Genomic DNA, 57,671 nt, shown 5'->3' on the forward strand with positions numbered 1-57,671 from the left:
GAGGATGGAATATGATGCGCGGACTGGCGGTGCGGGCATCCAGCGTGCCGGGCAGCGACATCTGTCCGTCGGCCAGCTTCCCCTGTAACTCGGTGATATCCAGCAATCCGGCCTGATTAGACATCTTCGTCGAAACCTGGGTAAAGTCCATTCCCCGCCAGCGAACTGAATCCGCCTGCAAAGAAATCACCGCCGTAAAGCTTTGCAACCCCTGATAAGGCGGCGCATCAACACGCGATGCGATAACTGGCCTGGTCAGGGGGAGCGTATTTTGCCCCTGCGACGTCGCGCCGTTCGTCTGTGCCACGGTGTTATGATGCGGCAACAGGTTATCCAGATTAAGTCTGCCGGACTGGAGGTCAATTTGCCATTCCGGCCGCTCCGCCAGTGTCACCTGAACGTGCCCGGTCAGAGAACTGTCATTCGCCGTTAAATTTAAGTGATTAAATGAAAGGCGTTTTTGCGCCTCCTGCCACTGCGCCTGAAATTGTCCTTGCCCCTCAATCCCCTGCGCCGGTAGATCCGCGCCCTGCAATTGCCAGCGCAGTTGTTCAATACCGGCGGTTAAATTATGCGGATAATCGGAAGCATCCACCGTTCCGCTGAACGATAACGCAAGATCCCGCTGATCGCGATTCACGCGTCCCGAAAAATCAAACGTGCCGCGATGTTCGGCATCTTGTTCCATATTCAGATGAATATCGCGCACCGTGACCTGTTCATCATTTTCATGCTGAAAAACCAGCACGCTGTCGGCAACACGCAGGCTACGAATATCAAACGACCAGCCGCGATCTTCCGCTACGTCCGGCAATGTATTGTCTTTCGGCGCGACTGGCGCATCATCACTGCGTACCGCTTCCGTTTGCGGCGTCAGTTGTATCACCCCGCCTTTCAGCATAACCTGCTTAACATGAAGCTGATGGCTCAATAGCGGCCATAAAGCGACGTCCAGGCGCATATTGTCAGCCCGCACCAGCGGTTCGCTGGCACCTTGCGCCGTCAGCGTCATTCGCCCGGAAAGGATGCTGAGCTGCGGCCATACGTGCCAGCGCAACGGCCCGTCCAGTTGCAACTGATACCCACTACGCGCGGCAACCTGCTGCACCATGTAGGCGCGGAAATCATTCGGATTGACCAACAATACCAACGCAGAAAACCCGGCCACCAGCACGACCAGGAGAATCATCAGCGTCGTCAGAAATCGTCTCATGCTACCCTCAATGGACCGGCAGTATTGCGCCGAATGGCTCAGTCTTTATCAATCCGGCTGGCAACGGCGCCCTGCTGATCGCGATATTTGGCATCCTGACGGCGGTTATAAGGCCGCGCCGCCGGGCCGGACAGCGGCTCAAAGCTCAACGCGCCGATGAGCATACCCGGACGCAATGCCAGCGGCAGTTTCCCGGAGTTGTAAAACTCAAGCACAATGCAGCCCGACCAGCCTGGATCGATACGGTGCGCCGTCACATGCACCATCAGCCCCAGACGCGCCAGCGAGGAACGACCATCCAGCCAGCCCACTAAATCCGGCGGCAGGGTAACAGACTCATAGGTTACGGCCAGCGCCAATTCGCCCGGATGCAGATAAAATGCCTCGCCGTCCGGCAAAACGATTTCATCGCTCATCACGCGATCCAGCGCCGCGCTCACTTCATCTTTCGGCCCGCTCAGATCGATAAACGCCGCCGTATGACCACGGAAGGTTCGAAATTTATTGCCAAGACGTACATCGACCGTCGCGCCGTTAATGCGCTCTACGGGAGGTCGCGGGGTGATAGACAAACGGCCTTCATCCAGCCAGGCTTCAATATCTCGGTCGCATAAACGCATGGCACTTTCTCCTTTCGCGCATCAAGCCCTTAAATCAAGCACATCAAGGGCTAACCAGGTTATCACTGAACGGTACACAATTCGCCAGATTTATTCAAAGAACTGGCTGATTTTCGCTTTCAGAATATCAATAGCGATGCGGTTTTTACCGCCGCGCGGCACGATAATATCCGCATATTGTTTGGAAGGCTCAATAAATTGCAGGAACATCGGACGCACCGTTTTCTGATATTGTGCCATCACCGAATCCATTGAGCGACCACGCTCGTTCACATCGCGTTTGATACGGCGCATCAAACAGATATCCAGCGGCGTATCGACAAAAATAGAGAAGTTCATCTCTTCACGCAAACGCGCGTCGGTCAGTAACAGAATACCTTCAAGAATAATCACTTTCTTCGGTTCTACGCGAACCGTTTCCTGCATACGGGTATGCTCAACATAACTGTATACCGGTAATTCAATCGCCGAACCGCGCTTGAGCGCCTGGAGATGCTGAAATAGCAGGCTGTGATCCATCGCATTCGGATGGTCATAGTTGGTTTTTACGCGTTCTTCCATCGACAGATGGCTTTGATCTTTGTAATAACTGTCTTCGGGAATAACGCCAATATGTTCGTCACCCACTTGTTCACGCAATTCGCGGTAAAGGGTACTGGCAATAAGACTTTTGCCGGAAGCCGATGCGCCAGCGATACCGATAATGACGCACTGATGAGACTGATCAGTCATAAATTTAGCGACCTGATTAACCTGGATGTAAGGAAGGGGGGCGCCGAAACGCCAAACGCGGCAATTATAGGGATTTCAGCGGCGCGATACCAGTCCGGCGCTATACCACGGTTAATTTGTTGGCGGTGCATTCGACGTTGCGACGTAAAAGCGTTCAGTTTTAACGCGGACAGCGGATTTATCGACCCGTCTGGAGGAGTAATACGCCGGGAACCACAATTTATATCCAGCCAGCGTATAAATCATTACGCGTTTATACTAGCATAATCACAGAGTAAACTGACGCGTCCGGTATTCCGCGACGTTACCAGCGATTCGGATAGAGTGGTAATGAGTAAACCATCCCAACATGTTTTCGTTACCGTCCCCCACCCGCTGCTGCGTCTGGTCAGTTTAGGCCTGGTCGCGTTTGTCTTTACGCTCTTTTCGCTCGCGTTATCGCGTTTCGGCGCCCAACTCGCGCCGCTGTGGTTCCCCACCTCCATTATGATGGTAGCGTTTTACCGCCATGCGGGCCGTCTGTGGCCAGGGATCGCCGTCGCCTGCTCGCTCGGCAGCATCGGCGCCTCACTGACTTTATTTCCTGCCGCCTCGCTTAACTTTAGCTGGACGGCAATAAATATTATCGAGGCAGCCACTGGCGCGATACTGCTGCGAAAACTGCTCCCCCGGTATAACCCCTTACAAAATTTGAATGACTGGTTCCGTCTGGCTATCGGCAGCGCCGTGATTCCGCCGCTACTCGGCGGCCTGTTATTTTGGCTGATAGCGCCGGAAGCGGTCGCCTCGAAAGCGTTTCTGATTTGGGTATTATCGGAAGCCATCGGCGCGCTGGCGCTGGTGCCGTTAGGTTTACTGTTTAAACCACACTATCTGTTGCGTCATCGCGACCCGCATCTGTTGCTGGAAACGCTATTGACGCTGGTCATTACGCTGGCGCTAAGCTGGCTCGCTATGCGCTATATCCCGTGGCCGTTTACGTGCGTTATCGTCCTGCTGATGTGGAGTGCGGTGCGCCTGCCGCGAATGGAGGCGTTTTTAATTTTTTTAGCTACCGTTATCGTGGTCTCGCTCATGCTGGCCAATGATCCCACGCTGCTCGCCACGCAGAAAACCGACGTGATGGTCAATATGCCGTGGCTGCCTTTTTTAATGATCCTGCTGCCCGCTAATATGATGACGATGGTGATGTACGCGTTTCGCACGGAGCGCAAACATATCACCGAGAGCGAATCCCGCTTTCGCAACGCGATGGAGTATTCCGCCATTGGCATGGCGCTGGTCGGTACGGAGGGCCAGTGGCTACAGGTCAATAAATCCCTGAGCCATTTTCTTGGCTATAGCCAGGATGAATTACGCGCGATGACATTTCAGCAACTGACCTGGCCGGAAGACTTGAATAACGACCTTGAACAGCTAAACATGCTGGTGCGCGGCGACATCAACAGCTATTCCATGGAAAAACGTTACTACACCCGCAACGGCGATGTCGTCTGGGCGCTGCTGGCCGTCTCGCTGGTTCGTAATAAAGACAATCAACCTCTCTATTTTATTGCTCAGATTGAAGATATTAACGATCTCAAGCAAAGCGAGCAGGAAAACCAGCGGTTGATGGAGCGCATTACGCAAGCGAACGAAGCGCTGTTTCAGGAAAAAGAACGGTTGCACATTACTCTTGACTCTATCGGAGAAGCGGTGGTGTGTATCGATGTCGCTATGAATATCACCTTTATGAACCCGATCGCCGAAAAGATGAGCGGCTGGCGGCAAGAGGATGCTTTAGGCGCGCCATTATTAACGGTTCTGCGCATTACGTCAGGTGATAAAGGGCCGCTGCTGGAGGATATTTATCGCGCCGACAGGTCACGATCGGACATGGAACAGGAGGTAGTGCTCCATTGTCATAACGGCGGCAGCTACGATATTCATTACAATATCACGCCGCTCAGCACGCTTGACGGCGATAAGATTGGTTCGGTTCTGGTTATCCAGGATGTCACCGAATCACGAAAAATGTTACGCCAGCTCAGCTACAGCGCAACCCATGACGCCCTCACCCATCTCGCCAACCGCGCCAGTTTTGAAAAACGGCTTCAACAACGCCTGCAAACAATACAGGAATCGCCTCAACATCATGCGTTGGTGTTTATCGATCTGGACCGTTTTAAAGCGGTTAACGACAGCGCGGGTCATGCCGCCGGCGACGCCTTGTTGCGCGAGCTCGCGTCGCTGATGCTCAGTATGCTTCGCTCCGGCGATCTCTTAGCCCGTCTGGGCGGTGACGAGTTTGGGCTGTTTCTGCCGGATAGTAATAGTGACAGCGCGCGCTTTATCGCGACGCGGCTTATCAACGCCATTAATGAGTATCATTTTATGTGGGAAGGACGCCTGCATCGGATCGGCGCCAGCGCCGGGATCACAATGATAAATGAACATAACTGCCAGCTTACAGAGGTCATGTCTCAGGCAGATATTGCCTGCTACGCCGCGAAAAATAGCGGCCGCGGCCGTCTGACCGTGTACGAACCGCAGCACGCATTATCCCCCTCAACGGGAAAGATGCCGCTGGAAGAACAGTGGCATATGATTAAAAATAACCACCTGCTGATGCTTGCCAGAAACGTCGCACCGCCGCGTACGCCGGAGGCCACCAGCTTTTGGCTGGTCTCACTCAGGCTGTGGACCAGCGAAGGGGATGTTCTGGAAGAACGTGCATTCCGGGCAGGATTAGTCGACTCCGCGCTGCATCATGCGCTCGACCGACGGGTATTCCATGAGTTTTTCCATCATGCGGCGACCGCCGTCGCCAGCAAAGGATTAAGCGTCGCGCTGCCGCTGTCCGCCGCGGGATTATGCAGCGCTACCCTTATTGATGAACTGCTGGAACAACTGGAACATAGCCCGCTGCCGCCACAGTTGTTACACCTGATTATTCCGGCTGACATTATCGTTAAGCAGGCACAGACCGCCATTGCGACTCTGCAAAAACTGCGGTTACGCGGCTGCCAGGTTATTCTCAGCCATGTCGGGCGCGATTTACATCTGTTTAATTTACTGCCCCCGGATATCGCCGATTATTTACTGCTGGATAGCGACCTTATCGCCAACGTTCATGAGAGTTTAATGGATGAAATGCTGGCCTCGATTATTCAGGGACACGCCCAGCGTCTGGACATCAAAACGCTCGCCGGACCGGTACAAAACCCACAGGTGCTGGATACGCTCTCCCGTATTGGCGTGGATCTGATTTATGGCGACACCATCGCCGAAGCGCAACCGCTGGATTTGTTACTGAATACCAGCTATTTCGCTATCCATTGACGGTTGCCAGCCGTGGGTATACCAGATATGCAGTAGCGCGTAGGAACGCCACGGTTTCCAGCGCTCCGCGTAGCGGCGGATTTGCGCGGGTGTCATCCCGACGAAGCGCTGCTTAATTAAGTAATCATCGGGCAAAAAGATATCTTTTGCCTGCCAGCCGCGCAGGGCGAAATAGTTCGCCGTCCAGCGGCCAATTCCCGGAAACGTTTGTAAATTTTTAACACTCTGCTCAATGTCCGGCGGCGCGGTGAGCGCCAGTTTTCCCGCAAGCGTCGCCTGCGCCAGATGAATCAGCGCTTCGGCGCGCCGGAGCGGCATCCCCAGAGCTTTCAGCGCCAGCGGATCGGCCAACGCCAGCGTTACCGGACCGGGAAAACAGACATAATCGGGCGCATCCGGCAACGCCTCGCCATAGCGGCGCGCCACTTTCGCCGTCAACCTTGCCGCCATCGCGACGCTCACCAGTTGCCCCAGTATCGCCCGCACGCCTTGTTCAAACGTATCAACTGATCCCGGTAAACGCAGCCCCGGTCTGGCCTCGCCCAGCGCCCCCAGCACGGCGGCAACCTGTGCGGGCTGGCAGTCAAGATCAAACAGACGCGAAACCTTCGCCAGACACGCCGGCGCGACGGGAAGTAATCCGGCGCTCACGCTAACCCGCACAGTGTGGGTGGACAGATTGGGCCTCACGCTGACCAGCCCGCGATGCTCGCCCACAACCAGGCTGCGCGCATAAAAGCCCTCGCCTACCGTTTCCACGCCGTCCACCGCACGCGCGGCAAGAAAACCCAATATCCACGACCAGTCGTAAGGCGGCTGCCAGCTCAGGATAAACATGCTTTTCTCCTTTATTTGACCTTTCAGCATAAACGCTAATCGCACCTAACGCCTTGCTTTCATATTCCAGTTGTCGCCGCGACGACATTTCGCTAAAGTCACGCCCCTTCTTCACTGGCATGGGGATTTTAAGGTGTTTATAGGATTTGATTACGGTACGGCAAATTGCTCGGTCGCTATTATGCGCGACGGACGTCCACAGTTGCTGACAATGGAAAATAACAGCACATTGCTGCCGTCTATGCTGTGCGCGCCGACGCGCGAAGCGGTGAGCGAGTGGCTGTACCGCCATCATGATGTGCCGACAACGGACGAAGAAACCCAGGCGCTGCTACGCCGCGCGATACGCTACAACCGCGAGGAAGATATTGAAGTTCGCGCGCAAAGCGTACAGTTTGGTCTGGCGTCGCTGGCGCACTATATTGACGATCCCCAGGAGGTTTGGTTCGTCAAATCGCCGAAATCCTTTTTAGGCGCCAGCGGCCTGAAGCCGCAGCAGGTTGCGCTGTTTGAAGATTTGGTCTGCGCCATGATGGTACATATTCGTAATACGGCGCACAGCCAATTACCGGAGGCTATCACTCAGGCGGTGATTGGTCGCCCGATCAACTTTCAGGGACTGGGCGGCGACGACGCGAACCGCCAGGCGCAGGGTATTCTGGAGCGGGCGGCAAAACGCGCCGGTTTTCAGGAGGTGGTATTCCAGTACGAACCGGTCGCGGCGGGCCTGGACTACGAGGCTACTCTGCGGGAAGAGACACGTGTGCTGGTCGTAGATATTGGCGGCGGCACCACCGACTGTTCCATGCTGCTGATGGGGCCGCAGTGGCGTCAGCGCGCCGATCGTGAAAACAGCCTGTTGGGACACAGCGGTTGCCGCGTAGGCGGAAACGATCTGGATATCGCGCTGGCCTTTAAAAATCTGATGCCTTTGCTGGGCATGGGCGGCGAAACCGAAAAAGGCATCGCCCTGCCGGTGCTGCCGTGGTGGAACGCCGTCGCGATTAACGACGTCCCGGCGCAAAGCGATTTTTACAGTAGCGCGAATGGTCGTCTGTTGAATGATTTGGTTCGCAACGCGCGTGAAGCAGACAAGGTCGCGTTGCTGCTCAAGGTCTGGCGTCATCGGCTTAGCTACCGCCTGGTACGCTGCGCGGAAGAGAGCAAAATCGCCCTTTCCGGCCAGGCGGATGTTACGGCGCGGCTGCCATTTATCAGCGACGACCTGGCGGTCGCTATCAGCCAGCAAGGACTGGAAGCGGCGCTGGATCAACCGCTGGCGCGTATTCTGGAACAGGTGCAACTGGCGCTGGACAGCGCGCAGGAAAAACCGGATGTCATCTATCTGACCGGCGGCAGCGCCCGTTCACCATTGATTAAAAAAGCGCTTTCCGAACAGCTACCGGGCATACCCGTCGCTGGCGGCGATGATTTCGGCTCCGTCACCGCAGGACTGGCGCGCTGGGCGGAGGTTGTTTTCCGCTAAGCGCCTCGCAAGCTCAGCGCTGATGGATTGACATTATTCTTGATGTGGCTTAACGTCAGGAGTGAGGGTAAGGGAGGATTTCTCCTCCCCCTGGTGTCTTAGTAAGCTGGGAGGCTAATCACTAAGAGTATCACCAGTATGATGACTAACTTCATCATAACCCTTTCCTTATTTTGGCCCCTTCCTCGGGAGGGGCTTTCCCGTTTCAGCGTCCTGCTGAAATCGGTGACTTACTTCCATTGCCGTACCGCCACTTTACCGCACTCCGACGCGTTAACGATTTTCACCGATGAGAGTTGCGTAGCGCCTCGCAAAGCGGGTCGCCATTCAGAATAATCCCGACCGTGTTCCATAATTCCTCCATTTTTCTCCCTTCCCTGCTGACTACAATAGAGGGAGCAACATTCCGCAAAACGTTTCAGGATGAGAAACTTATCACGATGAAAGGCAGTAACACTTTCCGCTGGGCAATAGCGATTGGAGTAGTTGTGGCCGCCGCCGCATTCTGGTTCTGGCATAGCCGTAGCGAAAGCCCGACCGCCGCGCCGGGCATCGCCGCGCAAGCGCCGCATACCGCCGCCGCAGGTCGCCGCGGTATGCGCGACGGCCCTCTGCCGCCGGTACAGGCCGCGACCGCGACCACGCAGGCCGTACCGCGCTATCTGAGCGGGCTGGGTACCGTGACCGCCGCGAATACCGTTACGGTGCGTAGCCGCGTGGACGGTCAACTCATCGCCCTGCACTTTCAGGAAGGTCAGCAGGTCAACGCAGGCGATCTGCTGGCGCAAATCGATCCCAGCCAATTTAAGGTCGCCCTGGCGCAGGCGCAGGGACAGTTGGCGAAAGATAACGCTACGCTGGCAAATGCGCGTCGGGATCTGGCGCGCTATCAGCAACTGGCAAAAACCAATCTGGTTTCCCGCCAGGAACTGGATGCGCAACAGGCGCTGGTCAACGAAACCCAGGGGACAATTAAAGCGGATGAAGCCAATGTCGCCAGCGCACAGTTACAGCTCGACTGGAGTCGTATCACTGCCCCGGTCTCGGGGCGCGTGGGTCTGAAACAGGTGGATGTCGGCAACCAGATTTCCAGCAGCGATACCGCGGGTATTGTCGTCATTACGCAAACGCACCCGATTGATCTCATTTTTACTCTGCCGGAAAGCGATATCGCGACCGTGGTTCAGGCGCAAAAAGCGGGGAAAACTCTGACCGTAGAAGCCTGGGATCGGACTAACTCGCACAAATTGAGCGAAGGCGTATTGCTCAGTCTGGACAACCAGATTGATCCCACGACGGGAACGATCAAAATTAAAGCGCGCTTTACGAATCAGGACGATACGCTGTTCCCTAATCAATTTGTGAACGCCCGGATGCTGGTCGATACCGAACAAAATGCCGTTGTGGTGCCTGCCGCGGCGGTGCAGATGGGCAATGAGGGCCACTTTGTGTGGGTGCTGAACAACGAAAATAACGTCAGCAAGAAGCGGGTAAAAGTCGGTACTCAGGATAACCGAAACGTGGTAATCAGCGCAGGATTGTCGGCAGGCGATCGCGTCGTTACCGATGGTATTGATCGGCTGACGGAAGGTGCAAAAGTCGAGGTTGTTGAGCCGCAAACCACCATGGCGGATGAAAAATCACCTTCCCGCCATGAGGGGCAAAAAGGAGCGCGCGCCTGATGCAGGTATTACCTCCGGGCAGTACGGGCGGCCCGTCGCGCCTGTTTATTCTGCGCCCCGTCGCCACCACGCTGCTGATGGCGGCGATTTTACTCGCCGGGATTATCGGCTATCGCTTCCTGCCCGTCGCCGCTTTGCCGGAGGTCGACTACCCCACTATTCAGGTTGTTACGCTCTACCCTGGTGCCAGTCCGGATGTGATGACCTCCGCCGTTACCGCGCCGCTTGAGCGCCAGTTCGGCCAGATGTCAGGACTTAAGCAGATGTCGTCGCAAAGCTCCGGCGGTGCATCGGTGGTGACGCTACAGTTTCAGTTGACGCTGCCGCTGGACGTTGCCGAGCAGGAAGTACAGGCGGCGATTAACGCAGCCACCAATTTATTGCCTTCCGACCTGCCGAATCCGCCGATTTACAGCAAAGTCAATCCGGCGGACCCGCCGATTATGACGCTTGCCGTCACCTCAAACGCGATGCCGATGACACAGGTAGAGGACATGGTAGAAACCCGCGTGGCGCAGAAGATCTCGCGGGTCTCCGGTGTCGGGCTGGTGACGCTTGCCGGCGGGCAGCGCCCTGCGGTACGCGTAAAACTGAATGCTCAGGCTATCGCCGCGCTCGGTCTGACCAGCGAAACTATCCGTACCGCAATTACCGGTGCCAACGTCAACTCGGCGAAAGGCAGTCTGGATGGCCCCGAACGGGCGGTGACGCTTTCTGCTAACGATCAGATGCAGTCTGCCGACGAATACCGCAGGCTTATCATCGCGTATCAAAACGGCGCGCCGGTACGACTGGGCGACGTCGCTACCGTCGAACAGGGGGCGGAAAATAGCTGGCTCGGCGCATGGGCGAATCAAGCGCCAGCTATCGTGATGAATGTTCAACGCCAGCCCGGCGCCAATATCATTGCGACAGCGGACAGCATTCGCCAGATGCTGCCCCAGCTTACCGAAAGCCTGCCAAAATCGGTGAAGGTCACGGTCCTGTCCGATCGCACCACCAATATTCGCGCTTCCGTGCGCGATACCCAGTTTGAACTGATGCTGGCGATCGCGTTGGTCGTCATGATTATCTATCTGTTTTTACGCAATATTCCTGCCACAATTATTCCCGGCGTCGCCGTACCGCTGTCGCTTATCGGCACCTTTGCGGTGATGGTATTTTTGGATTTTTCCATTAATAACCTGACGCTGATGGCGCTCACTATCGCCACGGGTTTCGTGGTGGATGATGCGATCGTGGTGATCGAAAACATCTCACGCTACATCGAAAAAGGAGAAAAACCGCTGGCGGCGGCGCTCAAAGGCGCGGGTGAAATCGGCTTTACCATTATTTCCCTCACCTTTTCACTGATTGCGGTACTGATCCCGTTGCTCTTTATGGGCGATATTGTTGGTCGACTGTTCCGCGAATTTGCAGTGACGTTGGCGGTAGCGATTTTGATCTCCGCCGTCGTCTCTTTGACGCTAACGCCCATGATGTGCGCGCGTATGCTCAGCCAGCAATCTCTGCGTAAACAAAATCGCTTTTCCCGCGCCTGCGAGCGGGTGTTTGAACGCGTGATCGCCAGCTACGGACGCGGATTAGCGAAAGTGCTCAACCATCCATGGCTCACATTGAGCGTGGCATTCGCTACGCTCCTGCTCAGCGTTATGCTGTGGATAGTCATCCCGAAAGGGTTCTTTCCGGTACAGGATAACGGCATTATCCAGGGGACTCTGCAGGCGCCGCAATCGTCATCGTATGCCAGTATGGCGCAACGTCAGCGCCAGGTGGCCGAGCGGATATTACAGGACCCGGCGGTGCAAAGCCTGACTACTTTTGTTGGCGTAGACGGCGCTAATCCCACGCTGAATAGCGCGCGCCTGCAAATTAACCTCAAGCCGCTGGATGCGCGTGATGACCGCGTACAACAGGTAATTTCCCGGCTGCAAACCGCCGTGGCGACGATTCCCGGCGTGGCGCTGTATCTCCAGCCGACGCAGGATTTAACCATCGACACGCAGGTCAGCCGCACCCAGTATCAGTTTACCCTGCAGGCCACTACGCTCGATGCGCTCAGCTACTGGGTGCCAAAACTGCTGAACGCGTTACAGTCGTCGCCACAGCTCTCTGAGGTAAGCAGTGACTGGCAAGATCGGGGATTAGCGGCCTGGGTGAATGTCGACCGCGACAGCGCCAGCCGTCTGGGTATCAGCATGGCGGATGTGGATAACGCGCTCTACAACGCGTTCGGACAACGCCTGATTTCAACGATTTATACCCAGGCGAACCAGTACCGCGTCGTGCTGGAACATAATACCGCCAGCACGCCGGGACTGGCGGCGCTGGAGACGATTCGCCTGACGAGTCGCGACGGCGGCACCGTACCGCTCAGCGCGATTGCCAGCATTGAGCAGCGCTTCGCCCCGCTCTCCCTCAATCATTTAGATCAGTTCCCGGTCACGACATTTTCGTTTAACGTGCCGGAGGGCTATTCGCTCGGAGATGCGGTGCAGGCGATTCTCGATACGGAAAAAACGCTCGCCCTGCCAGCGGATATTACAACGCAGTTTCAGGGCAGTACGCTCGCCTTCCAGGCGGCGCTGGGCAGCACCGTCTGGCTTATTGTCGCCGCCGTGGTGGCGATGTATATCGTGCTCGGCGTGCTGTATGAGAGTTTTATCCATCCGATCACGATTCTCTCAACGCTGCCTACGGCGGGCGTCGGCGCGCTGCTGGCGCTGATAATCGCTGGTAGCGAGCTCGATATTATCGCCATTATCGGCATTATTTTGCTGATCGGCATCGTGAAGAAAAACGCCATCATGATGATTGACTTCGCCCTCGCCGCCGAACGCGAACAGGGGATGAGTCCGCGCGACGCTATCTTCCAGGCTTGTCTGCTGCGTTTTCGACCGATTCTGATGACCACGCTGGCGGCGCTGCTCGGGGCATTGCCATTAATGTTGAGTACCGGCGTTGGCGCGGAATTACGTCGCCCGTTGGGGATCGCGATGGTGGGCGGCTTACTGGTCAGTCAAGTATTAACTCTGTTTACCACACCGGTGATTTATCTCCTGTTTGACCGCCTGTCGCTGTACGTGAAAAGCCGCTTTCCGCGCCATAAAGAGGAGGCGTAGATGCGCTTTTTCGCCCTTTTCATCTACCGCCCGGTCGCCACCATTTTGATTGCCGCCGCCATTACGCTGTGCGGTATTCTGGGCTTTCGACTGCTGCCGGTCGCCCCGCTGCCGCAGGTCGATTTCCCGGTGATTATGGTTAGCGCCTCGCTGCCGGGTGCCTCGCCGGAAACCATGGCTTCGTCGGTGGCGACACCGTTGGAACGTTCTTTGGGACGCATTGCTGGTGTCAATGAAATGACCTCCAGCAGCTCGCTCGGCAGTACGCGTATTATTCTCGAATTTAATTTTGACCGTGATATTAACGGCGCGGCGCGCGACGTGCAGGCCGCCATCAACGCCGCGCAAAGCGTGTTGCCAGGCGGAATGCCCAGCCGCCCGACTTATCGCAAGGCCAACCCGTCCGACGCGCCGATTATGATTTTAACGCTCACCTCGGATAGCTGGTCACAGGGCGAACTGTATGATTTCGCCTCTACCCAACTGGCGCAAACCATCGCGCAAATTGACGGCGTCGGCGATGTTGACGTCGGCGGCAGCTCCCTGCCTGCGGTACGCGTAAGCTTAAACCCGCAGGCGCTCTTTAACCAGGGCGTCTCGCTGGATGAGGTCCGCGAAGCGATCAACAGCGCCAACGTACGCCGACCGCAAGGCGCAATTGAAGATAGCGTCCACCGCTGGCAAATACAGACCAACGACGAACTGAAAACCGCCGCCGAATACCAGCCGCTGATTATTCACTATAACAACGGCGCGGCGGTACGCCTGGGCGATGTCGCCAGCGTCACCGACTCGGTACAGGATGTCCGTAACGCCGGGATGACGAACGCTAAGCCCGCTATTTTATTGATGATTCGCAAGCTGCCGGAGGCCAACATTATTCAGACGGTAGACGGCATCCGGGCAAAACTGCCGGAACTGCGGGCAATGATCCCCGCCGCTATCGATTTACAAATCGCCCAGGATCGTTCGCCGACGATTCGCGCGTCGCTGCAAGAGGTAGAAGAGACGCTGGCTATCTCTGTCGCGCTGGTGATCCTGGTGGTGTTTTTATTCCTGCGTTCCGGGCGCGCCACGCTAATCCCCGCCGTCGCCGTTCCCGTTTCGCTCATCGGCACCTTCGCCGCCATGTATCTGTGCGGCTTCAGCCTCAACAATCTGTCGCTGATGGCGCTGACTATCGCGACCGGATTTGTCGTTGATGATGCCATTGTGGTGCTGGAAAATATCGCCCGCCATCTGGAGGCGGGAATGAAACCTTTGCAGGCGGCATTACAGGGTACGCGGGAAGTCGGGTTTACGGTTATCTCCATGAGTCTGTCGCTGGTGGCGGTATTTCTGCCGCTGCTGTTAATGGGTGGCCTGCCGGGGCGGTTATTACGGGAATTCGCCGTCACCCTCTCGGTGGCGATTGGCATTTCTCTGGTGGTCTCGCTCACGCTGACGCCGATGATGTGCGGCTGGATGCTTAAATCAAGCAAACCGCGCACCCAGCCGCGTAAACGGGGCGTTGGCCGTCTGCTGGTCGCCTTGCAACAAGGTTACGGCACCTCGTTAAAATGGGTGCTCAACCATACGCGTCTGGTCGGCGGGGTTTTTCTTGGCACCATTGCGCTGAACATCTGGCTTTATATCGCCATTCCTAAAACATTCTTTCCGGAGCAGGACACCGGCGTGCTGATGGGCGGTATTCAGGCTGACCAGAGCATCTCTTTCCAGGCCATGCGCGGCAAGCTGCAGGATTTTATGAAAATTATTCGCGACGATCCGGCGGTGAATAATGTCACCGGTTTTACCGGCGGATCGCGGGTGAATAGCGGCATGATGTTTATTACGCTGAAGCCGCGCGGCGAACGTAAAGAGACGGCGCAGCAAATCATTGACCGACTGCGGGCCAAACTGGCAAAAGAACCCGGCGCCAGGCTGTTTCTGATGGCGGTACAGGATATTCGCGTCGGCGGGCGTCAGGCTAACGCCAGTTATCAATATACGTTGCTGTCTGACTCCCTGACGGCGCTGCGCGAATGGGAGCCGAAAATACGCAAAGCGCTCTCGGCCCTGTCGCAACTGGCGGACGTTAACTCCGACCAGCAGGATAACGGCGCGGAGATGAACCTTATCTACGACCGCGACACCATGTCACGGCTGGGCATTGATGTTCAGGCCGCAAACAGTCTGTTAAATAATGCTTTCGGCCAGCGGCAAATTTCCACCATTTATCAGCCGATGAACCAGTATAAAGTGGTGATGGAAGTCGATCCGCGCTATAGCCAGGATATCAGCGCGCTGGATAAAATGTTTGTTATCAACCGTGACGGAAAAGCGATCCCCCTCTCTTATTTCGCCCAATGGCGGCCCGCCAATGCGCCGCTGTCGGTGAACCATCAGGGGCTTTCCGCGGCGTCCACGATTGCCTTTAACCTGCCGACCGGCACATCGTTATCGCAGGCGACGGAAGCCATTAATCGCACCATGACGCAGCTTGGCGTTCCCCCGACAGTACGCGGCAGTTTTTCCGGAACGGCGCAAGTCTTCCAGCAGACCATGAATTCACAGCTTATTTTGATAGTGGCGGCGATCGCTACCGTCTACATTGTGCTGGGGATACTGTACGAAAGCTACGTCCATCCGCTGACCATTCTCTCTACTCTGCCATCGGCGGGCGTTGGGGCGCTTCTGGCGCTGGAACTCTTCAATGCCCCTTTCAGCCTAATCGCCCTGATAGGGATCATGCTATTAATTGGCATTGTGAAGAAAAATGCCATTATGATGGTCGATTTTGCGCTTGAAGCGCAACGACGCGGCGGCCTGACGCCAGAACAAGCCATTTTCCAGGCCTGCTTGTTACGCTTCCGTCCAATAATGATGACCACGCTGGCGGCGCTGTTCGGCGCACTGCCATTGGTGTTATCTGGCGGAGACGGTTCGGAATTACGGCAGCCGCTGGGGATAACCATTGTCGGCGGTTTGGTCATGAGTCAGCTCCTGACGCTCTATACCACGCCGGTGGTGTACCTCTTTTTCGATCGTCTGCGGCTGCGTTTTTCGCGTAAAAATAGCAAACCGGTAGTAGAGATATGACAGAACTTCCTGACAACACCCGCTGGCAACTCTGGATTGTGGCATTCGGCTTTTTTATGCAGTCGCTGGATACCACCATCGTCAACACTGCGCTGCCCTCCATGGCGAAAAGCCTGGGGGAAAGCCCGCTGCATATGCACATGGTAGTGGTGTCATATGTTCTCACCGTCGCCGTGATGCTCCCCGCCAGCGGCTGGCTGGCAGATAAAATCGGCGTGCGTAATATTTTCTTTGCCGCTATCGTGCTGTTCACTCTGGGTTCGCTGTTTTGCGCCCTCTCCGGCACGCTTAATCAACTGGTATTAGCGCGGGTTTTACAAGGCGTAGGCGGCGCGATGATGGTGCCGGTGGGACGCCTGACGGTCATGAAAATCGTGCCGCGTGCGCAATATATGGCGGCGATGACCTTCGTCACCCTGCCAGGCCAGGTAGGGCCGTTACTCGGCCCCGCGCTGGGCGGGGTGCTGGTGGAATATGCTTCATGGCACTGGATCTTTCTGATCAATATCCCGGTAGGAATTGTCGGCGCTATCGCGACCTTTATGCTGATGCCGAACTACACCATAGAAACCCGGCGCTTTGACCTGCCGGGGTTCCTGCTGCTAGCCATCGGCATGGCGGTACTGACGCTGGCGCTGGACGGTAGTAAAAACATGGGGATCACGTCCTGGACATTAGCCGGACTTGCTGCGGGCGGCGCGGCAGCAATTCTGCTCTATCTCCTTCATGCTAAAAAAAACTCAGGCGCGTTATTCAGCCTGCGATTGTTCCGTACGCCCACGTTTTCACTGGGGTTGCTGGGCAGTTTTGCCGGGCGTATCGGCAGCGGTATGCTGCCGTTTATTACGCCGGTCTTTTTGCAGATTGGTCTCGGTTTTTCACCGTTTCATGCCGGCTTGATGATGATCCCCATGGTGCTGGGCAGCATGGGAATGAAGCGGATTGTGGTGCAGATAGTTAACCGTTTTGGCTATCGTCGGGTTCTGGTGGCGACCACGCTCGGACTGGCATTGGTTAGCCTGCTGTTTATGTCGGTCGCGCTGCTCGGCTGGTATTATCTCCTGCCGCTGGTACTGCTTTTGCAGGGAATGGTGAACTCGGCGCGTTTTTCTTCCATGAATACCCTAACGCTAAAAGACCTTCCCGATACGCTGGCCAGCAGCGGCAATAGCTTATTATCGATGATTATGCAGCTCTCGATGAGTATCGGCGTCACTATTGCCGGAATGCTGCTGGGTATGTTTGGTCAACAGCATATTGGTATAGACAGTAGCGCCACACATCACGTCTTTATGTACACCTGGCTATGTATGGCGGTTATTATCGCGCTACCGGCGATAATTTTTTCCCGCGTACCGAACGATACACAGCAAAACATGGTCATTTCACGGCGTAAAAGGAGCCTGTAATGAAAGTCTGGCGGCCCGGAATCACCGGCAAGCTGTTTCTGGCGATTTTCGCCACCTGCATCGTGCTGCTGATCAGTATGCATTGGGCCGTACGCGTCAGTTTTGAACGCGGATTTATTGACTATATCAAACACGGTAACGAGCAGCGGCTACAAATGCTGGGCGATGCGCTGGGCGACCAGTACCAGCAACACGGCAACTGGCGTTTTTTACGCAACAACGATCGCTTCGTTTTCCAGATTCTGCGTTCATTTGAGCATGACAACGACCGGGATAAACCCGGCCCCGGTATGCCGCCGCACGGTTGGCGCACCCAGTTCTGGGTCGTCGATCAAAATGGCCGTGTGCTGGTCGGCCCACGCGGTCCGGTGCCGCATGACGGTACTCGCCGGCCCATTCTGGTCAATGGCGCCGAAGTCGGCGCGGTTATCGCCTCTCCTGTCGAGCGGCTGACGCGCAATACGGATATTAATTTTGATAAGCAGCAGCGGCGCGCCAGTTGGATGATCGTGGCGTTATCAACGTTGCTGGCCGCGCTGGCGACGTTTTTGCTGGCGCGCGGCCTGCTCGCTCCGGTCAAACGGTTGGTCGAGGGTACGCACAGACTGGCGGCGGGAGATTTTACCACTCGCGTGACCCCAACCAGCGCCGATGAGCTGGGAAAACTGGCGCAGGACTTTAACCAGCTTGCCAGCACGCTGGAAAAAAACCAACAGATGCGCCGCGACTTTATGGCGGATATTTCCCACGAACTGCGCACGCCGCTGGCGGTATTGCGTGGCGAACTGGAAGCCATTCAGGATGGTGTTCGCCAGTTCACGCCGGAATCCGTTACCTCGCTACAGGCGGAAGTCGGTACGCTTACCAAACTGGTTGACGATCTGCATCAGCTTTCGTTGTCTGACGAGGGAGCGCTGGCTTACCAAAAAACTACCGTCGATCTTGTTCCCCTGTTGGAAGTCGCTGGCGGCGCGTTCAGAGAGCGTTTTACCAGCCGAGGGCTAACGCTACATTACGCATTGCCAGATAGCATGACCATCTTCGGCGACCCGGATCGCCTGATGCAACTGTTTAATAATCTGCTGGAAAACAGTCTGCGCTACACCGACAGCGGCGGCGGCCTGCATATTTCGGCCGAACAACGCGACAAATCATTATTCCTGACCTTTGCCGATTCTGCACCGGGCGTCAGCGATGAACAGTTACAAAAACTTTTTGAACGTTTTTACCGCACAGAAGTTTCCCGTAACCGCGCCAGCGGCGGTTCTGGACTGGGGCTGGCGATATGCGTCAATATTGTACACGCGCATAACGGTCATCTTCACGCCGCTCATTCGCCTTTTGGCGGGGTTAGCATTACAGTAGAGTTACCGCTGGATGGCGATTTACAGAGAGAAGTATGACTGAGTTACCCATTGATGAAAACACGCCGCGCATTTTGATTGTTGAAGATGAACCCAAGCTGGGACAGTTGCTTATCGACTACTTACGCGCGGCGAGTTACGCCCCCACGCTCATCAATCACGGCGACAAGGTACTGCCGTATGTGCGTCAAACGCCGCCGGATCTGATCCTGCTGGATCTGATGCTGCCGGGTACCGATGGTCTGACGTTATGCCGGGAGATTCGCCGTTTTTCCGACATCCCCATTGTGATGGTCACGGCCAAAATCGAAGAGATCGATCGGCTGCTTGGGCTGGAAATCGGCGCCGATGATTATATCTGTAAGCCTTATAGCCCGCGCGAAGTCGTGGCCCGCGTAAAAACGATTTTGCGCCGCTGTAAACCGCAGCGCGAACTCCAGCAGCAGGATGCCGAAAGCCCGTTAATGATTGATGAAAGCCGCTTTCAGGCCTCCTGGTGTGGTAAAGCGCTGGATTTAACCCCCGCTGAATTCCGTCTGCTAAAAACCTTATCGCTTGAACCGGGTAAAGTTTTTTCCCGCGAGCAGTTGTTAAATCACCTCTACGACGACTACCGTGTGGTGACCGATCGCACTATCGACAGTCACATTAAAAACCTGCGCCGCAAACTGGAATCGCTGGATGCCGAACAGTCATTTATACGTGCGGTCTACGGGGTGGGATATCGCTGGGAAGCAGACGCGTGCAGGATTATCTGATGGCGTTTCGCTTATCACGCCCACCATCCGGCGTTATCCTTTACCTCCCCGCGCCACAGCGCTACAATGCCCGCCCTTAAAGTGAGGACTCTCCTCCAGCCGCCTCATCAGGTGAGGCGGATCTGACCTGTCATCAGAACGAGAAAATGATGTTTAAACCAGAACTCCTTTCGCCGGCGGGAACGCTGAAAAACATGCGTTACGCTTTCGCTTACGGCGCCGATGCCGTCTATGCGGGCCAACCGCGCTACTCTTTACGCGTGCGTAATAACGAATTCAATCACGAAAATTTGCAGCTTGGCATCAACGAAGCCCACGCGCTCGGAAAAAAATTCTACGTGGTGGTGAACATCGCCCCGCATAACGCCAAGCTCAAAACCTTTATCCGTGACCTGAAACCCGTCGTCGAGATGGGCCCGGATGCGCTGATCATGTCCGATCCCGGGTTGATTATGCTGGTACGCGAGCACTTCCCGGCAATGCCGATTCATCTGTCGGTACAGGCTAACGCCGTAAACTGGGCGACGGTAAAATTCTGGCAGCAGATGGGGCTGACCCGTGTGATTCTCTCCCGCGAGCTGTCGCTGGAAGAGATTGAGGAAATTCGCCAACAGGTGCCGGATATGGAAATAGAAATTTTCGTCCACGGCGCGCTATGCATGGCCTACTCCGGCCGCTGCCTGCTTTCCGGCTACATCAACAAACGCGATCCGAACCAGGGCACCTGCACCAATGCCTGCCGTTGGGAATATAACGTGCAGGAAGGAAAAGAAGACGTTGTCGGCAACATCGTGCATAAGCACGAACCGATTCCGGTACAGAACGTTGAGCCGACGCTCGGTATCGGCGCGCCGACGGATAAAGTGTTTATGATAGAAGAAGCCCAAAGACCGGGCGAATACATGACCGCGTTCGAAGACGAGCATGGCACCTATATCATGAACTCAAAAGATTTGCGCGCTGTCGCCCACGTGGAGCGCCTGACGAAAATGGGCGTCCACTCGCTGAAAATCGAAGGCCGCACCAAATCCTTTTATTACTGCGCCCGTACCGCGCAGGTCTACCGTAAGGCCATCGACGATGCCGCCGCAGGTAAACCCTTCGACCCCACGCTGCTGGAAACGCTGGAAGGTCTGGCCCATCGCGGCTATACCGAAGGTTTCCTGCGTCGCCATACGCACGACGATTACCAGAACTACGAGTACGGGTACTCCGTTTCCGAACGCCAGCAATTTGTCGGCGAGTTCACCGGCGAGCGTAAAGGCCAACTGGCGGCCGTGGCGGTGAAGAATAAATTCTCCGTCGGCGATAGTCTGGAGCTGATGACGCCACAGGGAAATATCAATTTCACCCTGGAACAGATGGAGAATGCCAAAGGCGACGCTATGCCGGTGGCGCCTGGCGACGGCTATACCGTCTGGATGCCTGTCCCGCAGGATGTCAGGGTGGATTACGCACTATTGATGCGTAATTTCTCAGGCGAATCAACGCGTAACCCCCATGCTAAGTAGTTAATTGCGGTTATTTTTTCATGGCGGGAAGATTCTTAGAAATTGATCACATACCGCTTCGCTCAATACGGGTATTATTCAACGCGCTGAAAAACATAACCCATAAATGCTAGCTGTACCAGGAACCACCTCCTTGGCCTGCGTAATCTCCCTTACGCAGGCTTATTTTTTGCGTGTAATCCATAAAAAAAGCGGCACTTCCCACCACATCTAAATATTGACCACATTAACAAAAGCGCAAATGGGCACTTAGTTTAGCGTGACCTCCCTATTCATTGCCGACCCGCAAGTCATAACCCTCCCCGTATCCGGTCAGACTCAGGGCATAACATTCTGACGGCGACCAGGAAATGACATAGCATCAGGGCAAGAAGTGTGAAAATCATTCTGGAACAGGATATAATTTATTTCTTATTTTTACATTTAAAATCAATGAATTAAATCAATAACTGCTTTATGAGAAATTACACAAAAAGTTTACAACCTATTAAATTAAGGTTAAAAACTGATGATCGAAGAGTACAAGATTATGGCACGTTTTAATGCCGCTTTTGCAAGGATTAAAATAATGTTTTCCAGAATTAGAGGTTTGATTTCATGTCAAAGTAATACCCAAACCATCGCACCTACGATCAGCCCACCTTCATCAGGCCATGTAAGTTTTGCTGGGGTTGATTATCCTCTATTACCACTAGATCATCAAACACCGCTAGTTTTTCAGTGGCTTGAACGCAATCCAGATAGATTTGGTAAAAATGAAATTCCCATTATCAATACGCAGAAAAACCCTTACCTTAATAATATTATCAATGCTGCTATAATAGAAAAAGAAAGAATTATCGGTATTTTCGTTGATGGCGATTTTAGCAATGGACAAAAAAAAGCATTAGCTAAATTGGAAAAGGATTATAGAAACATAAAAGTTATTTATAACTCTGACCTTAATTATAGTATGTATGATAAAAAGTTAACGACCATTTATTTAGAAAACATCAGCAAACTGGAAGCTCAGTCAGCAAGTGAACGAGATGAAGTCTTGCTTAACGGAATAAAAAAAAGCCTGGAAGATGTCTTGAAAAACAATCCAGAGGAAACGCTTATTTCATCGCATAATAAATACAGTGGTCACTTATGGTTTGACTTCTACAGAAATCTTTTCATGCTAAAAGGAAGCAATGCATTTCTGGAAGCTGGCAAACCTGGTTGTCATCATCTGCAACCTGGAGGCGGGTGCATATATCTTGATGCAGACATGTTACTTACTGATAAACTGGGCATTTTGTATTTACCTGATGGTATTGCTATTCATGTAAGCCGTAAAGATAATCATGTTAGCCTTGAAAATGGAATTATTGCTGTTAACCGCAGCGAACATCCAGCATTAATAAAAGGGCTCGAAATTATGCACAGCAAACCTTATGGTGATCCCTATAATGATTGGCTCAGTAAAGGGTTGAGACATTATTTTAACGGCTCTCTTACACAAGATTATCACGCATTTTGTGATTTTATTGAATTTAAACATGATAATATCATTATGAACACAAGCTGTTTAACTGCCAGCTCATGGAGGAAATCGTTATAGCCCAGCTTTACTCATCATTCCCATCGTCACGTATAGTCAGTATCCAGAATTATTCCTTTATCCTGTAAAATGTGATACAAATTTTCCATTGACTTAATGACCACCTCAATTTCACACTCAAGTTTATCTACAGTACTTTCATTGAGTGAAAGATTGAGAGCCAGTAATAATGATTGTGAGTTATTCTCATAACACAAATGTGGTCCATTATTCTCTGCGAACCACAAATTAGCATTGAGAAACTCAAAAGCAAGATTATTATTATCCGGAAGCCTTCCGCAAAAACCGTATATCATTATATACTCGCTATTAGTACTTGACAGTAAGATACGGTAACAGTTATCTATAAGAAATGAGCATAACCTGTTTTCGTCAAAGACAATTGAATCTACATTTAATTTTAGTGAAAATTTTCTTAATAAGTGATCGGCTCTTGAATACATAACAACCTCATACTCTAAAAATTTCCATATAAGTCATAAGGCTCTGACCTGAGCACTTAAAACCATCGAATCATCTCCTGAATTCATCCTTTCTCTATGACTTGCTGTGTTTACACATTTATGGCCCGGCCGGTCGGGTTCTAACGGCATTTTCGCTAAGGTATAGTCCGGAGCATATTCCCATTAGACCAATACACCCCATGCCAAACGATGCGCCTAAAACCGTCAGGGCGGTAGTATATGTAGCACCGCTACTGACACTGGCGACAGCCCCTGAGCATACCCCACTGAAAATACCTGTAAACAATGCCGAGGTTCCCAGGCACATTAAACATCTGGGTTTATTGCCGTACGCGTGAAATTCAACGATTTCAGCTACTGGTTTTTCTTCATTACGCCGTTCAGAAGGAGGGAACAATGGCGTTTGCGCATTCACCGCTGGATTAACATTCATATAATTCCCCTTTCATTCTCTCTCTAAGTAGAAAACACTACATGTCAGTATGATTTCACTTATTGTATTTGTCAGAAAAGTGAAGCTCACAGCCCCTTTTTGGGTAAAAGTACGACAATAAGATACCTCTCTAAGCCATCATCTATATACGCTTTGTTTTATGGATAGCATAGTGAGCGTCTAATAGTGTGTCCTGGTTCTGCCAAAGCAGTCTAAGTAATATTTCGATTTTATGCTATTAAAAAGTATTTTTGGTAATAAATATCAGGTTATTATCTGATATTGTGGTGTTTGAATATTAATACTGATAACGGACGTATGGTCGTCTTGTTAATCCTCCGTTTCGTTATCAAAGGCGCTATATCGGAAAGCGTCTGACTGCCCCTTGTGGTTTTCTTGCACTACCACAAGCGATACTCAATGCGCATAACGGCATCTCTCTTGTCGCCATTTGCCTTAAACCATGCTTCGCTTACCGCTGCGTATACCAGGCAGAAAAACGGTAAAGCAATAAGTGCGCAACATTTCAATTTTCATCCTGTTCTGACCTCGCTTTCTCATTTCTGCTATACACTTTCTGGAGGTTGTTGTTCAACATATTAAGGCATAACGGATGGCTAACTTTCCCGCCAGCTTACTGATCCTCAATGGCAAAAGCGCTGATAATCAGCCGCTACGTGAGGCCATTACTCTACTTCGCGACGAAGGCATACAGATTCACGTTCGGGTAACCTGGGAAAAAGGCGACGCGCAGCGTTACGTTGATGAAGCCCGTAGGCTGGGCGTTGAAACGGTAATTGCTGGCGGCGGCGACGGCACCATTAATGAAGTATCTACCGCGCTCATCCAGATCCGCGACGGCGTAGTCCCCGCACTGGGCCTTTTGCCGCTCGGCACCGCCAACGATTTTGCCACCAGCGCCGGTATTCCTGAAGCGCTGGACAAAGCGCTGAAACTGGCGATTGCCGGAAACGCGATGGAAATTGATATGGCCCGGGTCAATGATAAAACCTGTTTTATCAATATGGCGACGGGCGGTTTTGGCACCCGCATCACCACCGAAACGCCAGAAAAACTCAAGACCGCGTTGGGCGGCGTCTCCTATCTTATCCACGGTCTGATGAGAATGGATACGCTGAAACCTGACCGCTGCGAAATACGTGGCGAAAACTTTCACTGGCAGGGAGATGCGCTGGTGATCGGCATCGGCAACGGTCGTCAGGCCGGCGGCGGGCAGCAATTATGTCCCACCGCGCTGATTAACGACGGGCTGTTACAGCTACGGATTTTTACCGGCGAAGAGCTGCTGCCGACGCTATTTTCCACACTCACGCAGTCAGATGACAATCCGAATATTATTGACGGTACCTCGGCGTGGTTTGATATTCATGCGCCGCATGAAATCACGTTTAATCTGGATGGCGAACCACTCAGCGGACAAGAATTTCATATTGAGGTCCTGCCAGGCGCATTACGCTGTCGGCTACCGCCGGACTGCCCGTTGCTGCGTTAATAATACCTACCGCTGGCCGGATGCGCTAACATCCGGCTTTTCTTCGTTGGACTCAGGCGATGGTGACTTTGCTATCCAGATAGACATCCTGTACGGCGTTAATCAACTTCACGCCATCAGCTATCGATTTCTTAAAGGCTTTACGTCCCAGAATTAACCCCATCCCCCCGGCTCGTTTGTTGATCACAGCGGTACGAACCGCGTCGCCGAGATCAGTGTCGCCGCCGTCCGCACCGCCGGAGTTGATAAGCCCGGCGCGTCCCATATAGCAGTTCGCCAACTGATAACGTACCAAATCAATCGGGTTATCGCTGGTCAGTTTGCTGTACACGCGGTCATCGGTATAGCCGAAGTTTACCGCTTTATAACCGCCGTTATTCTCGGCCATTTTCTGTTTCACAATATCCGCGCCAATCGTGGCGGCCAGATGGTTGGCCTGACCCGTCAGGTCAGCGGATACATGGTAATCAACGCCGTCTTTTTTAAAGGAAGAATTACGCAGGTAAGCCCACAATACGGTCACCATGCCCAACTCATGCGCACGCTCAAAAGCAGCGGAGATCTCTTCAATCTGGCGACGAGACTGTTCCGAACCGAAATAGATCGTCGCGCCTACCGCCACGGCGCCCATATTGAACGCCTGCTCAACGCTGGCGTACAGGGTCTGATCATACTCCGTCGGATAGCTCAATGTTTCGTTGTGATTCAATTTGACCAAAAACGGAATACGGTGCGCATAGCGCCGTGAAACCGAGGCCAGTACGCCGTAGGTAGAGGCCACGCAGTTACAGCCGGCCTCAATAGCCAATTCAACAATGTTTTTTGGGTCAAAGTAGCGCGGGTTGGCCGCAAAAGAGGCACCGGCTGAGTGTTCCACCCCCTGATCGACGGGCAGTATCGAAAGGTATCCTGTTCCCGCCAGGCGTCCAGTATTATAGAGCGTCTGCATATTACGCAGAACGGCAGGTGGACGATTATTGTCAATCATCACCCGGTCAACGTAATCCTTGCCGGGAAGATAAAGCTGATCGGAAGGAATGGTCATACAACGATGCTGTAAAAGGCTGTCGGCGTCTTTGCCAAGCAACTGCGCAATATCAGTCATAGCTATGCTCCCGTAAGTTCCGATAGGGTATCGGAAGGTGAATAGTCCTGCCCCGCAGATTGCGGGTCGCAATAAGCCTGGTACTGACCGATCATTTTTGCCAACTTTAGCGCATTTTTTCGGCGCTATCTGCTGGCTCGATTCACGTACGAAAAAGTGTTAGATCGGTCAAAATTAATGCTCAATGGTATTTAAAAGGTATTATTAGATGGTATTGTCGTGGCGTACCTTACCTGTCATGAAGGATTCAAAAATGAAAACGACTTTTAAACTGTCATTCATGATGTTCGTGGAGTGGTTTATCTGGGGTGCCTGGTTCGTCCCCCTGTGGCTATGGCTAAATAAAAGCGGGTTTTCCGCCGGTGAAATAGGCTGGTCTTATGCCTGTACCGCCATTGCGGCGATCCTGTCGCCGATTCTGGTCGGCTCCGTTACCGATCGTTTTTTCTCGGCGCAAAAAGTGCTGGCGGTACTGATGTTCGCGGGCGCCGTACTGATGTACTTCGCGGCGCAGCAAACCACCTTTGCCGGATTCTTTCCGCTGCTGCTGGCCTATTCATTAACCTATATGCCGACCATCGCGCTGACAAACAGCATTGCCTTCGCTAACGTACCGGACGTTGAACGCGATTTTCCACGCATTCGCGTTATGGGTACCATTGGGTGGATAGCCTCCGGCCTCGCCTGTGGATTCCTGCCGCAAATGTTAGGCTATAACGATATTTCCCCCACCAACATTCCACTGCTAATCACCGCCGCAAGTTCAGCGTTGCTGGGCGTATTTGCGTTCTGTCTGCCAGACACGCCGCCAAAAAGCACCGGCAAGATGGATATTAAAGTGATGCTGGGGCTGGATGCGCTGGTCCTGCTACGCGATAAAAACTTTCTCGTTTTCTTCATCTGCTCCTTCCTGTTTGCGATGCCGCTGGCCTTCTACTACATCTTCGCTAACGGCTATCTGACGGAGGTGGGAATGAAAAACGCCACCGGCTGGATGACGCTCGGCCAGTTCTCTGAAATCTTCTTTATGCTGGCGCTGCCCTTTTTCACCAAGCGCTTTGGTATTAAAAAGGTATTATTGCTTGGTCTTGTTACCGCCGCGATCCGCTACGGCTTTTTTGTCTATGGCGGCGCGGAGACATATTTCACTTACGTCCTGCTGTTCCTCGGTATTTTGCTGCACGGCGTAAGTTACGATTTCTACTATGTCACCGCCTACATTTATGTCGATAAAAAAACGCCGGTTCATATGCGTACCGCTGCGCAAGGGCTTATCACCCTCTGCTGTCAGGGATTCGGCAGCCTGCTGGGTTATCGTCTCGGCGGTGTGATGATGGAAAAAATGTTTGCTTATCCGCAACCGGTTAACGGTCTGACATTCAACTGGGCGGGCATGTGGACGTTTGGCGCAGTAATGATTGCCATCATCGCGCTACTGTTTATGATTTTCTTTCGCGAATCGGACAAAGAGATCACTGCTATTGACACTCGCGATATTGCGTTGACACAAGGGGAAGTAAAATGAAAGCAGAACGTATTCTCGGTGCTCTTTACGGGCAAGCGTTAGGGGATGCGATGGGAATGCCCTCCGAGCTGTGGCCGAGAACGCGCGTCAAAGCGCATTTCGGCTGGATTGACCACTTTCTGCCCGGCCCAGAAGAGAATAATGCCGCCTGCTATTTTAACCGCGCGGAGTTTACGGACGATACCGCAATGGCGCTCTGCCTGGCCGACGCGCTGCTCGAATGCGAAGGCAACATTGATCCCGAGATTATTGGGCGTAACATCCTCGCCTGGGCGGAACGCTTTGATGCGTTCAATAAAAATGTACTCGGCCCGACGTCAAAAATTGCGCTGAACGCGATTCGCGACGGCAAACCCATCGCGGCGCTGGAAAACAACGGCGTGACTAACGGCGCGGCCATGCGCGTTTCGCCGTTGGGCTGCCTGTTGCCGCCAACCAACCTGACAGCCTTTATAGCAGAAGTGGCGTTAGCCTCCAGCCCGACGCATAAATCCGATCTGGCGGTGGCTGGTGCCGTGGTCATCGCCTGGGCCGTCTCGCGAGCGGTTAACGGCGACACGTGGCAAAGTATTGCCGACTCGCTCCCCGCCGTCGCCCATCAGGCGCAGACAGCGCGTATTACCACGTTTAGCGCCTCGCTATCGGCACGTCTGGAACTGGCGCTAAAAATTGTCCGCCGCGCCGACGGCGTCGAATCAGCCAGCGAACAGCTATATCAGATCATCGGCGCGGGAACCAGCACCATTGAATCGGTTCCCTGCGCTATCGCCATGGTGGAGTTGGCGAATACCGATCCTAACCGCTGTGCCGTGCTATGCGCTAACCTCGGCGGCGACACCGACACTATCGGCGCGATGGCGACGGCCATTTGCGGCGCGTTACACGGGGTAAGTGCCATTAACCCCCAGTTAAAGCAAACGCTGGACGAGGTTAATAAGCTGGATTTTGCGCGCTATGCCGTTGCGCTGGCGAGTTATCGTCAACGGCGGGAGGCATTATGAACGGCGCACGGTTGCTGACATTATTACCTACCCTGCACACCCGGCGTCCGCTCACCGTTATCGGCGCGGCAGTGATCGATATCATTGCCGACGCCTGGACATTGCCGCGTCGCGGAGGCGATATTGAACTGCAACAACAGAGCGTCAATGTCGGCGGCTGTGCGCTGAATATTGCCGTGGCGTTGAAACGACTGGGGATTGACGCCAGCAATGCGCTGCCACTGGGCCAGGGCGTGTGGGCGGAGAGGATTCGCCGCCGTCTGGCAAAAGAGGGATTATCCAGCGTGATTGACGCGGTTGAAGGGGATAACGGCTGGTGTCTGGCGTTAGTCGAACCGGATGGCGAACGCACGTTTATGTCTTTTAGCGGCGTGGAAAATCAGTGGAATGCGGACTGGCTGTCGCAGCTCAGGACACCGCGGGGCAGTCTTGTCTACCTGTCCGGCTATCAACTGGCCTCGTCCTGTGGCGAACAACTGATCCAGTGGCTGGAAACCGTCGACGATGTAACGCCTTTTATCGATTTTGGCCCACGAATCGGTGATATTACAGACGATACAATGGCGCGCATTATGGCCTGCCGGCCCATCGTCTCCCTCAATCGCCAGGAGGCAATCATCGCCGCGGAACGCGTCGGGTTCGCGACCGGTACACGCCCTTTCGGCGAGGCATGGGTAAAACGCTTTTCCGCGCCGCTGGTAGTGCGCCACGATAAAGACGGAGCGTGGTATTTTAGCGCGCAATCTTCCGGCTTTGTGCCAGCGTTTCCGGCTACCGTGGTGGATACCATCGGCGCGGGCGACAGCCATGCTGGCGGCGTACTGGCAGGACTGGCGTCAGGCTGGTCGCTCGCGGATGCCGTACTGCTGGGAAATGCGGTGGCAAGCTGGGTGGTCAGGCATCGCGGCGGCGACTGCGCGCCCACGCGCGAGGCGCTACTCCTCGCACACAAAAACGTATAGGTCGCTACGACAATAACTGATGCTGTATTCAATAGGCCGCTGCTGCTGATCGAACGCCACCTGCTTAATCACCAGCACCGGCACTTTACCATCCATTTGAATATGCGACTGAAACTCATCATCCGGCATCCGGGCGCTGACGCGAGATCGGGTACGCTGAGGGTAAATGTGCTGGCGACGAAAATAGTCATACAGAGAAATGCCAATCGCGTCGACATCATGAATCAGATGCGCGGGCACCCAGGACTCTTCAATCGATACCGCGTCCTCATCAACATAACGAATACGTTTGAGTAAAAAGACGTCGCTGCCTGTGGGGATCGCCAGATGCTGAGCGACCTCATCCGGACAACTTACCACGCGTTTGTTAACCCATAGCGTATCCGGTTTTTTACCGCACAAGACAACCTGCTGAGAAAATCCCCGCGCCTCTTTCAGGGAATACTCAAAGATATTATTGATTTGCGTACCGTAGCCGCGGGCGCGCGTGACGACCCCCTCTTCTTCCAGCGCCTGCATCGCTTTCCGTACCGTGATACGCGAAACGCCGGTAAGCTGGCTGAGATCGCGTTCGCCAGGCAAAATATTACCGTGCTCAAGAATACCGCTGCGAACGGCATCCTTTACCGTCTGGGCGAATTTCATGTATAGCGGCGTATTATCCGCCGCTGAAATTCGTTCATTCAGTTGCGCGATGAGCCGGGTATGTGCTTGTTCCATTTATCTTTTCCTGACGACGGGTCTGTAGGCAGTATACTACCACCACGCGTGGAAATGATGTACCGGACCAATGCCCTTCCCCACTTCCAGCGTATCCGCCTGAGCCAGCGCCGCCGAAAGCCATGCCTTCGCCTCGTTTACCGTCTCTCCCCAACTGCAATGCCGGGGCCGTAACGCCGCCAGCGCCGCCGACAGCGTACAGCCCGTCCCATGCGTATTTTTGGTACTCACACGCGGCGCGCTAAAACGCTGCTCGCCCTCACGGGTAAAGAGCCAGTCCGGGCTTTGCGCATCCTCTAAATGCCCGCCTTTCATCAATACCGCCTCACACCCCATCGCCAGTAATGCCCGCCCCTGCGCCAGCATCTCCTGTTCCGTACGCGCATGGGGTGCATTCAGCAACGCTGCGGCTTCCGGCAAATTAGGCGTAATCAGCGATACCTGCGGCAACAGCCGGACGCGTAATGTTTCTACCGCGGAGGGCGAGAGCAGCGGATCGCCGCTTTTCGCCAGCATCACCGTATCCAGCACCACATTACGTACATGATGGCGCTGTAGTCGTTCCGCCACGACCTCGACAATATCGGTTTCCGCCAGCATCCCGATTTTCGTGGTATCAATGCGCACATCGCTGAACACGGAATCTAGTTGAGCGGCGACAAAGTCCGGATCTATCCGGTACACGGACTGTACGCCACAGGTATTTTGCGCCACCAGCGCGGTAATGACCGAACAGCCATATGCGCCCAGCGCGGAAAAGGTCTTGAGATCCGCCTGGATACCGGCCCCGCCGCTGGGATCGGTGCCAGCAATCGTCAGCGCGTTAATTCTCTTCATTGGCGCGCCTCCACATCCAGATGATATAGCGCATCAAGAAAAGCCGGGATGAAGCTGCCCGGTCCCTCGCTACGCACTGCCGCGGCCTGGCCTGCCAGTTTCATCCAGCAGCAGGCCGACGCGACATTGTCCAGCGCGGCGCCCGGTAACGCGCAACTGGCGGCAACGACCGCCGACAACGCACAGCCGGTGCCTACAATGCGAGTCATTAACGGATCGCCGCCGGGAATGCTCAGCGTGCGCTGACCGTTAGTGACGTAATCTACCTCTCCGGTGACCACAACGATGCAGTCTATCTGACGCGCCAGCGCCTGCGCCGCAGGCAGTGCGGCCAACGCCGCTTCAGTGGTATCTACGCCGCGTCCGCCCAGCGCCATGCCGGCTAACGCCAGGATTTCCGAGGCATTGCCGCGTATTGCCGCCGGGCGCAGGGACAAGAGCTCCAGGCAAAATCGCCGACGGAATTCCAGCGCGCCCACCGCGACAGGGTCGAGCGTCCACGGCGTTTTGGCATCATAAGCGCTTTCTACCGCAGCACGCATCGCGTCAGCACGTGAGGCGGTTAATGTTCCGACATTAACCAGCAAGGCGTTGGCGATGGCGGCAAACGGTCTGGCCTCGGCAGGATCAATCACCATAGCGGGTGACGCGCCCAGCGCCAGCAGCGTATTGGCGGTAAACGTTTGTACGACGTCATTCGTCATACAGTGCGTAAGCGGGGAGAGCGCGCGAAAGTGTTTTAACGTATGTGCCGCAAGCGTACGGCAGTGCAGGTCAGGCTGCATGGTTCAGCTCCTGCCCGCGTGAAGAAGGGACACGAGCAGTGTCAGACTTCCCTACGCTGGCATTATCCAGATCAGGTGGTACGGGTATTTCTCAGCCTTCATAAAGAAGGGCACCCCGAGTCGTGAAGCCCCGCCGTGTTAAGCGGGGTTTCGCTATTAAGCATACTGTCTGCGCCAGGCAATGTAAATTTACAGCCAGTGGCGGATGATAATTTCAGTGTTATCAGATAGTTCTCAAAACCTATTCGGTTCTGGCAAACTTGCTGCCGGATATGTTGCTGCACGACGCTTTCGTTTACACTTTTTACGAAAAGGGGCGTGAGATAACAAAATAGCGCTTGTCAGATGCGCCACCAGCAGAAATGATACACACGACGTTAACTGACCCGCATATGTGGAGGGTAAAAGTATGAAAAGTAAGTTGCTGCCTTGCGCGCTGTTGCTTGCAACCAGTTTTGCATGGGCCGCCCCCGCGACAACGGGCATTGATCAATATGAGTTAAAGAGTTTTATTGCCGACTTCACACACTTCAAGCCCGGTGATACCGTTCCGCAGATGTACCGCACCGATGAGTACAATATTAAACAGTGGAAATTACGTAATCTGCCCGCGCCGGATGCCGGTACCCACTGGACCTATATGGGCGGCGCGTATGTGCTGATTAACGATGCCGATGGAAAAATCATCAAAGCCTATGACGGCGAGATTTTTTATCATCGGTAAAAAAAGCACGTACTTTCTTGACGAAAGTACGTGAAACAGGGGAAATCATCATTACGCTAATTAGTCATAGGATACGGCAAATATAACTTTGCTTTGGACTTCGCCAGGCTGTAGTGCTTCCCCTGTTATACGCACGTATCTCGCGGTAATGGGGAAAGTATACTGATCATTGATTGTCGCCATTTTCGTTAACCTGCTCATCAGAGCATCACCCCGTTTTAACGGCGTGGCGGCGGTGCCGTTATAAATCTGGAAACCAACGCCTTGGGCGCCATTGGTTATCGTGTTTTTCAGTATCGTTCCGTTGTCGTTCCAGTTGCCGCGCGCCACGTTAAAACTCACCGGGTTGGTGGTAACATTATAAACCCCGTCGCAATTGAGTACCAGATTTGTCGATCCCGTTTTACTGTTATTGCCGGACAAAATCTCATTTAACGTCGTATCCGGCATTTTTATTTCATATGTAGGCTGTGAAAAACGACAGGTGGTGGGCTTGTGTTTGACGGTAAACGTCAAATATTGGGAGTAGGCATTATCATTGCTAAACAACCGCAGGGCAGAACACACTATCCACGCCAAAATATTTGAGTTACATGAATTATTAGATAAAAAATTAACCGCAGGCTTAGATAAGCTGAACGAATTACCGTATACTTTCTCGCCATTATCTGAACTATATGACATTGCGGCTACGTACGATGCTTTAAGGGTCATTTGTTTATTATTCAGAGTATCATCTACCGAATAATTTTTAACTGAGGCAATTCTATCACTGCCTGTATTAACAGGAAAATCTGAACTTTCAAGTGTCAGTTTGATAAAAATTGACTGACTACTGGCACTATCTTTTATTTCAACGATATAGTCTTGTAAACTTGTCGCATAGTACATTTTATCGCCTGTCGTATTGCAGTCAAATGATCCTTGTAAATTGGGATTAAAATTTACCGTTGTTGATCCCGTTGTTAAATCCAATGTAATAGGTTGCGTTGCGCTCGTAGTTCCTTTCGGCGTACATTTTGCTTGTCCCAACAGCGGGATTAATAGTAAAAACAAAAACCCATATTTTTTCATAAACGCATCCCTTATCGGCAAATATAGACTTTATTCTCATTAATCACCTTCTCAAAGGTGATGGTACAGAACTGCCTCTGCTGTTTATTCACCGCGACACGTACCGACGCGGGAATATCATTGGTGCGAATAAATAACCGACTACCCTGACCTACGAGGCCGACGTTATTACCCGCGTTATCTTCTACCTCATAGCCGAACGATAAAGGAGAACCATCCGGACGCCGGGCGAGGAAGTACCAGGGTTTACGTCGATCGGTCTCAAATTCCGCCAGTACCACCGCGCCACGATAAGGCACTGCACCCTTGCGGTTGCCCAATAACGCAACATCGCTATCACTGTTGGAAAGATCCAGCATCAGCATATTTTCGCGATACGGCGTTAAGCTGTCATAAATAGCGTAGCCTTTGCTGTCCGTGGTTAAGTACCGATGGCCCTGCACCGCTGCGCCCTGCAGTCCCGGCGCGTTAACAATGGCAAAAGTATCCGACAACCGGGGAACCAGCGCCACGCCGTTGGACCACGCCACGATACCGCCCTGAATATTGCCGCTGGCCTGCTGGTATTTATTCGACTGGCTGTAACTGCCGCCCACCGTCGCTATCGGCGCACGCCAGACCAGACTGCCGCCCGCTGTTGTCTCACTACCCTGTCGCTGGTGGCTCAGATTAGCGCCATAGCTAAACTGATCGCGGTTCCCCGCCACGCCGCTTAAACTGGTGTTATTCGATTGATAACCGTCATCATCGAACGTTGTTGAGTTAGAAACGAACAGATCGCGCCGCGGGGTAGAAATACCGTCGCCCCATGAGAACGGAATCGAGATATACAGGTTAAAACGCTTATCCTCATGGTGATCCTCATCATATGTCTGGCTAACGGATAAGGTATAGCTAATACGTTGCCAGGAGTTTGAATAACTTAATTGATAATCTTTACCGGTTCCGCTGCGTCCCCAATAATCGCGCCACAGGCCGCTGACCGCCAGAAATCCCCAGTTGGCAGGTAATGCCTGATTGATATTAAGTGAAAAACTGTTCTTCCGACCAAAATCGTTCTGATAATAGTCGGCAATGTCATACACATCATTTTCATCGCGCTGGTAATTATTTTTATTATTCGCCCATACGTGATCGTTAAAGGTTCGATAATCCCGTGACGAATAACGCCAGGCTGCCAAAGCAAACTGCGTTCCGGTCTGCGCAACATATTTATTCCACTCTACCTGAAAACTCTGCCCATCAAAAACATCACCATTATCCTGTTCGCTATGCGAGCGCGTGGCGTCTACCGATACCGCGCCAATCAGCGTATTCCAGCCAGTACCGAGTACAAATGCAGAGTAATTATCCGACAACATTGTCCCGCCATATATCGTCAGCAAATTATTCAGACCGTACTGGTAGCTACCTTGTATAAAATCAGACTGATTACTCGCGCCTTCGATATGACTACGTCCCGCAGCAAAATCATATTTCGACACGCCCGCTTGCAACATATTCGGTACCGATGAATAAGGTACCAGATAATGTGATACTGAACCGTCAGCTTCTTTTACACTAACATCCAAATCCGCGCCGCCGCCAGCAAGCTGCAAATCATCAATAGCGAATGGACCGGGAGGGACCTCTTTCTGATAAATAATAAAACCATTTTGTTCAATAGATACCAGCGCGTTGCTCTGAGCAATCCCACGCACTACCGGCGTAAAGCTCTGTTTCGAGTTTGGTAGCATTTGCATATCGCGCCAGATACGCACGCCGCGAAAACGCACGGCGTCAAAGATGTCCGACCCGGTATACATATCTCCGGCGCGCAGCGTGCCGAGAATCTGCGGAATGCCGCGTTCCAAATACAGGGTGTTACTTTTCCACTGGCCGCTACCCTCGTTGCTTTTTGTATAGTTGGCATTGGAATGCAGTTGCCAACTCAGCAGGTTTAATCCGCTATTCAGGCTCACATAGCTGCTTTTATCATCGCCGCCATGTTTATAATTACTGTAATACTGGCTGGCATAATAAGAGGTATAAAAAGCGTTAATCCCACGATCCCAGGTTTCAGGCGGCATATAACCTGGCTCATATTCATTCACATATGCCTGCGGTACGCGTAAATTCAGCATAAACTGCCCGATATCATAGTCAATGCTGCCGCCCTGTACCGCCGCACGCAGCGGTACGCAATCCACATTTTTATCTGCTTTAATATTGTCGGTACGAATACCAATTTGCTGTAACTGCGCCCAGGTTAAGCATGTCGCGTCCGGATCGGCTTTAATATTGATTTCGTAATGACCGCGCCACTGATTATTCAGATAAACATCCATTTCATACATGCCGGGCATGGGCTTATCGCCATCAATCTGATAACGGGAAATCTTTTCGCCATTTAATCCACCAATCATAAAGTGGGTATCAAACGTTTCTTCTTCCGCCCATACGGATGAAGTTACCAGCACTGACAATATGGCCAGCGTAATGGAGTTTATCTTTGACATAATCAGTCCTTGAGCTATTTTCCAGTTTTTATTTTTTCACTCAAATAGTTACCATGATCATCAATAAGGGTGACTTTATAATAATTAACAACAGTGGCGGTAGTAACCGTTTTATCCGACCAGGGTGCCAGTAATAGTGTTTCTTTATTAATTTTTGAATTACCTGTTACGTCAGGAATAGTTATCCAGTTGGCTGAATTGTTTTTGATAGTAATACTACCGCTGGTATACCTGATATGCAGATACGAAAAACTATTTTTACCTACACCAGTGATACCTTGTGGGCGATAAATAAATTTAATGCGATTCTGCATAGCGAATTTAATGATGTTCTGACTTTCAGACTCCGCTGGGTTAGGCGGAATATCCAGGACGTTAAGAAAAAACAGGCTTTCACGATCTTTCGGCAGGCTATTCGCCAACTGTTTAATTTTCAACTGTTGACCGGACCCACCACCAACCCTCGCAACCGGCGGCGTTATGACGAAAGGCACCTGAATTTTTTCCGGCGGTAGGCTGGTGTCGCCGTCATCTATCCACGACTGCACCAGCGAACTGCGGCTGCCTTCATTCATTAATTGTACAGTAATCTCTTTTTTCTGCGCCGGATAAATAATACGAGTGCCATAAATATAGATACCTCCCCACGCGGGCATGACCGAACCGGCCAGCAATAATGCGACTAGTTTTTTCATTATAATTATCCTTGTTATCGAAAAAAATTGGCGGCCGTAGCCGCCGATAAGCGAGAGATTAATCAGTAACAACGGTCATGGTCAGCGAGGAGGCGACATCGCCAGCGGTAACAGTGGTGCCTTGTTTTGCATAACGCGCGCTAAAATTCAACGTATATTTATTATCTGCTGTCTTTGTTAACTCAATGCCATCATCAGGATTAACCCGCTGAGTAAAGCCCTCACCATAGTAGACTACAAAACCAGCGCCGTTAGCCGATGCCGTATTACGGGTAATAAAGTTACGCGTACTATCAAATTGTGAGCTGGAAAAAGTAATACGTGGTGCTTTATCCCCGGTACATTCAACCGTCAGCGGCGCGGTGGTTTTATTTGAATATCCTTCATAAACATCACCAGCATTTAGTCCATTTAAGCGATCAACACCAATCTGGTTCATACCAATAGTGGCGGTAGTCTCCCCGGTAAATTTACAGGTAGTTCCCACAACCTTACCGGTAATAATTAATTCACCCTGGTCAGAATCAGCAGCGAAAACCCCAGCGCTCATAAATATAGCAGACAATACAGAAGCAGCAATAAGTAAACGTTTCATAATCTCTTCCTTAATGAAGTAATTTCTATTTGTTAAGAGTTATTAACCCTTGCGAAGAAAATTCTCATAGATGGGAAGTTACCGCAATGTAAACGCGATGTTTTATTGATTTAAAGCAATTTACAGATTGTAATATAATCGCAACAAATAATTATTGCTTATCATTATTTTGTAAACTTATTAATTTCCGAAATTTACTGCTCTTAAATATAAATAATATAAATAAAAAAACCCACATCATTGATATTAATGATGTGGGCAAGCAGTATTAATATAGATTAGTCGTAACGACTAACAATAATCTGGCGGTCGTTATCACCGGGCACTGTGTATAGCTGCGTCGTCACACCTCTCACCGGTGTGGCGGCGGGTGGTTGCAGTGTTGAAACGTGGATGGTGTTGCCGCAACGCTGCTGCAACTGCGCGTTAACCACTTCCGTGCTGCACGTCGGCGCGGTCACTTTTCCACTGATGGTTAATGCTGCGGTATCGGAAGCAAAAACAGGGACGCTTATTCCATAAGCCGAGACTATAATTCCCATCAGCAAATATTTTTTCATAGTGAGTAATTGTTCCTCTGATGAACGTCAAACAATATGCAGGCCGTCCTGATAAGCAGTATGGACGTATCGGCACCTTAAAACCAATTGAAAAAATAAATCAGTAGGATAGATATGATCAATTCAAATAATGTTTTTGTCGATTATTTCAGATAAACGCCTGCCTGTTTTAGCAGGAATTAACAATACGAGCGCTATTATTTATTTAATGCATTCACCGCATCAATATATATTAATGCAGTGAATGTCATATTCTCTTTGGAATACGTTAGAGTGCTTACACCGCGCGGAAGGCGATTTCACCCGGAATCACTTCCCCCTGCCAGTAAAGCTGCGCCGCGACGCGATCGGCCAGTTCGCGATAGAGCGCGGTAAACTCGCTCTCCGGACGGCTAACCACCGTCGGCGTACCGCGATCGAGATCTTCGCGCAGACTGATATGCAGCGGCATCTGTCCCAGAAGCTGAGTGTGGTATTTCTCCGCCAACTTCTGCGCGCCGCCCGTGCCGAAGATCGGTTCGTGATGGCCGCAGTTGCTACAAATATGCATACTCATATTTTCCACAATGCCGAGCACCGGCACTTCCACCTTCTCGAACATCACGATACCTTTTTTGGCGTCGATCAGCGCGATATCCTGTGGCGTAGTGACCACGACCGCGCCGGTAACAGGAATGTTCTGCGCCAGCGTTAACTGAATATCCCCGGTTCCCGGCGGCATATCCAGTACCAGATAATCCAGATCCGGCCACAGCGTCTCCTGCAACATCTGCATCAGCGCCTTACTGGCCATTGGGCCGCGCCATACCATCGCGTTATCGTCAGTCACCAGATAGCCGATCGAGTTGGTCGCCAGGCCGTGAGACATAATCGGTGCCATATGCGTACCGTCTGGCGATGTCGGGCGCTGATCTTCTGCGCCAAGCATGGTTGGGATCGACGGACCGTAAATATCGGCATCAAGAATCCCGACCTTTGCGCCTTCAACCGCTAACGCCAGCGCCAGGTTTACCGCCGTAGACGATTTACCCACCCCGCCTTTACCGGAACTCACGGCAATGATGTTTTTCACGCCATTAATGCCAGGCTGATTTTTGACGCGTTTCAGCGTCGCAATGTTATACGACAATTTCCAGTCGATCGCTTTTGCGCCTGTAATACGTAACAGATCGGCGCTGCATTGCTCTTTTAATACCTCAAACGCGCTGTTCCAGACGAACGGCATGACCAGCTCAACGTGCAGCGTATCGTCCATCCAGGCGACGTGGTGCAACGCCTTAAGCGTGGTGAGGTTATGCTTCAGGGTTGGGTGCTGAAAATTCGCCAGCGTCCCGGCGACCATCGCTCGCAGAGTATCTGGTGATTTGGCCTGGGATTGTTCGTTCATCCCGACTCCTTTTGTAGTTCTGAAAAGTACGATTGTAACTTTGTAGTTTACTCCAGCGGTAACAATTATTCATTTACGGATAAATGCCCTTATCGCTTGGCGCAGTAATTACCATTTTGGTACTATCAAAGCCCTTTTTTACAACAGAAGAAGTAATACCTACTATGACTCAAGTCGCGAAGAAAATTCTGGTAACGTGCGCGCTGCCGTACGCCAACGGCTCTATCCACCTCGGCCATATGCTGGAGCACATCCAAGCTGATGTCTGGGTCCGTTACCAGCGAATGCGCGGCCACGAGGTTAACTTCATCTGTGCCGATGACGCTCACGGCACGCCGATCATGCTGAAAGCGCAGCAGCTTGGTATTACGCCGGAGCAAATGATCGGTGAAATGCGCCAGGAGCACCAGACCGATTTTGCCGGTTTTAATATCAGCTATGACAACTATCACTCAACGCACAGCGATGAGAACCGCGAGCTGTCCGAGCTGATTTATGGTCGCCTGAAAGAGAACGGTTTTATTAAGAACCGTACCATCTCTCAACTCTACGATCCGGAAAAAGGCATGTTCCTGCCGGACCGCTTTGTGAAAGGCACCTGCCCGAAATGTAAATCTGCGGACCAGTACGGCGATAACTGCGAAGTGTGCGGCGCAACTTACAGCCCGACTGAACTTATCGAGCCGAAATCGGTGGTGTCCGGCGCAACGCCGGTAATGCGTGACTCCGAGCACTTTTTCTTTGACCTGCCGTCATTCAGCGAAATGCTACAGGCGTGGACCCGCAGCGGCGCGCTACAGGAGCAGGTGGCGAATAAAATGCAGGAGTGGTTTGAGTCCGGCCTGCAGCAGTGGGACATTTCCCGCGACGCGCCGTATTTTGGTTTCGAAATCCCGAACGCGCCGGGCAAATATTTCTACGTCTGGCTGGACGCGCCGATTGGCTACATGGGCTCCTTCAAAAATCTGTGCGATAAGCGCGGCGACATGAACAGCTTTGAAGAGTACTGGAAAAAAGACTCCAGTGCCGAGCTATACCACTTCATCGGCAAAGACATCGTCTATTTCCACAGCCTGTTCTGGCCTGCCATGCTGGAAGGCAGCAACTTCCGTAAGCCGACCAACCTGTTCGTTCACGGCTACGTCACGGTGAACGGCGCGAAGATGTCCAAATCGCGTGGCACCTTTATTAAGGCCAGCACCTGGCTGAAACACTTTGACGCCGACAGCCTGCGCTATTACTACACCGCGAAGCTCTCGTCGCGCATTGATGATATCGATCTGAACCTGGAAGACTTTGTCCAGCGCGTCAATGCCGATATCGTCAATAAAGTAGTCAACCTGGCCTCGCGTAACGCCGGTTTTATCAATAAGCGTTTCGACGGCGTGCTGGCGGCTGAACTGGCCGATCCGCAATTGTATAAAACCTTTACTGACGCCGCTGCGGTGATTGGCGAAGCATGGGAAAGCCGTGAATTCGGCAAAGCTATCCGTGAGATTATGGCGCTGGCCGACGTCGCTAACCGTTATGTTGACGAGCAAGCGCCGTGGGTGGTTGCTAAACAGGAAGGCCGCGACGCTGACCTGCAGGCCATTTGTTCCATGGGCATCAACCTGTTCCGCGTGCTGATGACGTATCTGAAACCAGTGCTGCCGACGCTTTCTGAACGCGTTGAGGCTTTCCTCAACTGCGAACTGAGCTGGGAGGGTATTCAACAGCCGTTGCTGGGCCATAAAATCAACGCCTTCAAGGCGCTGTATAACCGCATCGACATGAAGCAGGTCGAAGCGCTGGTCGACGCCTCAAAAGAAGAAGTGAAAGCGGCGGTAGCGCCGGTGACCGGCCCGCTGGCAGACTCCCCGATTCAGGAAACCATCACCTTTGACGATTTTGCGAAAGTCGATCTGCGCGTGGCGCTGATTGAAAACGCCGAGTTTGTGGAAGGCTCCGACAAATTGCTGCGTCTGACGCTGGATCTGGGTGGCGAGAAGCGTAACGTCTTCTCCGGCATTCGTTCCGCCTACCCGGACCCGCAGGCGCTGATCGGTCGCCAGACGGTAATGGTCGCCAACCTCGCGCCGCGCAAAATGCGCTTTGGCGTCTCCGAGGGAATGGTGATGGCGGCAGGCCCTGGCGGGAAAGACATCTTCCTGTTAAGCCCTGATGACGGCGCAAAGCCTGGCCAGCAGGTGAAATAAGCAACAAGCCGGGGCATGCCCCGGCTTTTTTATCAGCTTAGTCCGGCCTGGCATCCACTATCGCCCCACCCGCCGCGTTTTAACTTTTTCCTTCATAAGCAATAGCGCTAAGACTCCCTATCCGGACTGCTAAATTGCGCAGGAAAACGTCTCTGTGGATATGGAAAAAGTGAACTTTAAGGCGTTACAGGGAATTTCAGGGACGATGGCGTCCGGCGATGCCAGTAAGGGTATCGGCATGAAACCGCCCCAGACGCTGCTGGAAGCCGCTGGTTTTAAAGAAGCGAAATAACCGACAGGCGTGCTGACAACGTACATCGTGTCGGCATTGTATTGCCTGATAGCGCTGCGCTGATCAGGCCTACATTCAGAAACAGCATTTGTAGGCCGGATAAAACACCGACATCGCATCACTTCAGACAGAAAAGACAATCCAACTCAGGCTTTCGCCGCGTGTTCACGGGCCGCCAGACCACGCAGGAAATAACGCAGAAACTGATCGCCGCATTCGCGGAAGTTCTTATGGTCCGGCGCGCGCATCATAGCGGTGATCTCTGGCATCGAGACGCGGAACAACTGACCGGTAAGTATCGCCAGGATATCATCCGTTTTTAGCGAAAAGGCAATACGCAGCTTTTTCAGCACCATATTGTTGTTGATACGGCGTTCCGGCGTCAACGCAGGCGCCGCCTCATCTTTGCCGCGTTTTTCATAAATGAGGCCATTGAGAAATGAGGACAACACGATATCCGGGCAACGCTGAAAACCCTCTTCCTCTTCTTTGCGCAACCAGACCGTAATCTGCTCCGGTGTAGCATCAACGTTACCCAGCGCCAGGATACGCGCCAGATCGGTATTATTAGCTTTTAAAATGTAGCGTACGCTACGCAGAATATCGTTACTCAGCATGAGGCCTTCGGTCGTTTCTATGGCAAAACGATATTCTAACAGTCTTTTACAGGCCAATCGCCTCTTTTAAACTTTTTAGATAGCGACGGCTTACCGGAACCGTCAGGCCGTTGCGTAAAATCAGCTCTGCCTGCCCATTATCCTCCAGCCGAATTTCCTGCAAATGGGCCATATTTACCAGAAACTGACGATGACAACGCAGTAGCGGCGTCCGGCTTTCCAGCGTGCGCAGCGTCAGCTCGGTAAACCCCTCTTTCCCTTCACTGCTGGTAACATAAACGCCGCTCATACGGCTACTGACAAAGGCAACATCATCCATTTGCAATAAATAGATCCGACTGTGTCCGGTACAGGGAATGAATTTAAGCGCCTGCTGGTTTTCCGGCAACAACGAAACATCCTGTTTACTGCGTTCCTGACGCAGACGATGTAGCGTTTTCTCCAGCCGTTTCTCTTCTATCGGCTTGAGCAGATAATCAAAAGCGTGTTCTTCAAAGGCTTTGATGGCGTATTCATCAAATGCGGTCAAAAAAACAATATACGGGCGATGTTCCGGATCAAGCATGCCGACCATCTCCAGTCCACTGATACGCGGCATCTGAATATCCAGAAACAGCACATCAGGTCGCAACTTATGTACCGCGCCAATCGCTTCTACCGCGTTCGCACACTCCCCCACAATCTCAATGTCATCCTGCCCCTGAAGCAGAATCCGCAGATTTTCCCGCGCTAACGGCTCATCATCCACAATCAGCACTTTAATCATGCGTCCTCCTCCAGTGGAAGTCGTAATGTAATTCGGGTAAGGCAGTCCGGCTCGCAGGCCACGCTAATGCCATAATCATCGCCAAAGTGTTCGCGCAGACGTTTATCCACCAGACTCATCCCCAGCCCGCAACTGCTGGCGGAAGGCTGATACAGCCCCGCATTATCTTCAATATCTAACATCAAATGCTGCCCTTCGCGCCGGGCGCGAATAGCAACATTGCCAGTATCAAGCAGTTGCGACGTGCCATGTTTAATAGCGTTCTCAACAATCGGCTGTAACGTAAACGCAGGCAATTTCTGACGTGAAAGCGTCGGTGGCACATCAAGCTGAACCTGCAAACGCGACTGAAAACGCGCTTTTTCAATTTGCAGATAAGCGTTCACGTGTTCAATTTCATCAGCCAGCGTGACGATTTCCGACGGGCGTTTTAAATTTTTGCGAAAAAAGGTCGAAAGGTACTGCACCAGTTGGCTGGCCTGTTCGCTGTCGCGGCGAATCACCGCTTTAATGGTATTCAGCGCGTTAAACAGAAAATGCGGATTCACCTGCGCGTGCAACAGCTTGATCTCTGACTGCGTCAGCAGCGCCTTCTGCCGTTCATACTGCCCGGCCAGGATCTGCGCGGATAAAAGCTGCGCAATACCCTCCCCCAGAGTGCGGTTAATTGAGCTGAACAGTCGGTTTTTCGCTTCGTACAATTTAATGGTGCCCATTACTCGCTGATTTTCGCCACGCAGCGGGATCACCAGCGTCGAACCGAGTTTACACTGCGGGTGTAGCGAACAGCGATACGGCACTTCGTTGCCATCAGCATAAACCACCTCTCCGGTTTCAATCGCTTTCAGCGTATAACCTGATGAAATGGGTTTTCCCGGTAGATGGTGATCGTCGCCAATACCAGTAAAAGCCAGCAGTTTTTCGCGATCGGTGATGGCGACGGCGCCGATATCCAGCTCCTGATATAACACCTGCGCCACCTTCATACTGTTCACTTCGTTAAATCCCTGACGCAGAATCCCCTCTGTTGACGCGGCGACCTTCAGCGCGGTAGCAGAAAATGCCGAGGTATATTTTTCAAACATGGCGCGCTTATCGAGCAAAATACGCATGAACAGCGCGGCGCCGACGGTATTCGTCACCATCATCGGCGCGGCAATATTACTGACCAGATGCAGGGCATCGTCAAACGGCCGGGCTATCAGTAAAATGATCAGCATCTGCACCAGTTCGGCAACACACGTAATCGCTCCCGCCGTCAGCGGGCTAAACACTTTGTCCGGGCGTCCGCGACGTATGAGAACGCTGTGTACCAATCCGCCCAGCAGCCCTTCGACGATGGTGGAAATCATACAGCTCAGCGCCGTCATACCGCCCATAGAATACCGATGTAACCCACCGGTCAGACCGACCAGCCCACCGACGATCGGCCCGCCCAGCAGGCCGCCCATCACCGCGCCAATCGCGCGGGTATTGGCAATCGAATCTTCGATATGCAGCCCAAAATAAGTGCCCATAATGCAGAAGATAGAAAACGTGACGTAACACAGAAGTTTGTGCGGCAGACGAACCGTGACCTGCATAAGCGGGATAAACAGGCGCGTTTTGCTCATTAGCCACGCAATGACCAAAAACACGCACATCTGCTGAAGCAGCAGCAACACCAGATTAAACTCGTACATACCCGCAAACCACACTTCAATTAAAAGCGCGTAACATACATTGAGTACGATTAACTTTCTTTGAACTGTTGCATAAAAATATGAATTCGTGAGTACGATCACTTAAACGCCCCGCCGCGACCTGCTACCTGCCGTTTTAGTGCATAAAAAACAGGCAAAACTTCCTGGTTCGTAAAAGAGCGTCTAAAGTTAAACCGGGACCGCGCGAGCAAGGGTGAAACGATGGCGCTTTACACAATTGGTGAAGTGGCTTTGCTTTGTGATATCAATCCTGTCACGTTGCGCGCGTGGCAGAGACGTTATGGACTTTTAAAACCACAGCGAACGGATGGCGGTCACCGCCTGTTTAACGATGCCGATATCGACAGAATCCGCGAAATCAAGCGCTGGATAGATAACGGCGTTCAGGTCAGCAAAGTCAAAGTGCTGCTCAGTAGCGACAGTAGCGAACAACCTAACGGCTGGCGCGAACAGCAGGAGATCCTGCTGCACTACCTGCAAAGCAGTAATCTGCACAGTTTACGGTTATGGGTCAAAGAACGCGGTCAGGATTATCCAGCCCAGACATTGACCACTAACCTGTTCGTCCCGCTGCGGCGACGATTACAGTGCCAACAACCCGCCCTTCAGGCGCTGCTCGGCATTCTTGACGGTATCCTGATCAATTATATTGCGCTCTGCCTGGCATCTGCGCGTAAGAAACAGGGAAAAGATGCGCTGGTGATCGGCTGGAATATCCATGATACCACCCGCCTGTGGCTGGAAGGTTGGGTCGCCAGCCAACAGGGATGGCGTATCGACGTGCTGGCGCACTCGCTTAGCCAGCTCCGCCCGGAACTGTTTGACGGCAAGACGCTACTGGTATGGTGCGGAGAAAACCAGACGCTGGCGCAACAGCAGCAACTCTCGGCATGGCGCGCCCAGGGGCGCGACATTCATCCCCTTGGCGCTTAAACAGCAGCTAACAAATTCGCTTTAATGTATACTCCTTTTATTAACATAAGGAGTACATAATGCGCGTAGCGAAAATCGGGGTGATCGCACTTTTCCTGCTGATGGCTATCGGCGGTATCGGCGGCGTGATGCTGGCAGGTTACAGCTTTATTTTGCGTGCCGGGTAAGCGCGCGCGTCAGCCTTTCAAACAGGCGATCGATAATGATCGCCGCCAGCGCCACCAGCACCGCCCCCTGGATAACATAGGCCGTATTAAATCCGCTAAGCCCGATAATGATCGGCGTGCCTAACGTACTGGCCCCCACCGTTGAAGCGATGGTCGCCGTACCAATATTGATAATCACCGAGGTGCGGATGCCCGCCAGAATCACCGGCGTGGCCAGCGGCAGCTCAACCTGATACAACTGTTGGCGACGGCTCATTCCCATACCGCTGGCAACACTCATCACGCTGGCAGGCACCGCGCCCAGTCCCGCCAGGGTCGCCTGCAGGATGGGCAACACCCCGTACAGGATCAAGGCGATAATTGCCGGTTGCTGACCAAAACCCATGACGGGTACCGCGATCGCCAGCACCGCGACCGGCGGAAAGGTCTGGCCGACGGCGGCGATAGTCTCCACCAGGGGACGAAACTCTTTCCCACTTTCTCGCGTGACCGCAATCCCTGCGCCGACACCCGCCACGATGGCAAACAGACTTGAGATGCCCACCAACCAGAAATGGGCGAGCGCGAGGGCGGCAAAACTCTCCTGTTGGTAGACCGGGCGCGGCAAATCGGGAAACAGCGCGCCGAAGAGCGGCTGGCTATAAGGCAATCCAAACAGCAGAAGCAAGAACAGAACAATAAGCCAGAGAAGCGGATCACACAGGCGTTTCACGGGGGGACGTCTCCGAAAGCAGATCGCGGAAATGGAGCGTACCGCAGGGCTCGCCCTGCTGATTCACCACCGGCAGGACGTCGCACCGACGGGCGACAAACATCGATAGCGCATCGCGTAGCGTCATCTCTTCCACCAGCCCGTCGCCGCTGAGCTGTTCATGCCGGCGTACATAATCGCCTACGCTACGTAACGAAAGCAGTCTTACGCCCAGCTCGCTGCGGCCAAAAAACGCCTGCACGAAATCATTTTCCGGCGAGGTCAGCATAGAAAGCGGCGATCCCTGTTGGATAACGTTGCCGCCGTCCATCAGCACCAGATGGTCGGCGAGGCGTAACGCCTCGTCGATATCGTGCGTCACCAGTACGATGGTGCGTCCCAGCAGTCGATGGATACGAGTCATTTCCTGCTGTAATGCGCCGCGCGTCACCGGATCAAGCGCGCCGAAAGGTTCGTCCATCAGCAACACCTGCGGATCGGCAGCCAACGCGCGCGCGACGCCGACCCGCTGCTGTTGCCCGCCGGAAAGCTGATGCGGATAGCGATCGCGCAGCGCACTTTCCAGACCTAATAATGCCATCAGTTCGTCAATACGATCGTTAATCCGCGCACACGACCACTTTTGTAGTTGCGGCACGGTGGCAATATTTTGCGCCACCGTCCAGTGGGGAAAAAGGCCGATAGACTGAATGGCATAGCCCATGCGACGGCGCAGTTCAAGCACCGGCAGGCTGCGGATCTCTTCTCCGGCAAAACGGATCGTTCCGCTATCATGCTCTACCAGTCGGTTAATCATCTTCAGCGTGGTCGATTTCCCCGAACCGGAGGTACCAATCAACACCGAAAAGCTGCCTTCGCTAAAGTGCAAATTGAGGTCGCTGACTGCCTGTTGATCGCCGAAGGTTTTACTGACATGGTTAAATTCAATCATCGGTTGCTCCCTTCAGAAACGCGATCCCTAAATCAAACAGCGCGTCGATCACTACCGCCAGCGCAATCACCGGAATGACGCCCAACAAGACTAAATCAATGGCGCTGCTCAATAGCCCCTGAAACACCAGCGCGCCGAAGCCTCCCGCGCCAATCAGCGCGGCGACGACGGCCATTCCCACTGTCTGTACCATTACTACCCGCAGGCTACGTAAAAAGACCGGCAGCGCCAGCGGCAGTTGCACATGCCTGAAGCGCTGACCGCTGCTCATCCCCATCGCTCTTGCGCTCTCCAGCGCATCGCGCGACACCTGGTTGAGCCCGGCGACCACACCGCGCACCAGCGGCAATAACGCATAGAGCACCAGCGCTATCAGCGCAGGCGTCATGCCGGTTCCCGCGACGCCGAATGTGGCAAGCCACGGAAACTGTTTCACCAGTCCGGCCAACGGCGCAATCAGCAGGCCAAACAGCGCAACGGAAGGAATGGTCTGGATCACATTCAGTACGGTAAACACCGGCCCCTGGCGCGAGGCGGAAAAATAACACCAGACGCCCAACGGCAGCCCGATCGCCAGCGCCGGCAGCACCGTGCCCGCCAGTAACATCAAATGTTGCACCAGCGCGGCATCGAAAACATCCTGGCGATTGGTATACTCTTTCAGAAGCGAGAGGTTGTCGAACGTGCCTGAAAACAGCAGCGCCAGCGGTACAATGACAATTTGCGCGTGCAGCAACCAGCGCCACAGCGGCCCAACGGTAATACGGCGGATCGCATCGCTACAGGCCAGCAGCGTCAGACCAAGGCCGAGCCACAATCCGCTTCCCAGACTGGTGCGCGCCAGCGGACTGCCCTCCTGCGCCAACTGCGTCGCCGCCCTGCCGACGCCCCACAGCATGACAATGAAGAGCGTCTGCGCCACCATCAGCGTCAGTACGCTGCCGCGTTTACCGGGTACAAAGCACAGCGTAAACAGCGCGCATCCCGCGCCAGTCAGCATCCAGATGGTCGCCGGCCAGATCTCCCATAACTGGCGCCCCTCGCCGCTCACCAGACGATTCGGGGCGTAATTAATGAAAGGCAGCGCGACAGCAAGCAGGGTCAGAACAACCAACAGCAACAGCACACGATTAACCGTGATTTTGGCAACGTCACTCACAGATTACTTCACCCACCCTTTTTGTCGGAGGTAATCTGCGGCGACTTTTTTCGCATCCAGTCCTTCTACGGCGATTTTGGCGTTCAACTGTTGCAGCGTTTTCTCATCAAGGCTGGCGAAAACGGGTTGCAGCCAGTCGGCTATCTGCGGATAGGCCTGCAATACCGATTCACGCACTACCGGCGCGGGCGCATAGATAGGCTGGACGCCTTTCGGGTCGCTCAGGGTTTGCAGACCCAGCGCGGCGACCGGGCCGTCGGTACCATACGCCATCGCGGCGTTAACGCCGGATGTTTGTTGCGCGGCGGCTTTGATCGTTACCGCCGTATCGCCGCCCGCCAGCGACAATAGCTGGTTCTGATTCAAGGTAAAATCATAGGCTTTTTCAAATGCCGGTAGCGCATCCGCCCGTTCGATAAATTCCGCAGACGCCGCCAGTTTAAAAGTGCCGCCCTCTTTCAGATAACGGCTGAGATCGGCAAGCGAGGAGAGTTTATTTTTTTCAGCGATGTCCTGGCGTACCGCTATGGTCCAGGTGTTGTTTGCCGGCGCAGGCGTCAACCAGACCAGCTTATTCTGCTCCGCATCCTGTTTTTTGACTTTCTCAAAGCCTTGCTTTGCATTCTTCCATGCCGGATCGTTTTCATCTTTAAAAAAGAACGCCCCGTTACCGGTGTATTCCGGATAGATATCCAGCTCTCCGGCGGTAATTGCGCCACGAACGACTGGCGTCGTCCCGAGCTGAATTTTATTGACCGTTTTAACGCCGTGGCCTTCCAGTACCTGCAAAATCATGTTGCCGAGCAGCGCGCCTTCGGTATCAATCTTTGACCCGACCGTCACGGGCGATGCCGCCTGTAGAGGTAAACTCACCGTCGCCAGCAACGCCAGCGAACTTACCCATAGCTTTGTGATCGTCATGATGCTTTCCTCATCCTTTTACGGCCTTTTTCAGAGACTTGAGAAAAAAGCATAGCTGAAAAGTCTGCGTTTAACCTGGGATTTTCCGGCAGGTTAAGTGACGTGGCTGGCAATAAAAGGGTGGCCAGGAAAAGACATTGCCAAACAGGACGCTGATATCGCGCCCTGTTGACGGCAGGCTTACAGTCGTTCGAACGTTCCCTGTTTAACGCGAGCGGAATCCACACCGATAAAGACGTTGAACTTGCCGGGTTCCGCGTCATATTTCATCTGCTGATTCCAGAACTTCAACGCGTCGATATCAATCGGGAAACTCACGGTTTTACTTTCGCCCGGCTTGAGGGTGATTTTTTCAAAGCCTTTTAACTGTTTCACCGGGCGGCTCATCGACGCCGTGACATCCTGTAAATACATCTGGATGACCGTTGCCCCTTCGCGTTTACCGGTATTCGTGACCTCTACGCTGGCCGTGACGTTGCCATCGCGTTTCATTGTCGGCGCGGAGAGCGTAACGTCAGACACCGTAAATGTGGTGTAGCTCAGACCGTAACCAAACGGATAGAGCGGGCCATTCGCTTCGTCAAAATACCGTGAGGTATATTTGTTTGGCTTTTCAGGATCATACGGGCGTCCCGTATTGAGATGGCTGTAATAGACCGGAATTTGTCCCACCGAACGCGGGAAGGACATCGGCAGTTTGCCTGACGGGTTGTAATCGCCAAACAGCACATCGGCAATGGCGTTGCCGCCTTCCGTCCCGGCAAACCAGGTCTCCAGAATCGCATCGGCCTGTTGATCTTCTTTTACCAGCGCCAGCGGTCTGCCGTTCATTAATACCAGTACCAGCGGCTTACCGGTGGCTTTCAGAGCGGTGATTAAGTCGCGCTGACTCTGTGGAATGGTGATATCGGTACGGCTGGAGGCTTCATGCGCCATCCCCTGCGACTCGCCTACTACCGCGACCACTACATCGGCCTGTTTCGCCGCCTGCACCGCCTCATCAATCATCGCCTGCGGTGAGCGCGGATCGATTTTCACCGCCTCTTCATACAGGTTTAAGAAATCGACGATGCCTTTATCATTAGTGATATTAGCCCCTTTGGCATAGAGGATCTTCGCCCCATCGCCGACGGCATTCTGAATACCCGCCAGCACCGTCACCGACTGATCCGCGACGCCAGCAGCAGACCAGCTTCCCATTACATCACGTTGGCTGTCGGCCAGCGGCCCAACAACGGCAATGGTGCCCGATTTTTTCAGCGGCAGCGTTTCCAGCCGGTTTTTCAGCAGCACCACACTTTCCCGCGCCACCTCCCGCGCCTCTTTACGATGCAGGCGGCTTTCGGCATTGGTGTCCGCTGGGTCGCTCTCTTTCGGCCCCAGATGACTGTACGGGTCGTTAAACAATCCCATGTCATATTTTACGTTGAGCACATGGCGCGTCGCGTCGTCCAGTTCCGCCATCGTCACTTTGCCCGACTTAATCAGTCCCGGCAGATATTTGCTGTAATACTCATCCGCCATGCTCATATCCACCCCTGACTTCAGCGCCACGCGCACTGCGTCTTCCGGGTCGGCCGCCGTACCGTGTTTAATCAGTTCCTTAATAGCGCCGTGGTCGGAAACGGTAATTCCCTTAAAGCCCCACTCATTGCGCAGGACATCTTTCAATAGCCAGGAATCTGACGTCGCAGGCGTGCCGTTCAGCGAGTTCAGCGCCACCATCACCGCGCCGCTCCCCGCATCCAGCCCCGCTTTGTACGGCGGCATGTAGTCATTAAACAGACGCTGGGAACTCATATCCACGGTGTTGTATTCTTTACCGCCTTCAACGGCGCCATAGGCGGCAAAATGTTTCACGCTGGTCATCACCGAGTAGCGGTCCGCCGGGCTTTTGCCCTGCATCGCTTTCACCATGGTTTCGCCCATGATGGAGGTTAACCAGGTGTCTTCACCAAAGCCTTCGGAGGCGCGCCCCCAACGCGGATCGCGGGAGACATCCACCATCGGCGCCCAGGTCATATTCAGGCCGTCGTCCGCCGCTTCATACGCCGATAAGCGTCCTACGGTTCTTACCGCATCCAGATTAAAAGAAGAAGCCAGACCGAGGCTTATCGGAAAGACGGTTCGCTGACCGTGTACCACGTCATAGGCAAAAAAGAGAGGGATTTTCAGGCGGCTCAACGCCATCACCTGATCCTGCATTTGACGGATATCCTGACGGGTGACGGTATTGAAAATCGCCCCGACCTGCCCCTCTTTGATCATCTCGCGAATCGCTTCTTTCGGGTTATCAGGGCCGACGCTAATCAGACGTAACTGACCAATTTTTTCATCGACAGTCATTTTCTTGAGTAAATCGGTGACGAACGCGTCGCGCGCTTCGGGCGTCAGCGGGTGATTGCCAAACAGGTTTTCCGCCAATGCTGGCTGCATCGCCAGACTCACAGCAACACCTACTGAACATAACCATTTCATGTTGAGTCTCTCTTTATCTTTATCCCGACGAGGCGGTAAAAACAGAATAAAAACCGCAGTTTGCCATAAGCCTAAACGCGAGAGGAGAAGAAAGCGAAGGTTATTCTCTTAATTTTCGCACAGCCGGATACGCAACCACCGGCAAATGGTATCAAGGCGGCAAATGAATGCCGCCAACACAGAGACAATTTGAATGAGAAAGCGTATTGTCATACAAAGCGCTATGCTTAACGCTGATATTTTGTCCCACCACAAGGAGTGGAGAATGTCTTCTATGACAATGACTGATAATAAAACGTTCCTGAATGAGCTGGCCCGCCTGGTCGGCCATTCTCACCTGCTGACAGACCCCGCAAAAACCGCCCGCTATCGCAAGGGATTCCGTTCCGGTCAGGGCAATGCGCTGGCCGTTGTTTTCCCTGGTTCATTACTGGAACTGTGGCGTGTGCTCAACGCCTGCGTTAACGCTGACAAAATTATTCTAATGCAGGCCGCCAACACGGGTCTGACGGAAGGCTCCACGCCGAACGGCAACGACTACGATCGCGATATTGTGATTATCAGCACTCAGCGGCTGGATAAGCTGCACTTACTGGATAGCGGCCAACAGGTTCTGGCCTGGCCCGGTACGACGCTCTATTCGCTGGAAAAAGCGCTTAAACCGCTGGGCCGCGAACCGCACTCGGTGATTGGTTCGTCGTGTATCGGCGCGTCGGTCATCGGCGGCATCTGTAATAACTCCGGCGGCTCGCTGGTGCAGCGCGGCCCAGCCTATACCGAGATGTCGCTCTTTGCCCGTATTGACGAGCAAGGCAAACTGCAACTGGTCAATCATCTGGGTATCGATCTTGGGCATACGCCGGAGCAGATCCTGAGCAAGCTGGATGACGAACGGATTAAAGATGAGGATGTGCGCCACGATGGTCGTCATGCGCACGATCACGACTACGTGACGCGGGTACGAGATATCAACGCCGATACGCCCGCCCGCTATAACGCCGACCCGGACCGTTTGTTTGAATCTTCCGGCTGCGCCGGAAAACTGGCGGTTTTTGCCGTTCGCCTTGATACCTTTGCAGCGGAAAAAAATCAGCAGGTTTTTTATATCGGCACCAATCAGCCCGCGGTACTGACTGAAATTCGTCGGCATATTCTGGCGAACTTCAACAATCTGCCGGTAGCGGGAGAATATATGCATCGCGATATCTACGATATTGCGGAGCAGTACGGTAAAGATACCTTTCTGATGATCGATAAACTCGGCACCGACAAGATGCCGTTCTTTTTCACGCTAAAAGGCCGAACCGATGCGATGCTGGAAAAAGTAAAATTTTTCCGTCCGCATTTCACCGACCGCGCGATGCAGAAATTCGGCCATCTGTTTCCCAGCCATCTGCCGCCGCGGATGAAAAAATGGCGCGATAAATATGAGCATCATCTGCTGTTAAAAATGGCGGGAGACGGCGTCGCAGAAGCGCAACGCTGGCTGAATGAATTTTTTAAATCCGCGGAGGGCGATTTCTTCGCCTGTACGCCGGAAGAAGGCAACAAAGCCTTCCTGCACCGCTTCGCCGCGGCTGGCGCGGCGATTCGTTATCAGGCCGTACACGCCGATGAAGTGGAAGATATCCTGGCGCTGGATATCGCCTTGCGCCGCAACGATACCGACTGGTTCGAGCATCTGCCGCCGGAAATCGACAGCCAACTGGTACATAAACTCTATTACGGCCACTTTATGTGCCACGTTTTTCATCAGGACTATATCGTGAAGAAAGGCGTCGACGTCCATGCACTGAAAGCGCAAATGCTGAAGCTGCTGCAAGCGCGCGGGGCGCAATACCCGGCGGAGCACAACGTTGGACATCTGTATAAAGCGCCGGAAACGCTGACGCGTTTTTATCGGCAAAATGACCCGACCAACAGTATGAACCCCGGTATCGGCAAAACGAGTAAGCGGAAATTCTGGCAGGAAAATACGCCCGACGAGACGCATTAATACTGAGCGGTTTACCGTGAATGCCCGGCGTCTGCCGGGCCTACGGCGACTTAATCGTTCTGTGCGGTTTGCGCCCCGGCATTGGCGCTGGCTGCTGCCATTTGCGCGGCTTTTTGCTTTTTATAGCTCAGCGCGGCAGCCGGAACGGGCATGACTTTACCGGTTTCAATCCATGTACGCAGGCGACTGGCGTCCGCAAAGTGGGTATATTTGCCGAACGCATCCATGACCACCAGCGCAACCGGTTTGTTATTGATCACGGTACGCATCACCAGGCAATGCCCCGCCGCATTGGTAAAGCCAGTTTTCGTTAACTGGATATTCCAGTTATCACGGTAGACCAAATGGTTGGTATTGCGAAACGGCAGCGTATACGCCGGATGCGAGAATGTCGCCATGTCTTCGCGCGTGGTGCTTAGCTGGCCAATCAGCGGGTATTGCTTCGTGGCAATCAGCAGTTTTGTTAAATCCCGCGCGGTCGAGACGTTATGAATCGACAACCCCGTCGGCTCAACGAAGCGGGTATGCGTCATGCCCAACGCTTTCGCCTTCGCATTCATCGCTTTAATAAACGCGTTATAACCGCCAGGATAATAGTGCGCCAGGCTTGCCGCCGCACGGTTTTCGGATGACATCAACGCCAGCAGCAACATATTTTTGCGGCTAATTTCGCTGTTCAGGCGCACGCGGGAGTAAACCCCTTTCATCTCCGGCGTCTGGCTGATATCGACCTTCAGTATTTCATCCAACGGCAATCGCGCGTCGAGCACGACCATCGCCGTCATTAATTTGGTTATTGAGGCAATCGGACGCACCAGATCCGGGTGGTTCGAATAGATCACTTTATTGGTGTTGAGATCAACAATCATTGCGCTACCGGAGGCAATCTCAGGTTGAGACGCCGCGGTTGTCGCTGCCGTTTTCGCCACGGCCTGCGGGGCAAAAGGAACGGCCAACATCAGAGCAAGGCTCAGGAATGAAGCTCGGAATTTCAGCATGATGAGATTTCTGATAATGATTCACGCGCGTCGTAACGCACACCGCCTGAGCTGAGATTTTACTCAAGCTAGCAGTGGCATCATAGCGGCACGCCAGCGTTGCCGCTACAGAAGAATCGTCAGCAAATGCTGCATTGCTGGCTTTTACGCCAGCCCTTTTTCGCATCAGAACAGGCGGTAGCCGTATCCCCACAGGATCACGGTGATCGCCAGTAGCACCTCCAGGACCAGTACGCCGATAGCGAGCGTCGAACTGGAGAAGCTTAATCCTTCCTCCTTATTAATGTTGAGGAAGGTCGGGATACCCAGATACAGCAAATAGCCGGTGTAAAAGAGCGCTACGGCGCCGACCAGAGCGCATAGCCATACCAGCGGATAGAGCGCTACCAGCCCGCTTAAAAAAAGCGGCGTCGCGACATAGCCGGCAAAAACCATACAGCGCGCAAGCGATGGCCGTTGCGGATAGTTTCGCGCCATCCACCAGATGACGCGTCCCATCACCGCGACGCCCGCCAGCATCACGCCGTAGAACAAGACCGCCAGCGCAAGACCGGTAAACAGCGAGAGTTGTAACACATTACCGTCGCCAAAATTCCAGCCGATTTGCGTCGTGCCGATAAAGGCGCAGACGACGGGAATCGCCGCCATCAGCAAAACATGGTGCGTATAGTGATGCGAAACGGTTTCGTTTTCGCTTTTGATCACCTTCATTTCCCGATCGGGATGTGAAAAAAGTCCCCATACATGGTTCATACTGCCCCCTTCTGATGACTCAGATGTCAGTATGTTCAAGTATAATTCAGTTTCTGGTTATTTTATGAACAATAAAGAAATAGTCTCCGGCAAAACGTCGGCTTTGCCGCGCACACCTCTTGCCAGGGTGTATGCTTAATGCCGGAGGTGGTTTACGCATGGATATCAACACGCTTATTACGCATTATGGCTATGCGGCGCTGGTTATCGGCAGTATGGCCGAAGGTGAAACCGTTACCCTGTTGGGAGGCGTCGCGGCGCATCAGGGGCTGCTCAAGTTTCCGCTGGTGGTGGTGGCTGTCGCGCTGGGAGGGATGATGGGCGATCAGCTACTTTACCTGTTGGGACGATGCTATGGCGGGAAGATCCTGCGTCGTTTCCCCCGTTATCATACTAAGATTGGTCACGCGCAGAAAATGATCCAACGCCATCCGTATCTGTTTGTGATCGGCACGCGTTTTATGTATGGATTTCGGGTGGTTGGCCCGCTGCTGATTGGCGCCAGCCGCCTGCCGCCTAAAATTTTTCTGCCGCTGAATATTGTAGGCGCGCTGGTCTGGGCGCTGCTGTTTACCACGCTGGGATATCTTGGCGGCGAGGTGATCGCGCCATGGCTGCACGACCTCGATCAGCATCTCAGACACGGGGTCTGGCTGATTCTGGCCGTCGTACTGGTAGTGGGCGTGCGCTGGTGGCTGAAAAGACGCGGCAAAGCAGAGGCCCGTTAAACCGATGGTATCCGGATGGCATAACGCCGCCATCCGGCCCCCGGCGTTTATTTTGCGTTGAATTGCGGATTCGCCAGCATAAACCCGCCGTCGACAATCAGCGACTGACCGGTGGTATAGCTTGCGCCTTCCGAACACAGCCAGGCGACGAGGCTGGCTATTTCATGCGTAGAGCCCGGTCGGGCGATAGGGATCGAAGGTTCCGATCCCGGCTCGATGTCGCTGTCATCCATATCGTTCATCGGCGTGGCGATAGCGCCTGGCGCGACGGCGTTGACCAAAATATGATGCTCAATCAGTTCCAGCGCCATGGATTTAGTCAATCCGCCCAGCGCATGTTTCGCCGCGGTATAGGCGCTGGCTTCCGGAAGCGGCGTATGCTCATGGACGGAGGTGATGTTGATAATGCGCCCTCCCTCTCCTTGTTTAATCATATGCCGGGCGGCGATCTGCGCACAGAGAAACGCGCCGTCGACATCCACGGTAAAAATTTGCCGCCACTGCGTAAACGGCATATCAATAAACGCGGATTTGGTCATCGCCCCGGCATTATTGACCAGCACATCAACGCGCCCCAGACGCTGGATAAGATGCTCAATGGCCTGCGCGCCCTCGGGCAACTGGCTCAGGTCAAGATGAATGGTCTCTGCCCGCACGCCAAATTGCGCCGCTTTTTTCGCCGTCTCCTGCGCGCCGCGTTGATCGGAATGCCAGGTGATA

Annotated in this window: 49 protein-coding genes, 1 pseudogene and 1 riboswitch (2 of these 51 cut by a window edge); of the genes and pseudogenes, 21 read left to right on the forward strand and 29 right to left on the reverse strand. The window is 53.2% G+C overall.

The genetic code is table 11. The features are described 5' to 3' along the window. From asmA to udk, 3 genes are all read right to left on the reverse strand, one after another. On the reverse strand, nucleotides 1-1,213 hold the 5' portion of the coding sequence (gene asmA / locus F4V72_RS18905) for an outer membrane assembly protein AsmA (protein WP_023246957.1). It extends 644 nt beyond the left edge of the window; the window shows 1,213 of its 1,857 coding nt (coding positions 1-1,213); the start codon lies at nucleotides 1,211-1,213; its stop codon lies beyond the left edge, outside the window. A 38-nt stretch (nucleotides 1,214-1,251) separates the two neighbouring features. Continuing rightward, nucleotides 1,252-1,833 carry a dCTP deaminase gene (gene dcd / locus F4V72_RS18910; protein WP_001234784.1) on the reverse strand — a complete coding sequence of 194 codons (582 nt, stop codon included), beginning with the start codon at nucleotides 1,831-1,833 and terminating at the stop codon, nucleotides 1,252-1,254. Nucleotides 1,834-1,923: 90 nt separating this feature from the next. Then, the gene (gene udk / locus F4V72_RS18915; RefSeq protein WP_000132082.1) at nucleotides 1,924-2,565 is read right to left on the reverse strand and encodes a uridine kinase; all 642 of its coding nucleotides are present in this window, start codon (nucleotides 2,563-2,565) and stop codon (nucleotides 1,924-1,926) included. A gap of 330 nt (nucleotides 2,566-2,895) precedes the next feature. Here udk and F4V72_RS18920 point away from each other — a divergent pair, with 330 nt between their 5' ends. Continuing rightward, nucleotides 2,896-5,886: an MASE1 domain-containing protein gene (locus F4V72_RS18920; protein ID WP_150342492.1), complete on the forward strand. Its 2,991-nt coding sequence runs from the start codon at nucleotides 2,896-2,898 to the stop codon at nucleotides 5,884-5,886. Here the strand turns inward: F4V72_RS18920 and alkA are convergent. Beyond that, on the reverse strand, nucleotides 5,854-6,723 hold the full coding sequence (alkA, locus tag F4V72_RS18925) for a DNA-3-methyladenine glycosylase 2 (protein WP_150342493.1): 870 nt from the start codon (nucleotides 6,721-6,723) through the stop codon (nucleotides 5,854-5,856). The genes F4V72_RS18920 and alkA overlap by 33 nt on opposite strands. 133 nt (nucleotides 6,724-6,856) lie before the next feature. On the opposite strand from alkA, the gene yegD reads away from it, so the two are divergent. Further along, nucleotides 6,857-8,209 carry a molecular chaperone gene (yegD, locus tag F4V72_RS18930; protein ID WP_053528864.1) on the forward strand — a complete coding sequence of 451 codons (1,353 nt, stop codon included), beginning with the start codon at nucleotides 6,857-6,859 and terminating at the stop codon, nucleotides 8,207-8,209. Between the two features lie 98 nt (nucleotides 8,210-8,307). Here yegD and F4V72_RS18935 read toward each other — a convergent pair whose 3' ends face one another. Together F4V72_RS18935 and F4V72_RS24640 are read right to left on the reverse strand one after the other, a co-directional pair. After that, the gene (locus F4V72_RS18935) at nucleotides 8,308-8,367 is read right to left on the reverse strand and encodes a type I toxin-antitoxin system Ibs family toxin (protein WP_108418456.1); all 60 of its coding nucleotides are present in this window, start codon (nucleotides 8,365-8,367) and stop codon (nucleotides 8,308-8,310) included. Nucleotides 8,368-8,439: 72 nt separating this feature from the next. After that, on the reverse strand, nucleotides 8,440-8,562 hold the full coding sequence (locus tag F4V72_RS24640) for a hypothetical protein (protein WP_254888669.1): 123 nt from the start codon (nucleotides 8,560-8,562) through the stop codon (nucleotides 8,440-8,442). Nucleotides 8,563-8,649: 87 nt separating this feature from the next. Here F4V72_RS24640 and mdtA point away from each other — a divergent pair, with 87 nt between their 5' ends. The 8 genes from mdtA to sseK all read left to right on the forward strand — a co-directional run bounded on the left by mdtA (nucleotide 8,650) and on the right by sseK (nucleotide 22,721). Next, nucleotides 8,650-9,891 (forward strand): multidrug efflux RND transporter subunit MdtA, encoded by a 1,242-nt coding sequence (mdtA, locus tag F4V72_RS18940; protein WP_136058199.1) that lies wholly within the window; start codon nucleotides 8,650-8,652, stop codon nucleotides 9,889-9,891. Beyond that, nucleotides 9,891-13,013 carry a multidrug efflux RND transporter permease subunit MdtB gene (mdtB, locus tag F4V72_RS18945; protein ID WP_150342494.1) on the forward strand — a complete coding sequence of 1,041 codons (3,123 nt, stop codon included), beginning with the start codon at nucleotides 9,891-9,893 and terminating at the stop codon, nucleotides 13,011-13,013. Before mdtA ends, mdtB begins: the two co-directional genes overlap by 1 nt. Next, complete coding sequence (gene mdtC, locus F4V72_RS18950) at nucleotides 13,014-16,094, forward strand: multidrug efflux RND transporter permease subunit MdtC (protein WP_150342495.1); 3,081 nt, start codon at nucleotides 13,014-13,016, stop codon at nucleotides 16,092-16,094. Further along, nucleotides 16,091-17,503 (forward strand): MFS transporter, encoded by a 1,413-nt coding sequence (locus tag F4V72_RS18955; RefSeq protein ID WP_136058198.1) that lies wholly within the window; start codon nucleotides 16,091-16,093, stop codon nucleotides 17,501-17,503. Before mdtC ends, F4V72_RS18955 begins: the two co-directional genes overlap by 4 nt. Continuing rightward, nucleotides 17,503-18,906 carry a two-component system sensor histidine kinase BaeS gene (gene baeS, locus F4V72_RS18960; RefSeq protein WP_136058197.1) on the forward strand — a complete coding sequence of 468 codons (1,404 nt, stop codon included), beginning with the start codon at nucleotides 17,503-17,505 and terminating at the stop codon, nucleotides 18,904-18,906. Before F4V72_RS18955 ends, baeS begins: the two co-directional genes overlap by 1 nt. Next, nucleotides 18,903-19,625, forward strand: a complete 723-nt coding sequence (gene baeR, locus F4V72_RS18965) for a two-component system response regulator BaeR (RefSeq protein WP_023248275.1) — start codon at nucleotides 18,903-18,905, stop codon at nucleotides 19,623-19,625. Before baeS ends, baeR begins: the two co-directional genes overlap by 4 nt. A gap of 149 nt (nucleotides 19,626-19,774) precedes the next feature. Beyond that, nucleotides 19,775-21,136 carry a tRNA 5-hydroxyuridine modification protein YegQ gene (gene yegQ / locus F4V72_RS18970; RefSeq protein WP_053528926.1) on the forward strand — a complete coding sequence of 454 codons (1,362 nt, stop codon included), beginning with the start codon at nucleotides 19,775-19,777 and terminating at the stop codon, nucleotides 21,134-21,136. 529 nt (nucleotides 21,137-21,665) lie between these two features. Next, nucleotides 21,666-22,721: a type III secretion system effector arginine glycosyltransferase gene (sseK, locus tag F4V72_RS18975; protein ID WP_136058608.1), complete on the forward strand. Its 1,056-nt coding sequence runs from the start codon at nucleotides 21,666-21,668 to the stop codon at nucleotides 22,719-22,721. Between the two features lie 26 nt (nucleotides 22,722-22,747). Here sseK and F4V72_RS18980 read toward each other — a convergent pair whose 3' ends face one another. Continuing rightward, nucleotides 22,748-23,164: a CesT family type III secretion system chaperone gene (locus F4V72_RS18980; RefSeq protein WP_023248278.1), complete on the reverse strand. Its 417-nt coding sequence runs from the start codon at nucleotides 23,162-23,164 to the stop codon at nucleotides 22,748-22,750. Nucleotides 23,165-23,282: 118 nt separating this feature from the next. Then, on the reverse strand, nucleotides 23,283-23,618 hold the full coding sequence (locus F4V72_RS18985) for a hypothetical protein (protein ID WP_053528859.1): 336 nt from the start codon (nucleotides 23,616-23,618) through the stop codon (nucleotides 23,283-23,285). A gap of 613 nt (nucleotides 23,619-24,231) precedes the next feature. Between F4V72_RS18985 and yegS the strand changes: the two genes are divergently transcribed. Beyond that, nucleotides 24,232-25,131 carry a lipid kinase YegS gene (gene yegS, locus F4V72_RS18990; RefSeq protein ID WP_136058196.1) on the forward strand — a complete coding sequence of 300 codons (900 nt, stop codon included), beginning with the start codon at nucleotides 24,232-24,234 and terminating at the stop codon, nucleotides 25,129-25,131. 52 nt (nucleotides 25,132-25,183) lie between these two features. On the opposite strand, the gene fbaB is transcribed toward yegS, so the two are convergent. Further along, nucleotides 25,184-26,236 carry a class I fructose-bisphosphate aldolase gene (fbaB, locus tag F4V72_RS18995; RefSeq protein ID WP_080190643.1) on the reverse strand — a complete coding sequence of 351 codons (1,053 nt, stop codon included), beginning with the start codon at nucleotides 26,234-26,236 and terminating at the stop codon, nucleotides 25,184-25,186. A gap of 253 nt (nucleotides 26,237-26,489) precedes the next feature. Between fbaB and F4V72_RS19000 the strand changes: the two genes are divergently transcribed. Genes F4V72_RS19000 through F4V72_RS19010 form a run of 3 tightly spaced genes read left to right on the forward strand, consistent with a single transcriptional unit; the run spans nucleotide 26,490 to nucleotide 29,724 of the window. Further along, nucleotides 26,490-27,761: a nucleoside permease gene (locus F4V72_RS19000; RefSeq protein WP_136058195.1), complete on the forward strand. Its 1,272-nt coding sequence runs from the start codon at nucleotides 26,490-26,492 to the stop codon at nucleotides 27,759-27,761. Continuing rightward, nucleotides 27,758-28,762: an ADP-ribosylglycohydrolase family protein gene (locus F4V72_RS19005; RefSeq protein ID WP_136058194.1), complete on the forward strand. Its 1,005-nt coding sequence runs from the start codon at nucleotides 27,758-27,760 to the stop codon at nucleotides 28,760-28,762. Before F4V72_RS19000 ends, F4V72_RS19005 begins: the two co-directional genes overlap by 4 nt. Next, nucleotides 28,759-29,724 (forward strand): PfkB family carbohydrate kinase, encoded by a 966-nt coding sequence (locus tag F4V72_RS19010; RefSeq protein WP_053510420.1) that lies wholly within the window; start codon nucleotides 28,759-28,761, stop codon nucleotides 29,722-29,724. Before F4V72_RS19005 ends, F4V72_RS19010 begins: the two co-directional genes overlap by 4 nt. Here the strand turns inward: F4V72_RS19010 and F4V72_RS19015 are convergent. Genes F4V72_RS19015 through thiM form a run of 3 tightly spaced genes read right to left on the reverse strand, consistent with a single transcriptional unit; the run spans nucleotide 29,698 to nucleotide 32,066 of the window. Then, nucleotides 29,698-30,444, reverse strand: coding sequence for a GntR family transcriptional regulator (locus F4V72_RS19015; RefSeq protein WP_053528855.1), 747 nt, complete (start codon nucleotides 30,442-30,444; stop codon nucleotides 29,698-29,700). The two genes, F4V72_RS19010 and F4V72_RS19015, sit on opposite strands and share 27 nt — an antisense overlap. Before the next feature lie 36 nt (nucleotides 30,445-30,480). Continuing rightward, complete coding sequence (gene thiD, locus F4V72_RS19020) at nucleotides 30,481-31,281, reverse strand: bifunctional hydroxymethylpyrimidine kinase/phosphomethylpyrimidine kinase (protein WP_023248284.1); 801 nt, start codon at nucleotides 31,279-31,281, stop codon at nucleotides 30,481-30,483. After that, on the reverse strand, nucleotides 31,278-32,066 hold the full coding sequence (gene thiM, locus F4V72_RS19025) for a hydroxyethylthiazole kinase (RefSeq protein ID WP_023248285.1): 789 nt from the start codon (nucleotides 32,064-32,066) through the stop codon (nucleotides 31,278-31,280). Before thiM ends, thiD begins: the two co-directional genes overlap by 4 nt. Nucleotides 32,067-32,097: 31 nt before the next feature. Next, nucleotides 32,098-32,194, reverse strand: a riboswitch (TPP riboswitch). 281 nt (nucleotides 32,195-32,475) lie between these two features. Between thiM and rcnB the strand changes: the two genes are divergently transcribed. Continuing rightward, on the forward strand, nucleotides 32,476-32,790 hold the full coding sequence (gene rcnB, locus F4V72_RS19035) for a Ni(II)/Co(II) efflux transporter accessory subunit RcnB (RefSeq protein WP_048591779.1): 315 nt from the start codon (nucleotides 32,476-32,478) through the stop codon (nucleotides 32,788-32,790). 60 nt (nucleotides 32,791-32,850) lie between these two features. Here rcnB and F4V72_RS19040 read toward each other — a convergent pair whose 3' ends face one another. The 6 genes from F4V72_RS19040 to apbC form a co-directional block, all read right to left on the reverse strand. After that, nucleotides 32,851-33,864 (reverse strand): fimbrial protein, encoded by a 1,014-nt coding sequence (locus tag F4V72_RS19040; RefSeq protein ID WP_053528853.1) that lies wholly within the window; start codon nucleotides 33,862-33,864, stop codon nucleotides 32,851-32,853. A gap of 11 nt (nucleotides 33,865-33,875) precedes the next feature. Further along, on the reverse strand, nucleotides 33,876-36,362 hold the full coding sequence (locus tag F4V72_RS19045; RefSeq protein ID WP_136058193.1) for a fimbrial biogenesis outer membrane usher protein: 2,487 nt from the start codon (nucleotides 36,360-36,362) through the stop codon (nucleotides 33,876-33,878). Nucleotides 36,363-36,376: 14 nt separating this feature from the next. After that, complete coding sequence (locus F4V72_RS19050; protein WP_023248289.1) at nucleotides 36,377-37,057, reverse strand: fimbrial assembly chaperone; 681 nt, start codon at nucleotides 37,055-37,057, stop codon at nucleotides 36,377-36,379. Nucleotides 37,058-37,115: 58 nt separating this feature from the next. After that, nucleotides 37,116-37,652, reverse strand: a complete 537-nt coding sequence (yehD, locus tag F4V72_RS19055) for a fimbrial protein YehD (RefSeq protein WP_023248290.1) — start codon at nucleotides 37,650-37,652, stop codon at nucleotides 37,116-37,118. Nucleotides 37,653-37,930: 278 nt separating this feature from the next. Next, nucleotides 37,931-38,212 carry a DUF2574 family protein gene (locus F4V72_RS19060; protein ID WP_023248291.1) on the reverse strand — a complete coding sequence of 94 codons (282 nt, stop codon included), beginning with the start codon at nucleotides 38,210-38,212 and terminating at the stop codon, nucleotides 37,931-37,933. A 277-nt stretch (nucleotides 38,213-38,489) separates the two neighbouring features. Further along, nucleotides 38,490-39,599, reverse strand: coding sequence for an iron-sulfur cluster carrier protein ApbC (apbC, locus tag F4V72_RS19065; RefSeq protein WP_023248292.1), 1,110 nt, complete (start codon nucleotides 39,597-39,599; stop codon nucleotides 38,490-38,492). A gap of 164 nt (nucleotides 39,600-39,763) precedes the next feature. On the opposite strand from apbC, the gene metG reads away from it, so the two are divergent. Both metG and F4V72_RS19075 read left to right on the forward strand, forming a co-directional pair. Next, nucleotides 39,764-41,797, forward strand: a complete 2,034-nt coding sequence (gene metG / locus F4V72_RS19070) for a methionine--tRNA ligase (RefSeq protein WP_023248293.1) — start codon at nucleotides 39,764-39,766, stop codon at nucleotides 41,795-41,797. A gap of 136 nt (nucleotides 41,798-41,933) precedes the next feature. Further along, a pseudogene (locus F4V72_RS19075) lies at nucleotides 41,934-42,089 on the forward strand (DUF1307 domain-containing protein); the annotation flags it as partial. A gap of 146 nt (nucleotides 42,090-42,235) precedes the next feature. On the opposite strand, the gene F4V72_RS19080 reads toward F4V72_RS19075, so the two are convergent. From F4V72_RS19080 to F4V72_RS19090, 3 genes are read right to left on the reverse strand one after another with little or no spacing between them, the layout of a single operon-like run. Continuing rightward, entirely contained in the window at nucleotides 42,236-42,706 is a 471-nt protein-coding gene (locus tag F4V72_RS19080) for a DUF1456 family protein (RefSeq protein WP_023248295.1), read from the reverse strand. Between the two features lie 46 nt (nucleotides 42,707-42,752). Continuing rightward, on the reverse strand, nucleotides 42,753-43,472 hold the full coding sequence (gene btsR / locus F4V72_RS19085) for a two-component system response regulator BtsR (RefSeq protein ID WP_000598637.1): 720 nt from the start codon (nucleotides 43,470-43,472) through the stop codon (nucleotides 42,753-42,755). Further along, nucleotides 43,469-45,154, reverse strand: a complete 1,686-nt coding sequence (locus tag F4V72_RS19090; protein ID WP_023248297.1) for a sensor histidine kinase — start codon at nucleotides 45,152-45,154, stop codon at nucleotides 43,469-43,471. Before F4V72_RS19090 ends, btsR begins: the two co-directional genes overlap by 4 nt. Before the next feature lie 222 nt (nucleotides 45,155-45,376). Between F4V72_RS19090 and mlrA the strand changes: the two genes are divergently transcribed. Further along, on the forward strand, nucleotides 45,377-46,108 hold the full coding sequence (mlrA, locus tag F4V72_RS19095) for an HTH-type transcriptional regulator MlrA (RefSeq protein ID WP_079806220.1): 732 nt from the start codon (nucleotides 45,377-45,379) through the stop codon (nucleotides 46,106-46,108). A gap of 59 nt (nucleotides 46,109-46,167) precedes the next feature. Then, nucleotides 46,168-46,275, forward strand: a complete 108-nt coding sequence (locus F4V72_RS19100) for a protein YohO (protein ID WP_001261696.1) — start codon at nucleotides 46,168-46,170, stop codon at nucleotides 46,273-46,275. Here the strand turns inward: F4V72_RS19100 and F4V72_RS19105 are convergent. From F4V72_RS19105 to bglX, 5 genes are all read right to left on the reverse strand, one after another. Next, the gene (locus tag F4V72_RS19105) at nucleotides 46,256-46,987 is read right to left on the reverse strand and encodes an ABC transporter permease (protein WP_136058192.1); all 732 of its coding nucleotides are present in this window, start codon (nucleotides 46,985-46,987) and stop codon (nucleotides 46,256-46,258) included. The genes F4V72_RS19100 and F4V72_RS19105 overlap by 20 nt on opposite strands. Next, nucleotides 46,971-47,918: an ABC transporter ATP-binding protein gene (locus F4V72_RS19110; protein ID WP_023248299.1), complete on the reverse strand. Its 948-nt coding sequence runs from the start codon at nucleotides 47,916-47,918 to the stop codon at nucleotides 46,971-46,973. The genes F4V72_RS19105 and F4V72_RS19110 overlap by 17 nt, the downstream gene beginning before the upstream one ends. Next, the gene (locus F4V72_RS19115; protein ID WP_023248300.1) at nucleotides 47,911-49,077 is read right to left on the reverse strand and encodes an ABC transporter permease; all 1,167 of its coding nucleotides are present in this window, start codon (nucleotides 49,075-49,077) and stop codon (nucleotides 47,911-47,913) included. Before F4V72_RS19115 ends, F4V72_RS19110 begins: the two co-directional genes overlap by 8 nt. A gap of 3 nt (nucleotides 49,078-49,080) precedes the next feature. Next, on the reverse strand, nucleotides 49,081-49,998 hold the full coding sequence (gene osmF, locus F4V72_RS19120) for a glycine betaine ABC transporter substrate-binding protein OsmF (RefSeq protein WP_023248301.1): 918 nt from the start codon (nucleotides 49,996-49,998) through the stop codon (nucleotides 49,081-49,083). Nucleotides 49,999-50,178: 180 nt separating this feature from the next. After that, the gene (gene bglX, locus F4V72_RS19125; protein WP_136058191.1) at nucleotides 50,179-52,476 is read right to left on the reverse strand and encodes a beta-glucosidase BglX; all 2,298 of its coding nucleotides are present in this window, start codon (nucleotides 52,474-52,476) and stop codon (nucleotides 50,179-50,181) included. 265 nt (nucleotides 52,477-52,741) lie between these two features. Here bglX and dld point away from each other — a divergent pair, with 265 nt between their 5' ends. After that, the gene (gene dld / locus F4V72_RS19130) at nucleotides 52,742-54,472 is read left to right on the forward strand and encodes a D-lactate dehydrogenase (RefSeq protein ID WP_053510435.1); all 1,731 of its coding nucleotides are present in this window, start codon (nucleotides 52,742-52,744) and stop codon (nucleotides 54,470-54,472) included. 50 nt (nucleotides 54,473-54,522) lie between these two features. Here dld and pbpG read toward each other — a convergent pair whose 3' ends face one another. Next, on the reverse strand, nucleotides 54,523-55,470 hold the full coding sequence (gene pbpG, locus F4V72_RS19135) for a D-alanyl-D-alanine endopeptidase (protein WP_023248304.1): 948 nt from the start codon (nucleotides 55,468-55,470) through the stop codon (nucleotides 54,523-54,525). A 165-nt stretch (nucleotides 55,471-55,635) separates the two neighbouring features. Next, a complete protein-coding gene (locus F4V72_RS19140) occupies nucleotides 55,636-56,223 on the reverse strand; it encodes a Yip1 family protein (RefSeq protein ID WP_023248305.1) in 588 nt (195 codons plus the stop codon). 158 nt (nucleotides 56,224-56,381) lie between these two features. Between F4V72_RS19140 and F4V72_RS19145 the strand changes: the two genes are divergently transcribed. After that, on the forward strand, nucleotides 56,382-56,951 hold the full coding sequence (locus tag F4V72_RS19145; protein ID WP_023248306.1) for a DedA family protein: 570 nt from the start codon (nucleotides 56,382-56,384) through the stop codon (nucleotides 56,949-56,951). Nucleotides 56,952-56,998: 47 nt separating this feature from the next. Here F4V72_RS19145 and F4V72_RS19150 read toward each other — a convergent pair whose 3' ends face one another. Then, nucleotides 56,999-57,671, reverse strand: the 3' portion of a protein-coding gene (locus F4V72_RS19150) for an SDR family oxidoreductase (RefSeq protein WP_023248307.1). 89 nt of this gene lie beyond the right edge of the window; only the last 673 of its 762 coding nucleotides appear in the window; its start codon lies beyond the right edge, outside the window — the gene reads right to left on this strand; its stop codon occupies nucleotides 56,999-57,001.

It is taken from the genome of Salmonella enterica subsp. diarizonae (assembly GCF_008692785.1).
Lineage (GTDB): Bacteria > Pseudomonadota > Gammaproteobacteria > Enterobacterales > Enterobacteriaceae > Salmonella > Salmonella diarizonae.

Excerpts from the sequence above, each read along its gene's own strand:
- dcd (WP_001234784.1), bottom strand. The coding sequence starts at position 1,833 with ATGCGTTTATGCGACCGAGATATTGAAGCCTGGCTGGATGAAGGCCGT.
- udk (WP_000132082.1), bottom strand. The coding sequence starts at position 2,565 with ATGACTGATCAGTCTCATCAGTGCGTCATTATCGGTATCGCTGGCGCA.
- F4V72_RS18920 (WP_150342492.1), top strand. The coding sequence starts at position 2,896 with ATGAGTAAACCATCCCAACATGTTTTCGTTACCGTCCCCCACCCGCTG.
- alkA (WP_150342493.1), bottom strand. The coding sequence starts at position 6,723 with ATGTTTATCCTGAGCTGGCAGCCGCCTTACGACTGGTCGTGGATATTG.
- F4V72_RS24640 (WP_254888669.1), bottom strand. The coding sequence starts at position 8,562 with ATGGAACACGGTCGGGATTATTCTGAATGGCGACCCGCTTTGCGAGGC.
- mdtA (WP_136058199.1), top strand. The coding sequence starts at position 8,650 with ATGAAAGGCAGTAACACTTTCCGCTGGGCAATAGCGATTGGAGTAGTT.
- mdtB (WP_150342494.1), top strand. The coding sequence starts at position 9,891 with ATGCAGGTATTACCTCCGGGCAGTACGGGCGGCCCGTCGCGCCTGTTT.
- mdtC (WP_150342495.1), top strand. The coding sequence starts at position 13,014 with ATGCGCTTTTTCGCCCTTTTCATCTACCGCCCGGTCGCCACCATTTTG.
- F4V72_RS18955 (WP_136058198.1), top strand. The coding sequence starts at position 16,091 with ATGACAGAACTTCCTGACAACACCCGCTGGCAACTCTGGATTGTGGCA.
- baeS (WP_136058197.1), top strand. The coding sequence starts at position 17,503 with ATGAAAGTCTGGCGGCCCGGAATCACCGGCAAGCTGTTTCTGGCGATT.
- baeR (WP_023248275.1), top strand. The coding sequence starts at position 18,903 with ATGACTGAGTTACCCATTGATGAAAACACGCCGCGCATTTTGATTGTT.
- yegQ (WP_053528926.1), top strand. The coding sequence starts at position 19,775 with ATGTTTAAACCAGAACTCCTTTCGCCGGCGGGAACGCTGAAAAACATG.
- sseK (WP_136058608.1), top strand. The coding sequence starts at position 21,666 with ATGGCACGTTTTAATGCCGCTTTTGCAAGGATTAAAATAATGTTTTCC.
- F4V72_RS18980 (WP_023248278.1), bottom strand. The coding sequence starts at position 23,164 with ATGTATTCAAGAGCCGATCACTTATTAAGAAAATTTTCACTAAAATTA.
- F4V72_RS18985 (WP_053528859.1), bottom strand. The coding sequence starts at position 23,618 with ATGAATGTTAATCCAGCGGTGAATGCGCAAACGCCATTGTTCCCTCCT.
- yegS (WP_136058196.1), top strand. The coding sequence starts at position 24,232 with ATGGCTAACTTTCCCGCCAGCTTACTGATCCTCAATGGCAAAAGCGCT.
- fbaB (WP_080190643.1), bottom strand. The coding sequence starts at position 26,236 with ATGACTGATATTGCGCAGTTGCTTGGCAAAGACGCCGACAGCCTTTTA.
- F4V72_RS19000 (WP_136058195.1), top strand. The coding sequence starts at position 26,490 with ATGAAAACGACTTTTAAACTGTCATTCATGATGTTCGTGGAGTGGTTT.
- F4V72_RS19005 (WP_136058194.1), top strand. The coding sequence starts at position 27,758 with ATGAAAGCAGAACGTATTCTCGGTGCTCTTTACGGGCAAGCGTTAGGG.
- F4V72_RS19010 (WP_053510420.1), top strand. The coding sequence starts at position 28,759 with ATGAACGGCGCACGGTTGCTGACATTATTACCTACCCTGCACACCCGG.
- F4V72_RS19015 (WP_053528855.1), bottom strand. The coding sequence starts at position 30,444 with ATGGAACAAGCACATACCCGGCTCATCGCGCAACTGAATGAACGAATT.
- thiD (WP_023248284.1), bottom strand. The coding sequence starts at position 31,281 with ATGAAGAGAATTAACGCGCTGACGATTGCTGGCACCGATCCCAGCGGC.
- thiM (WP_023248285.1), bottom strand. The coding sequence starts at position 32,066 with ATGCAGCCTGACCTGCACTGCCGTACGCTTGCGGCACATACGTTAAAA.
- rcnB (WP_048591779.1), top strand. The coding sequence starts at position 32,476 with ATGAAAAGTAAGTTGCTGCCTTGCGCGCTGTTGCTTGCAACCAGTTTT.
- F4V72_RS19040 (WP_053528853.1), bottom strand. The coding sequence starts at position 33,864 with ATGAAAAAATATGGGTTTTTGTTTTTACTATTAATCCCGCTGTTGGGA.
- F4V72_RS19045 (WP_136058193.1), bottom strand. The coding sequence starts at position 36,362 with ATGTCAAAGATAAACTCCATTACGCTGGCCATATTGTCAGTGCTGGTA.
- F4V72_RS19050 (WP_023248289.1), bottom strand. The coding sequence starts at position 37,057 with ATGAAAAAACTAGTCGCATTATTGCTGGCCGGTTCGGTCATGCCCGCG.
- yehD (WP_023248290.1), bottom strand. The coding sequence starts at position 37,652 with ATGAAACGTTTACTTATTGCTGCTTCTGTATTGTCTGCTATATTTATG.
- F4V72_RS19060 (WP_023248291.1), bottom strand. The coding sequence starts at position 38,212 with ATGAAAAAATATTTGCTGATGGGAATTATAGTCTCGGCTTATGGAATA.
- apbC (WP_023248292.1), bottom strand. The coding sequence starts at position 39,599 with ATGAACGAACAATCCCAGGCCAAATCACCAGATACTCTGCGAGCGATG.
- metG (WP_023248293.1), top strand. The coding sequence starts at position 39,764 with ATGACTCAAGTCGCGAAGAAAATTCTGGTAACGTGCGCGCTGCCGTAC.
- F4V72_RS19080 (WP_023248295.1), bottom strand. The coding sequence starts at position 42,706 with ATGCTGAGTAACGATATTCTGCGTAGCGTACGCTACATTTTAAAAGCT.
- btsR (WP_000598637.1), bottom strand. The coding sequence starts at position 43,472 with ATGATTAAAGTGCTGATTGTGGATGATGAGCCGTTAGCGCGGGAAAAT.
- F4V72_RS19090 (WP_023248297.1), bottom strand. The coding sequence starts at position 45,154 with ATGTACGAGTTTAATCTGGTGTTGCTGCTGCTTCAGCAGATGTGCGTG.
- mlrA (WP_079806220.1), top strand. The coding sequence starts at position 45,377 with ATGGCGCTTTACACAATTGGTGAAGTGGCTTTGCTTTGTGATATCAAT.
- F4V72_RS19100 (WP_001261696.1), top strand. The coding sequence starts at position 46,168 with ATGCGCGTAGCGAAAATCGGGGTGATCGCACTTTTCCTGCTGATGGCT.
- F4V72_RS19110 (WP_023248299.1), bottom strand. The coding sequence starts at position 47,918 with ATGATTGAATTTAACCATGTCAGTAAAACCTTCGGCGATCAACAGGCA.
- osmF (WP_023248301.1), bottom strand. The coding sequence starts at position 49,998 with ATGACGATCACAAAGCTATGGGTAAGTTCGCTGGCGTTGCTGGCGACG.
- bglX (WP_136058191.1), bottom strand. The coding sequence starts at position 52,476 with ATGAAATGGTTATGTTCAGTAGGTGTTGCTGTGAGTCTGGCGATGCAG.
- dld (WP_053510435.1), top strand. The coding sequence starts at position 52,742 with ATGTCTTCTATGACAATGACTGATAATAAAACGTTCCTGAATGAGCTG.
- pbpG (WP_023248304.1), bottom strand. The coding sequence starts at position 55,470 with ATGCTGAAATTCCGAGCTTCATTCCTGAGCCTTGCTCTGATGTTGGCC.
- F4V72_RS19140 (WP_023248305.1), bottom strand. The coding sequence starts at position 56,223 with ATGAACCATGTATGGGGACTTTTTTCACATCCCGATCGGGAAATGAAG.
- F4V72_RS19145 (WP_023248306.1), top strand. The coding sequence starts at position 56,382 with ATGGATATCAACACGCTTATTACGCATTATGGCTATGCGGCGCTGGTT.